The sequence below is a fragment of the Acuticoccus mangrovi genome, from assembly GCF_016411865.1.
In the GTDB taxonomy this organism is placed as follows: Bacteria; Pseudomonadota; Alphaproteobacteria; order Rhizobiales; family Amorphaceae; genus Acuticoccus; species Acuticoccus mangrovi.
In genome coordinates, this window is record NZ_JAEKJA010000020.1 from 112,420 (window position 1) to 153,566 (window position 41,147).

General features: G+C 68.5%; 41 protein-coding genes and 2 tRNA genes (1 of these 43 running past the window's edge). 24 read left to right on the forward strand and 19 right to left on the reverse strand.

Annotated features, from left to right (window positions below):
• On the forward strand, positions 1-987 hold the 3' portion of the coding sequence (locus JCR33_RS25075; protein ID WP_198883689.1) for a WecB/TagA/CpsF family glycosyltransferase. Its footprint begins 6 nt before the window's first position; the window shows 987 of its 993 coding nt (coding positions 7-993); its start codon lies beyond the left edge, outside the window; it ends in the stop codon at positions 985-987.
• A gap of 66 nt (positions 988-1,053) precedes the next feature.
• On the opposite strand, the gene JCR33_RS18960 is transcribed toward JCR33_RS25075, so the two are convergent.
• The 5 genes from JCR33_RS18960 to hrcA form a co-directional block, all read right to left on the reverse strand.
• Positions 1,054-1,548: a DUF992 domain-containing protein gene (locus tag JCR33_RS18960; RefSeq protein ID WP_198883690.1), complete on the reverse strand. Its 495-nt coding sequence runs from the start codon at positions 1,546-1,548 to the stop codon at positions 1,054-1,056.
• A gap of 36 nt (positions 1,549-1,584) precedes the next feature.
• On the reverse strand, positions 1,585-2,787 hold the full coding sequence (locus JCR33_RS18965) for a pyridoxal phosphate-dependent aminotransferase (protein WP_198883691.1): 1,203 nt from the start codon (positions 2,785-2,787) through the stop codon (positions 1,585-1,587).
• 99 nt (positions 2,788-2,886) lie between these two features.
• Positions 2,887-3,177 carry a hypothetical protein gene (locus JCR33_RS18970; protein ID WP_211110415.1) on the reverse strand — a complete coding sequence of 97 codons (291 nt, stop codon included), beginning with the start codon at positions 3,175-3,177 and terminating at the stop codon, positions 2,887-2,889.
• A 77-nt stretch (positions 3,178-3,254) separates the two neighbouring features.
• A complete protein-coding gene (locus tag JCR33_RS18975) occupies positions 3,255-3,581 on the reverse strand; it encodes a hypothetical protein (RefSeq protein WP_198883693.1) in 327 nt (108 codons plus the stop codon).
• 158 nt (positions 3,582-3,739) lie between these two features.
• Positions 3,740-4,810 carry a heat-inducible transcriptional repressor HrcA gene (hrcA, locus tag JCR33_RS18980; RefSeq protein WP_198883694.1) on the reverse strand — a complete coding sequence of 357 codons (1,071 nt, stop codon included), beginning with the start codon at positions 4,808-4,810 and terminating at the stop codon, positions 3,740-3,742.
• Positions 4,811-4,917: 107 nt separating this feature from the next.
• Here hrcA and rph point away from each other — a divergent pair, with 107 nt between their 5' ends.
• From rph to JCR33_RS19015, 7 genes are all read left to right on the forward strand, one after another.
• The gene (rph, locus tag JCR33_RS18985; RefSeq protein ID WP_198883695.1) at positions 4,918-5,631 is read left to right on the forward strand and encodes a ribonuclease PH; all 714 of its coding nucleotides are present in this window, start codon (positions 4,918-4,920) and stop codon (positions 5,629-5,631) included.
• Positions 5,628-6,251, forward strand: coding sequence for an RdgB/HAM1 family non-canonical purine NTP pyrophosphatase (gene rdgB / locus JCR33_RS18990; RefSeq protein WP_198883696.1), 624 nt, complete (start codon positions 5,628-5,630; stop codon positions 6,249-6,251). Before rph ends, rdgB begins: the two co-directional genes overlap by 4 nt.
• A gap of 97 nt (positions 6,252-6,348) precedes the next feature.
• Complete coding sequence (gene hemW, locus JCR33_RS18995; RefSeq protein WP_198883697.1) at positions 6,349-7,527, forward strand: radical SAM family heme chaperone HemW; 1,179 nt, start codon at positions 6,349-6,351, stop codon at positions 7,525-7,527.
• On the forward strand, positions 7,524-10,301 hold the full coding sequence (locus JCR33_RS19000; protein WP_198883698.1) for a [protein-PII] uridylyltransferase: 2,778 nt from the start codon (positions 7,524-7,526) through the stop codon (positions 10,299-10,301). Before hemW ends, JCR33_RS19000 begins: the two co-directional genes overlap by 4 nt.
• A gap of 13 nt (positions 10,302-10,314) precedes the next feature.
• Positions 10,315-11,880, forward strand: a complete 1,566-nt coding sequence (gene murJ / locus JCR33_RS19005; RefSeq protein ID WP_198883699.1) for a murein biosynthesis integral membrane protein MurJ — start codon at positions 10,315-10,317, stop codon at positions 11,878-11,880.
• Positions 11,881-11,990: 110 nt separating this feature from the next.
• Positions 11,991-13,022, forward strand: a complete 1,032-nt coding sequence (trpS, locus tag JCR33_RS19010; RefSeq protein ID WP_332461227.1) for a tryptophan--tRNA ligase — start codon at positions 11,991-11,993, stop codon at positions 13,020-13,022.
• A 35-nt stretch (positions 13,023-13,057) separates the two neighbouring features.
• A complete protein-coding gene (locus JCR33_RS19015) occupies positions 13,058-13,597 on the forward strand; it encodes a hemerythrin domain-containing protein (RefSeq protein WP_198883701.1) in 540 nt (179 codons plus the stop codon).
• Positions 13,598-13,631: 34 nt separating this feature from the next.
• Here the strand turns inward: JCR33_RS19015 and JCR33_RS19020 are convergent, their stop codons facing one another.
• From JCR33_RS19020 to JCR33_RS19030, 3 genes are all read right to left on the reverse strand, one after another.
• A complete protein-coding gene (locus JCR33_RS19020; protein ID WP_198883702.1) occupies positions 13,632-14,168 on the reverse strand; it encodes a Smr/MutS family protein in 537 nt (178 codons plus the stop codon).
• Positions 14,165-15,091 carry a murein transglycosylase A gene (mltA, locus tag JCR33_RS19025; RefSeq protein WP_198883703.1) on the reverse strand — a complete coding sequence of 309 codons (927 nt, stop codon included), beginning with the start codon at positions 15,089-15,091 and terminating at the stop codon, positions 14,165-14,167. Before mltA ends, JCR33_RS19020 begins: the two co-directional genes overlap by 4 nt.
• A gap of 136 nt (positions 15,092-15,227) precedes the next feature.
• A complete protein-coding gene (locus tag JCR33_RS19030) occupies positions 15,228-15,947 on the reverse strand; it encodes a Tim44/TimA family putative adaptor protein (protein WP_198883704.1) in 720 nt (239 codons plus the stop codon).
• Positions 15,948-16,196: 249 nt separating this feature from the next.
• Between JCR33_RS19030 and JCR33_RS19035 the strand changes: the two genes are divergently transcribed.
• Positions 16,197-16,670, forward strand: a complete 474-nt coding sequence (locus JCR33_RS19035) for an FxsA family protein (RefSeq protein WP_198883705.1) — start codon at positions 16,197-16,199, stop codon at positions 16,668-16,670.
• An 88-nt stretch (positions 16,671-16,758) separates the two neighbouring features.
• Entirely contained in the window at positions 16,759-17,256 is a 498-nt protein-coding gene (gene secB / locus JCR33_RS19040; protein WP_198883706.1) for a protein-export chaperone SecB, read from the forward strand.
• 6 nt (positions 17,257-17,262) lie between these two features.
• On the opposite strand, the gene dnaQ is transcribed toward secB, so the two are convergent.
• The 4 genes from dnaQ to JCR33_RS19060 form a co-directional block, all read right to left on the reverse strand.
• Positions 17,263-18,000, reverse strand: a complete 738-nt coding sequence (gene dnaQ / locus JCR33_RS19045) for a DNA polymerase III subunit epsilon (RefSeq protein ID WP_198883707.1) — start codon at positions 17,998-18,000, stop codon at positions 17,263-17,265.
• Between the two features lie 65 nt (positions 18,001-18,065).
• The gene (gene coaE / locus JCR33_RS19050; RefSeq protein ID WP_198883708.1) at positions 18,066-18,653 is read right to left on the reverse strand and encodes a dephospho-CoA kinase; all 588 of its coding nucleotides are present in this window, start codon (positions 18,651-18,653) and stop codon (positions 18,066-18,068) included.
• The gene (locus JCR33_RS19055) at positions 18,650-19,456 is read right to left on the reverse strand and encodes a shikimate dehydrogenase family protein (protein WP_198883709.1); all 807 of its coding nucleotides are present in this window, start codon (positions 19,454-19,456) and stop codon (positions 18,650-18,652) included. The genes coaE and JCR33_RS19055 overlap by 4 nt, the downstream gene beginning before the upstream one ends.
• Complete coding sequence (locus JCR33_RS19060) at positions 19,456-20,304, reverse strand: pyruvate, water dikinase regulatory protein (RefSeq protein ID WP_198883710.1); 849 nt, start codon at positions 20,302-20,304, stop codon at positions 19,456-19,458. The genes JCR33_RS19055 and JCR33_RS19060 overlap by 1 nt, the downstream gene beginning before the upstream one ends.
• A 406-nt stretch (positions 20,305-20,710) precedes the next feature.
• On the opposite strand from JCR33_RS19060, the gene hemE reads away from it, so the two are divergent.
• From hemE to rho, 3 genes are all read left to right on the forward strand, one after another.
• Positions 20,711-21,766, forward strand: coding sequence for a uroporphyrinogen decarboxylase (gene hemE, locus JCR33_RS19065; RefSeq protein ID WP_198883711.1), 1,056 nt, complete (start codon positions 20,711-20,713; stop codon positions 21,764-21,766).
• On the forward strand, positions 21,763-22,188 hold the full coding sequence (gene hemJ / locus JCR33_RS19070; RefSeq protein ID WP_198883712.1) for a protoporphyrinogen oxidase HemJ: 426 nt from the start codon (positions 21,763-21,765) through the stop codon (positions 22,186-22,188). The genes hemE and hemJ overlap by 4 nt, the downstream gene beginning before the upstream one ends.
• A gap of 278 nt (positions 22,189-22,466) precedes the next feature.
• Complete coding sequence (rho, locus tag JCR33_RS19075) at positions 22,467-23,732, forward strand: transcription termination factor Rho (RefSeq protein ID WP_198883713.1); 1,266 nt, start codon at positions 22,467-22,469, stop codon at positions 23,730-23,732.
• 20 nt (positions 23,733-23,752) lie between these two features.
• On the opposite strand, the gene JCR33_RS19080 is transcribed toward rho, so the two are convergent.
• On the reverse strand, positions 23,753-25,714 hold the full coding sequence (locus JCR33_RS19080) for a thioredoxin domain-containing protein (protein WP_232372685.1): 1,962 nt from the start codon (positions 25,712-25,714) through the stop codon (positions 23,753-23,755).
• A gap of 53 nt (positions 25,715-25,767) precedes the next feature.
• Here JCR33_RS19080 and mnmE point away from each other — a divergent pair, with 53 nt between their 5' ends.
• The 5 genes from mnmE to JCR33_RS19105 are packed head-to-tail and all read left to right on the forward strand — an operon-like array spanning position 25,768 to position 31,222.
• Positions 25,768-27,042, forward strand: a complete 1,275-nt coding sequence (gene mnmE / locus JCR33_RS19085; protein ID WP_332461229.1) for a tRNA uridine-5-carboxymethylaminomethyl(34) synthesis GTPase MnmE — start codon at positions 25,768-25,770, stop codon at positions 27,040-27,042.
• Positions 27,043-27,069: 27 nt separating this feature from the next.
• Positions 27,070-28,905 (forward strand): tRNA uridine-5-carboxymethylaminomethyl(34) synthesis enzyme MnmG, encoded by a 1,836-nt coding sequence (gene mnmG / locus JCR33_RS19090; RefSeq protein WP_332461230.1) that lies wholly within the window; start codon positions 27,070-27,072, stop codon positions 28,903-28,905.
• Positions 28,877-29,524 carry a 16S rRNA (guanine(527)-N(7))-methyltransferase RsmG gene (gene rsmG, locus JCR33_RS19095; RefSeq protein WP_198883717.1) on the forward strand — a complete coding sequence of 216 codons (648 nt, stop codon included), beginning with the start codon at positions 28,877-28,879 and terminating at the stop codon, positions 29,522-29,524. Before mnmG ends, rsmG begins: the two co-directional genes overlap by 29 nt.
• A 1-nt stretch (position 29,525) precedes the next feature.
• Positions 29,526-30,353, forward strand: coding sequence for a ParA family protein (locus tag JCR33_RS19100; RefSeq protein ID WP_198883718.1), 828 nt, complete (start codon positions 29,526-29,528; stop codon positions 30,351-30,353).
• The gene (locus JCR33_RS19105) at positions 30,353-31,222 is read left to right on the forward strand and encodes a ParB/RepB/Spo0J family partition protein (protein ID WP_198883719.1); all 870 of its coding nucleotides are present in this window, start codon (positions 30,353-30,355) and stop codon (positions 31,220-31,222) included. The genes JCR33_RS19100 and JCR33_RS19105 overlap by 1 nt, the downstream gene beginning before the upstream one ends.
• Before the next feature lie 147 nt (positions 31,223-31,369).
• Here the strand turns inward: JCR33_RS19105 and holA are convergent, their stop codons facing one another.
• Genes holA through leuS form a run of 3 tightly spaced genes read right to left on the reverse strand, consistent with a single transcriptional unit; the run spans position 31,370 to position 35,482 of the window.
• Positions 31,370-32,398 carry a DNA polymerase III subunit delta gene (gene holA / locus JCR33_RS19110; RefSeq protein WP_198883720.1) on the reverse strand — a complete coding sequence of 343 codons (1,029 nt, stop codon included), beginning with the start codon at positions 32,396-32,398 and terminating at the stop codon, positions 31,370-31,372.
• Positions 32,395-32,919, reverse strand: a complete 525-nt coding sequence (gene lptE, locus JCR33_RS19115) for an LPS assembly lipoprotein LptE (RefSeq protein WP_198883721.1) — start codon at positions 32,917-32,919, stop codon at positions 32,395-32,397. The genes holA and lptE overlap by 4 nt, the downstream gene beginning before the upstream one ends.
• On the reverse strand, positions 32,906-35,482 hold the full coding sequence (gene leuS / locus JCR33_RS19120; protein ID WP_198883722.1) for a leucine--tRNA ligase: 2,577 nt from the start codon (positions 35,480-35,482) through the stop codon (positions 32,906-32,908). Before leuS ends, lptE begins: the two co-directional genes overlap by 14 nt.
• A gap of 71 nt (positions 35,483-35,553) precedes the next feature.
• Here leuS and JCR33_RS19125 point away from each other — a divergent pair, with 71 nt between their 5' ends.
• Positions 35,554-36,246 (forward strand): YggS family pyridoxal phosphate-dependent enzyme, encoded by a 693-nt coding sequence (locus JCR33_RS19125; protein WP_198883723.1) that lies wholly within the window; start codon positions 35,554-35,556, stop codon positions 36,244-36,246.
• On the opposite strand, the gene JCR33_RS19130 is transcribed toward JCR33_RS19125, so the two are convergent.
• Complete coding sequence (locus JCR33_RS19130; RefSeq protein WP_198883724.1) at positions 36,240-37,016, reverse strand: hypothetical protein; 777 nt, start codon at positions 37,014-37,016, stop codon at positions 36,240-36,242. The genes JCR33_RS19125 and JCR33_RS19130 overlap by 7 nt on opposite strands.
• Positions 37,017-37,156: 140 nt before the next feature.
• On the opposite strand from JCR33_RS19130, the gene JCR33_RS19135 reads away from it, so the two are divergent.
• The 3 genes from JCR33_RS19135 to mepA all read left to right on the forward strand — a co-directional run bounded on the left by JCR33_RS19135 (position 37,157) and on the right by mepA (position 39,232).
• Positions 37,157-37,241: transfer RNA gene (locus tag JCR33_RS19135), tRNA-Leu, on the forward strand.
• A gap of 261 nt (positions 37,242-37,502) precedes the next feature.
• Entirely contained in the window at positions 37,503-38,306 is an 804-nt protein-coding gene (locus JCR33_RS19140) for an alpha/beta hydrolase family esterase (RefSeq protein WP_198883725.1), read from the forward strand.
• A complete protein-coding gene (gene mepA, locus JCR33_RS19145; protein ID WP_198883726.1) occupies positions 38,276-39,232 on the forward strand; it encodes a penicillin-insensitive murein endopeptidase in 957 nt (318 codons plus the stop codon). Before JCR33_RS19140 ends, mepA begins: the two co-directional genes overlap by 31 nt.
• Positions 39,233-39,271: 39 nt before the next feature.
• Here mepA and msrA read toward each other — a convergent pair whose 3' ends face one another.
• Positions 39,272-39,925 carry a peptide-methionine (S)-S-oxide reductase MsrA gene (gene msrA / locus JCR33_RS19150; RefSeq protein ID WP_198883727.1) on the reverse strand — a complete coding sequence of 218 codons (654 nt, stop codon included), beginning with the start codon at positions 39,923-39,925 and terminating at the stop codon, positions 39,272-39,274.
• A 13-nt stretch (positions 39,926-39,938) separates the two neighbouring features.
• A complete protein-coding gene (locus JCR33_RS19155; RefSeq protein WP_198883728.1) occupies positions 39,939-40,262 on the reverse strand; it encodes a hypothetical protein in 324 nt (107 codons plus the stop codon).
• A gap of 103 nt (positions 40,263-40,365) precedes the next feature.
• Between JCR33_RS19155 and JCR33_RS19160 the strand changes: the two genes are divergently transcribed.
• Both JCR33_RS19160 and JCR33_RS19165 read left to right on the forward strand, forming a co-directional pair.
• Positions 40,366-40,455: transfer RNA gene (locus JCR33_RS19160), tRNA-Ser, on the forward strand.
• 382 nt (positions 40,456-40,837) lie between these two features.
• Positions 40,838-41,110 carry a phage terminase large subunit family protein gene (locus JCR33_RS19165; RefSeq protein WP_211110416.1) on the forward strand — a complete coding sequence of 91 codons (273 nt, stop codon included), beginning with the start codon at positions 40,838-40,840 and terminating at the stop codon, positions 41,108-41,110.
• The last annotated feature ends 37 nt before the right edge of the window (positions 41,111-41,147 follow it).

Sequence of the window (41,147 nt, forward strand, 5' to 3'; positions counted from 1 at the left end):
GGGCTCGACACCCCGATGGTGAACCCTCTGCGCCGCGCCGTGACCGGCTTCCTGCTCGCCCGCGACGCATTCCGTGCGGCTCATGGCGCTCCGGCGCAGCCGGCTCAACCTCTTGTCGAGCGCCGGCGTCCCAAGCCGCCCGACCCGCAGAGCCTCAGCCCGATCCCCACCCAGCGCCTGTTCGGGATCGAGGTGGCGAACCTCGACCTCACCCGCACCGTGGAGCGGATCATCGCCTGGTCGAGCACAGTGCCGGCGCGCACCGTCATCACGGCCAACCTCGACCACGTGATGAAGCTCGAGACCGACGAGGCCTTCCAGCGGGCCTACGCCGAAGCCGATCTCGTGACCGCCGACGGGATGCCGTTCATCTGGGTCTCGCGGCGGGAGGGGACGCCGCTGGTGGAGCGCGTCGCCGGCTCCGACCTCATCCTACCGGTGGCGGGGGAGGCGGCCCGCGCCGGCCGCTCCATCTTCCTGTTCGGCTCCACCCTGGAGCGCCTCGAGACCGCCGCCGCGGGCCTCAGACGCGACTTTCCCGGGCTCGAGATCAAGGGGATCTACGCCCCGCCCTTCGGCTTCGAGCGCGACGCCGAGCTGCAGCGCGAGCTGGTGCGCCTGTTCCGTACCGTGCGGCCGGACATCATCTTCGTGGCGCTCGGCGCGCCCAAGCAGGAGATCTGGTCGAACGCCATGGCGAAGGCGGTCCGCCACGGCGTGTTCCTCAACATCGGCGGCGGGCTCGACTTCCTGTCCGGCGACGTGCGGCGGGCGCCGACGGCGATGCAGAAGACCGGCCTCGAGTGGCTGTGGCGCGCCGGCACCGAGCCGCGCCGGCTCGGCCCACGCTATGCGCGCATCCTCGCCCGCCTGCCGGGCCTCTACCGCATGCACCGGCGCGATCGCATCGCCCACGAGAAGGCCGCCGAAGCCGCCGCCCTCGATGCGATCGCCGAGGAGGCCGACCGCTCCGGCACCACCGGCTGAAACGGCAAAGGCCGCCCCGTCGGGACGGCCTTTGCTATGCCTTTGTCGGACCGCGCCGGGGACGCGTCAGCGCTTATAGACGGGAGGCGGCGGGGACTTCAGCCGCAGCCCGGCGATGCCGGCGGCGATGTTGGCACCCACCTGACCCTGCACCGAGATCGGCTGCAGATTGATCGACCGGTCGAAGCCGCCGATCAGCACGTTGGCGCCGATGCCGACGCCCGGCGTCGCCTCCGCCGTCACCCCATAGTAGCGACCCTCGAGGGCGCCCGGGGAGAGCTGCAGGGTCGGGGCGAAGACGGCCCAGACGATCTTGGAGCCACCCGTCATGCCGGCGTCGATCCCCACCTTGGTGATCGACCCGTCGTAGGTCTCGCTGGGCCGGCCGATGGGTTTGAAGTGGCAGCCGAGCACCTTGCGCGACCCCAAGATGAGGCCGTAGCCCGCCTGGACATCGCACGTCAGCAGCCCGACGCGAATGCCGAAGCTGGCGTTGGCCGCGGGGCTCGCGGTCATGAGAGCACTTGCCATCGCGGCGAGCGCCAGTAGAGAACGACGCATCCTATCCCTCGCGCGTGCTGCCCCGCGGCTGGCGGCTCAGGAAAGGTTGCCGCAGAACCTCTGGATCCGCCGGCAGGCCTCTTCCAACGCATCCGTCGCGGTGGCGTATGAAATCCGGAAGTGCGGAGCCAAACCGAACGCGGACCCCTGCACGACGGCAACGCCCTCGGTCTCCAAAAGTTCCGTCACAAAGTCCGAATCTGTCTCCAGCACTTTGCCGGACGGCGACGTGCGGCCGATCGTGCCCGCACAGGACGGGTAGACGTAGAACGCGCCTTCCGGCGTCGGGCAGGAGAGGCCCTTCGCCTGGTTCAGCATCGACACGACGAGATCGCGCCGCTCGCGGAACACCTTGTTGTTGGCGTCGATGTTCTCCTGCGGCCCGTTGAGCGCCTCAACCGCGGCCCACTGGGAGATGGACGAGGGGTTCGACGTCGACTGCGACTGGATCTTCGCCATCGCCTTGACCAGCATCTGCGGACCGCCGGCATAGCCGATGCGCCAACCGGTCATCGCGTAGGCCTTGGAGACGCCGTTCACCGTGAGGGTGCGCTCCTTCAGCTCCGGCTCGACCTCGGCGACGGTGTGGAACACGAAGTCGTCGTAGACGAGGTGCTCGTACATGTCGTCGGTCATCACCCACACGTGCGGGTGCTGCATCAGGACGTCGGTGAGCGCCTTCAGCTCCTCGCGCGTGTAGGCCGCGCCGGACGGGTTCGAGGGCGAGTTGAGGATCAGCCACTTGGTCTTCGGCGTGATCGCCGCCTCGAGCGCCGCCGCGGTCAGCTTGAAGCCGTTGGCGAGCGAGGTCGCCGCCTCGACGGGCGTGCCGCCGCCGAGAAGCACCATGTCGGGGTAGCTCACCCAGTAGGGCGCCGGGATGACCACCTCGTCGCCGGGGTTCAGCGTCGCCATCAACGCGTTGTAGAGCACCTGCTTGCCGCCGGTCCCCACCGAGATCTCGCTGGTCGCATAATCGAGATTGTTCTCGCGCGCGAACTTGGCGACGATCGCTTCCTTCAGTTCGGGCATCCCGTCGACCGGGGTATACTTCGTCTTGCCCTCGCGGATGGCGCGGATCGCGGCTTCCTTGACGTTCTCGGGCGTGTCGAAGTCGGGCTCGCCCGCGCCGAGACCGATCACGTCCCGGCCCGCACGCTTCAGCTCGGCCGCTTTGGTGGTGACGGCGATGGTGGCTGAGGGCTTTACGCGCGAAAGGGTGTCGGACAGGAAGGCCATGACAAAGGTCCGTTCGGGGGGTGGGAAGATGCCGCCCTTATCGGCGCATCCCTCCGCCGCCGCAAGGCGGCAGCGCAAGTTTTCGCGTCGCCCGGCGGCCTAGTCGTCGTAGAAGCCGTTCGCCTTCATGCAGCTCGTCACGAGCTCGTCTTCGGTGAAGCCGTGCGCCGCGCCGGCGTCGATCACCTCCTGCAGCCACGCGCTGTTCTCGTGGTCGGGCGGCCGGGCGTCGGCGGGCATGGCGGCGATCTTGGCGTCGGCCTGGCATTGGGCGACGGCGGCCTTGATGTCGGCCGCCGACGCATCCGGTTTGGTCCAGGTCGTGGCGGATGCGGGAAGCGCCGTGAGCGCGATGGCCACGGCTGCGATGGGGCCCGTCATGGAGCGCATCGCCGGTCCTTTCGTCGCGAAAGACGCTACGCGGGAGCGCGCCGGCCTCGGCCGACGTCGCGCGCGCGGCGGGTGGATCAGAACGGAATGCCGGGGCTCAACGTGCCGTGATAGGCATCGAGGATCGGCAGCGGACGGGGCCCGTAGGTGTATTCGTTGGCGATCTTGGTGCCGTCAGTCAGCTTGACGCCGCCGTTCGCCAGGCTGGACGTGACGGGAACCGCCCTGCCCGCGAACATCGATACGCCCGGCAGATCCCGGTAGGGACCCACATAGGCGCTGCCGGACCCGGAGCCGTAGGCCCCGTTGTACATCGGGCGCACCGTGATGCTCGGCACGTCCTGCGCGAATGCGGTGCCCATGGTGCCCGCCGCGAGAAGCGCAGCTACAGCGTATCTCATCATTCTCGTCTCCCCGGCGCTCCATCGCCTTCGCGTTTCCAACGCCGATCGGCGCCGTTCCGGTCCCCGTCGAGCCACCCTGCCGGGCGGAGACGCGCAACCTTAACGCAGTTCGGCGCGACTGGCGAACAAACAAACCACATCGACTTTCGGATTGCGTATCATTTCATGAGCTTGCTCACCACCTGCGCGGTGAAGTCGACGGCCGGAATGATCTTCGCATAGTTAAGGCGCGTCGGGCCGATGATCCCGAGCACCCCGACGATGCGCTGCTGATTGTCGCGGTAGGGCGACATGATGAGCGACGAGCCGGACAGGGAGAACAACTTGTTCTCCGAGCCGATGAAGATCCTCACCCCGTCGCCCTCCTCGGTGAGCGACAGAAGCTGCATCAGCTCCTGCTTGGTCTCGAGATCGTCGAGGAGCTGGCGCACCCGGTCCACGTCGTCGCGCACCTCGACATTCTGCAGCAGGTTGCCGCGCCCGTGCACGATCAGCGTGCCGGGACCCTTGCTCGAGGCCTGGCTCCAGGTGGCGATGCCGTCGTCCACCAGCTTGGAGGTGAGGATGTCGAGCGCCGCCCGCTCCTCCGCCGCGCGGCGGGCGATGATGTCGCGCGCCTCGCTCAGCGTCGCGCCGCGGATGTGGGCGTTGAGGTAGTTGGACGCCTCCTGCAGCGCCGAGGGCGGCAACCCCGGCGGCAGGTCGACCACGCGGTTCTCCACCGACCCGTCCTCGCCCACCAGCACGACCAGCGCCTTGCCGGGGTCGAGGGGCACGAACTCGATGTGCTTCATACGCATGTCCTGCGTATGGGTCAGCACCACGCCGGCGCCGCTCGACAGGCCCGACAGCACCATCGACGCCTTGCTGAGCGCCGCGTCCATCGCCTCGCCGCCCGGCGGCCCCATCACCTCCGCTTCGATACCGACGCGCTCGTCGGCGCTGAGCTCGCCGACGTTGAGGAGCGCATCGACGAAGAAACGCAGCCCCCGATCGGTCGGCAGGCGCCCGGCCGAGGTGTGTGGCGCGTAGATGAGCCCGAGGTGCTCGAGGTCGCTCATGACGTTGCGCACCGACGCCGGCGACAGTTTCGTCGGCAAGGCGCGCGAGATCGAGCGCGAGCCGATCGGCTCGCCCGTCGAAAGATACGCGTCCACGATCTGACGAAAGATGTCCTTCGACCGCTCGTCGAGCTCAAACGCTCCGGCCGTCGCATCAACAAGCTGCATGCCCGGCAAAGAACCTCCCATCACGCCCTGCTCGAAACCCCATTGAGCCCTATCGCGCCGCGTCTTTCTATGCCAACGCTCACCCCCCACGCCGAGGAGGACACACAATGCGACACGACGGGCGAGCCAGCGACGAGATGCGAGCCGTCAGCCTGGAGCGCGGCGTATCGCGCTATGCCGAAGGCTCCTGCCTCGTGAAGTTCGGCAACACCCATGTCCTGTGCACCGCCTCGCTGGAAGAGCGCGTCCCCCCCTGGCTGCGCGGCGGCGGCGAAGGGTGGGTCACTGCTGAATATGGCATGCTTCCGCGCGCCACCAAGGAGAGGATGCGTCGCGAAGCCTCCGCCGGCAAGCAATCCGGACGCACCCAGGAGATCCAGCGCCTGATCGGCCGCTCGCTGCGCGCCATCGTCGACCGTCGCGCCCTCGGGGAGCGTCAGATCAGCGTCGACTGCGACGTGCTGCAGGCCGACGGCGGCACCCGCACCGCCGCCATCACCGGCGCCTGGGTCGCCCTGTCGGACTGCATCGGCTACATGCGCGACGCCGGCATGGTGACGGGCCCGGTTCTCGTCGACCATGTGGCGGCGATCTCCTGCGGCATCGTCGGCAGCGCCCCGGTGATCGACCTCGACTATGTGGAGGACTCCTCCGCCGAGACCGACGCCAACTTCGTGATGACCGGCAGCGGCAAGCTCGTCGAGGTGCAGGGCACGGCCGAAGGCGAGCCCTTCACCCGCGACGAGTTCAACGCGCTGATCGACCTTGCGAGCGACGGCATCGCCCGCCTGGTCGACCTCCAGAAGCTGACGGTCGCGTGAGTCGCCTCGAGATCGGCGACCGCCTCGTTCTCGCCACCCACAACGCGGGCAAGCTCGCCGAGTTCGCCACGCTGCTCGCCCCGCTCGGGATCGCGGTGGAGGGCGCCGGCGCCCTCGGACTGCCCGAGCCGGAGGAGACCGAGACCACCTTCGTAGGTAACGCCGCGCTGAAGGCGGAGGCCGCCATGAGGGCGACCGGCCGCCCCGCCCTCGCCGATGATTCGGGCCTGGTGGTCGACGCACTCGGCGGCGACCCGGGCGTCTACTCGGCCCGCTGGGCGGGGCCGGAGAAGGACTTCACCGCCGCCATCGGCCGCGTCACCGACCTCCTCGCCGAAAAGGGAGCGACGAGCCCCGCGGCGCGCTCGGCCGCGTTTGTCGCAGTGCTCGCCCTTGCGCGGCCGGGCGAGCCGACACAATTCTTCGAGGGACGAGTCGACGGGCACATCGCCGACGGCCCGCGCGGCCCCGGCGGCTTCGGCTACGATCCCGTCTTCATCCCCGCCCAAGGCGATGGGCGCACCTTCGGCGAGATGAGCGCCGAGGAAAAGCATGGCGGCGACGCACCACTCTCGCACCGCGCACGCGCCGTCGCCCGCTTCCTGGCAGCGCTGAGGTAGCGTGCCGGCCGGCCTCCGTGGCAATGTCGGAGCCCCGGATGGGATGGATCAACGGGAGCGCGGCGTTCGGCCGAGCCGACGCGCTTCAGGAGAGACGATGGAGACATTGGAGGACGACGTCACGACCCGTGCCGACGATGGCGGCTTCGGCGTCTATGTCCACTGGCCGTTCTGCCAGTCGAAGTGTCCTTATTGCGACTTCAACAGCCATGTTCGCCACGGCGGGGTGGATCAGCAGCGCTATGCCCGGGCGCTCGCCCGCGAGCTCGCCACGATGGCCTCATGGAGCGGCGAGAAGAACCCGACGAGCGTGTTTTTCGGCGGCGGCACGCCCTCGCTGATGGAGCCCGCCACCGTCGCCACCGTCCTCGAGGCGATCGACGACGCCCTCGGCCTGCCCAGCGATGCCGAGATCACCCTCGAAGCCAATCCCTCCTCCGTCGAGCAGTCCCGTTTCGAGGGTTTCCGCGCGGCCGGCGTCAACCGCGTCTCCCTCGGCGTCCAATCGCTCCACGACGACGCGCTCGTCGCCCTCGGCCGCCGCCACGACGCGGCCACCGCCCGCGCGGCCCTCGCCCTCGCGCAGGGCATCTTCCCCCGCGTCTCCGCCGACCTCATCTACGCGCGCCCCGGTCAGACCACCGCCGACTGGGCCGACGAGCTCTCGGAGATGCTGGAGATCTGCGGCAACCATCTGTCACTCTACCAGCTCACCATCGAGGAGGGCACGCGCTTCTTCGACCTCCACGAGGCCGGCAAGCTCGTGGTGCCGGAAGACGACGCCGCCGCCGACCTCTACGAGCTGACCCACGCCCTCACCTCCGCCGCGGGCTTCGCGCGCTACGAGGTGTCGAACCATGCCCGCGACGACGAGGAGGCGCGGCACAACCTCCTCTATTGGCGTGGCGGCCGCTACATCGGGGCGGGCGCCGGCGCGCATGGGCGGCTCGACATCGAGGGGACGCGCACCGCGACCGCCACCCACCGTCGGCCGGAAGACTGGCTCACCGCGGTGGAGGCGAACGGCCACGGGCTCGCCGAGCGCGAGCCGCTCGACACCGCGGCGACGGCCGACGAGTTCCTCCTGATGGGCCTGCGCCTCTCCGAAGGCCTCGATCTCGACGCCTACGCCCGTCGCGCCGGCGCTCCGCTCGACGAACGCCGCGTCGACGCCCTCGCCAGCGAGGGCTTCCTGTCCCGCAGCGGACGCCGCATCCGCATTCCGGACGCCGCCCGTCTCCTCACCAATGCCATCGTCCGGGAGCTCGCATCATGAGCACCACCGAAAGCACCCTGCCCACCAGCGCCGCCGCCGAGACCGATCGCCTCCTCGGCGAGCTCGAAGACCTCTATGTCGACAACGGCGAGCGCTGGGCCGACGCCCGACCCGCGATCCTCGCCCGCATGAAGGCCGCCCGCGCCGACGCCCTCAAGGCGTGCGAGGCGACGCTCAACGAGACGAAGTCCGGCGTGATCGCCGCCAAGGTGCTCGCCGCCGGCCAGGACGCGGTCATCCGTGCCTTCTACCGCTTCGCCGCCGAGCACATCTATCCGACGGCCAATCCGTCGGTCGCCGAGCGCCTGTCGGTAGTGGCAACCGGCGGCTACGGCCGCGGCCTGCTCGCCCCGGGCTCCGACATCGACCTCCTCTTCCTCTACCCCTACCGGCCCACGCCGTGGACGGAGTCGATGGTCGAGACGATCCTCTACATGATGTGGGATCTCGGCCTGAAGGTGGGTCACGCCGCCCGCTCGGTGGACGAGTGCATCAAGCTCGCCCGCGTCGACACGACCATCTGCACCGCCCTCCTCGAGTGCCGCTTCATCGACGGCGACGAAAATCTCGCCGATCACCTCGTGGAGCGCTTCGACCAGGCGGTGGTGCGGGGCACCGGCAAGAAGTTCATCGCCGCCAAGCTCGCCGAACGGGACGAGCGGCACCGCCGGCAGGGCATGACACGCTACCTCGTCGAGCCCAACGTGAAGGAGGGCAAGGGGGGCCTGCGCGACCTCAACACCCTCTTCTGGATCGCCAAATATTTCTACCGCGTGCGCACCGAGGCCGAGCTCGTCGACGAAGGCGTGTTCTCGGAGAAGGAATATCGCCTCTTCAAGAAGTGCGACGACTTCCTGTGGTCGGTGCGCTGCCATCTGCACTTCCTCACCGGTCGCGCCGAGGAACGGCTGACCTTCGAGCTTCAGCGCGAGATCGCCCAGCGGCTCGGCTATGCGCCGCGTCCGGGCCTTTCCGACGTCGAGCGCTTCATGAAGCACTACTTCCTCGTCGCGAAGGACGTCGGCGACCTCACCCGCATCCTGTGCGCCGCGCTCGAGGCCCAGCACGTCGTGCAGGCGCTCGGCCTCTCGCGCATGCTGCGCTCGCTGACGGGTCAGGCCGTGCGCATCCTGACACCCGACTTCCACGCCGAGCACAACCGCATCGTGCTGACCCGGCCGGACGCCTTCAGCGAGGATCCGGTCAACATGCTCAGGATCTTCGAGCTCGCCGACGCCAACAATCTGTCGCCCCATCCCGACACGATGTTCGAGCTGCGGCGCTCGCTGCGGCTCATCGACCAGTCGGTGCGCGCCGACCCGGAAGCCAACCGCATCTTCCTGGCGCTGCTGACCGAGAGCAACGATCCCGCGACGCTCCTGCGCCTCATGAACGAGACCGGCGTGCTCGGCGCGTTCGTGCCCGACTTCGGCAAGGTCGTCGCGATGATGCAGTTCAACATGTACCACCACTACACGGTGGACGAGCACCTCATCCGCACCATCGGCGTGCTCGCCGACATCGAGCAGGGCCGCGCCGAGCACGAGCATCCGCTCGCAACCCAGCTCGTCAAGACGATCCAGAACCGCCGCGCCCTCTACGTCGCCGTCTTCCTGCACGACATCGCCAAGGGCCGCCCGAAGGACCACTCCATCGAGGGCGCCCGCATCGCTCGGCGCCTCTGCCCCCGCTTCGGGCTGACGGCGGCGGAGACGGAGCTCGTCGCCTGGCTGGTGGAAGAGCATCTGACGATGTCCATCACCGCCCAGTCGCGCGACCTCTCCGATCCCAAGACCATCGACGCCTTCGCCCAGAAGGTGCAGAGCTTCGAGCGCCTAACCCTCCTCGAGATCCTCACCGAAGTCGACATCGCGGCCGTCGGCCCGAACGTGTGGAACGGCTGGAAGCGCCAGCTCCTCGCCACCCTCTACGACGAGACCGAGGCGATCATCGCGGCCCGCCACACCCGCCGGCCGCGCTCCGCCCGGATCAAGGCGGCGCACGCGACCTTCATCAAGCGCGCCACCTTCCTCACCCCGGAAGAGCGCCAGGCGACCGTCGACCGGCATGGCAAGCCCTACTGGATCCGCACCCACATCGACGACGCGCTCTATCATGCCGAGCTGATGAAGAGCGGCGATCCGGCCAACATCATCTCCGGCTTCCGTAAGCTCTCCGACAGCGGCGTCACCGAGATGACCCTCATCGCCCGCGACGCGCCGCGCCTTCTCGCCGTCGTGGCCGCGGCCTGCGCCTCGGCCCAGGCCAACGTGGTGTCGGCCGACATCTTCACCACGCGCGACGGCCTCGCGCTCGACATCTTCACCATCACCCCCCTGTCCGACGACGCCGAGGACGAGGAGCAGCGGGTCAAGCGGATCGCCCAGACCGTGCGCGACGCGCTTGCCGAGCGTGTGCCCGTGCCGAAGGCGATCGACCGCCGCGCCCGCGCGGTGAAGCAGAAGGCCTTCACCCACCCGACCGACGTGCTCCTCTCCAACGACTGGTCGGACGGCTACACCGCGGTGGAGGTGACCGGTCTCGACCGCCCCGGCCTCTTCCGCGACCTCGCCGAGGCCTTCCTCGACCTGAAGCTCAACGTCCGCTCCGCGCAGATCGCGACCTTCGGCGAGCGCGTCGTGGACGTCTTCTACGTCACCGGGCCGGACGACGTGCAGATCACCGATCCGGAGCTGAAGACGAAGATCGCCGAGCATCTCGTCGAGGCCTACGATCGGCCGGGCGAGGCCCGCCTCGCCAAGTCGGCCGCCTGAGGCACGGGGCCCCATGCAGCTCGCGCGCAACTTCGCCACCGTCGGGGCCTACACCGCGGCCTCGCGCGTCCTGGGCTTCGCCCGCGATATTCTCATCGCGGCGATCCTCGGTGCCGGGCCGGTGTCGGACGCCTTCTTCGTCGCCTTCAAGCTGCCCAACCTCTTCCGCCGCCTGTTTGCCGAAGGCGCCTTCAACTCCGCCTTCGTGCCCCTCTTCGCCCGCGCCCGTGCCGAGGACGGCGAGGCGGGCGGCGAAACCTTCGCCTCGATGGTGCTCTCCTGGCTCCTCGTCTTCCTCCTCGGGGTCACCGCGCTCGCCGAATTGTTGATGCCGCTCCTGGTCCTCGTGATGGCGCCGGGCTTCGCCGAGGAATCAACGCTCGACATCACCGTCCTCTACACCCGCATCTGCTTCCCCTATCTCGCGGCGATGTCGCTGGTCGCCTTCTTCTCGGGCATCCTCAACACGCTGAACCGGTTCGCGGTGGCGGCCTTCGCGCCGGTGCTCCTCAACGTCGTGCTCATCGCCACGCTGTTTCTGGCGGGCTGGCAGGGGCTCGACGCGCAGGGTGCCGCCACGGTGCTCTCCGGCGGCGTGTTCGTCGCCGGTCTTGCCCAGGCGAGCCTTCTCTTCATCGCGATCCGCCGGGCCGGCGTGAGCCTGCGCCTTCCCCGCCCCCGCGCGACGCCGCGCGTGAGGCGCCTCGTGAAGCTCGGCATCCCGGGCGTCGCGGCGGGCGGCATCACCCAGATCAACATCGTCGCCGGCACCATCATCGCCTCGTTCTGGCCGGGCGCCGTGTCGCACCTCTACTATGCCGACCGGCTCTACCAGCTCCCGCTCGGCATCGTCGGCGTCGCGATCGGCGTGGCGCTGCTTCCGGACCTCTCCCGCCGGCTGCGCGCCGGCGACGTCGGCGGCGCGCTGTGGACCCAGAACCGGGCGTTCGAGTTCGCCTTGATGCTGACGCTGCCGGCCGCCGCCGCCCTCGTCGTGGTGCCGTTCGAGATCGTCGTGCCGCTCTTCGAGCGCGGCGCCTTCACCCGCGAGGACGCCGCCATGACCGCCGCGGCGGTCGCCGCCTACGGCTTCGGGCTGCCGGCCTTCGTCCTCATCAAGGTGTTCTCGCCGAGCTACTTCGCCCGCGAGGACACCGCCACGCCGATGATCTTCGCCGGCGTCTCGATGGTGGTGAACGTCGCCGGCTCCATCGGCTTCGCGATGCTCCTCGCCCCGCAGGGCCTCGCCCACGTCGGCATCGCCGCCGCCACCAGCCTCGCCGGATGGGTCAACGCGCTGCTCCTCTTCACCGGCCTCCTGCGACGCGGCGACTTCGTGCCCGACAACCTCCTGTGGAGCCGGTCCCTCGGCTTCCTCGCCGCCTCCCTCGCCCTCGTGATCGCCGCCGTGCTGATCGCCGACGGTCTGAATGGCTGGTTCTTCGCTGCCGGCGACCGCTACGCCACCATCGCCCTCCTCATCATGGTGGCGGGATCAGCGGCCATCTTCGCCGTCGTCTGCGAGGTGTCGGGCGCCATCGGCGTGCGCGATCTCATCCGCGCCTTCAAGAAGAGCTGACGGCCTTCGGCGGACGCCTCCGCCGGCTGCGACGATGGATGACGCCGCCGGAGTTGCCGGCGACGCCGTTGCGGGATAACACGCAGGCCGTTCCAACAACGAGCACTCTAGTGACCTTCACCCCCCGCGTCTTCTCCGGCGTCCAGCCGACCGGAAGCCTGCACCTCGGCAACTATCTCGGCGCCATCCGCCGGTTCGTTGCCATGCAGGACGAGTTCCCGTGCATCTACTGCGTGGTGGACCTCCACGCGATCACGGTCTGGCAAGACCCGAAGGAGCTCATCGAGGCCACGTATCACGTGACCGCCGCCTATCTCGCCGCCGGCATCGACCCGGTGAAGCACATCGTCTTCAACCAGAGCCGCGTCTCGGCCCACGCCGAGCTCGCCTGGGTGTTCAATTGCGTCGCCCGCATGGGTTGGCTGAACCGCATGACGCAGTTCAAGGAGAAGGCCGGCAAGGACCGCGAGAACGCCTCGGCGGGACTCTTCGTCTATCCGACCCTCATGGCCGCCGACATTCTCGCCTACCAGGCGACGCATGTGCCGGTGGGCGAGGATCAGAAGCAGCACCTGGAGCTGACCCGGGACATCGCGCAGAAGTTCAACCACGACTACGGCGACCGGCTCGCCGAGCTCGGCTACGAGGAAGGCCTCTTCCCGATGACCGAGCCCATCATCCAGGGCCCGGCGACGCGCGTCATGAGCCTGCGCGACGGGGCGAAGAAGATGTCGAAGTCGGACCCCTCCGACGCCTCGCGCATCAACCTGACCGACGATGCGGACAGCATCGCCCAGAAGGTGCGCAAAGCGAAGACCGACCCCGAGGCGCTGCCCTCGGAGCCGAAGGGTCTCGAAGGACGACCGGAAGCGGACAACCTCGTCGGCATCTACGCCGCGCTGGCCGGCCAGACCAAGGAAGAGGTGCTGGCCGAGCACGGCGGCGCGATGTTCTCCGCGTTCAAGCCGGCGCTCGCCGACGTCGCCGTGAGCGTTCTCGCGCCGATCAACGACGAGATGCGGCGCCTGCTCGACGATCGTGGTCACCTCGACCAGGTGCTGACGAGCGGTGCGGAGCGTGCCGCCGAGATCACCGCGCCGGTGATGCAGGCGATGCGCCGCGTGGTCGGCTTCGTCGGCTAGTGGCGAGCGACCTGCCGCTCTTCGATCGGCCTGGCTTGCCCGATGAGGTCGCCCTCCTGCGTGCCGCCTACCCGCGCGGCGTGTGGGAGGGTCACCGGCACCTCGGACCGATGGCCCGTTTCTGGCTGGAGCGGCACCAGATGTTTCGCGATCTCGGCGGCGCCATCACCGGTGCCGCCGACCAGCTGCGCGACGGTCAGATCGAAGCGCACGCGTTCATGGGCTGGTTCGCCCCGCGCATCAATTTCTTCCTCAACGAGCTGCACACCCACCATGGGGTGGAGGACGAGCATTACTTCCCGCTCTTCCGCGCCGCCGACCACCGCCTCGGGCGCGGCTTCGACATTCTCGATGCCGATCACCACGTCATCGACGGCCTGATCCATGAGCTTGCGGCCGACGCCAACGCCCTCGCCGCCGCCCTCAAGGGAACCGGCGAGATCGCCCGTGCCGCCGAGACCCTTGCCGCGCGCCTTCACAAGACGCTCGGCGGTCTCATCCGGCACCTCGACGACGAGGAAGAGATCATCATCCCGCTGATCCTCGACCGAACCGAGGGGGTCCTCGGCGTCTAATCGCTCTGCGCGGCTCGCGGGCTCCCGCGACCGGTCAGCCGCGGCTTCTGAGGCGGACGTAGAGCGCGCCGTCGCCGCCATGGTTCGGATGGGCGGGGCCGAAGCTCACGACATGCGGCGTCAGCTCGCGGCCGGTGAGCCAGTGGGGCACGCTCTTGCGCAGGATGCCGCGTCCCTCGCCGCCCGATCCCTTGCCGGTGATCACCAGAACCACTTTGTGCCGCCGCGCCGCCGAGCGCTCTATGAAGCCGGCGAGCGCTCGGTGCGCCTCCTCCTGCGTCATGCCGTGGAGGTCGATGCGGCCGTCGATCCGCACGCTGCCACGGGCGAGCTTGCGGCGCGTCTTGCGGTCGATGTCGCCGGTCGGAGGAGGAAGCCGCTTGATCGGCTTTGCGGCGGGAGGCGCGGGCGGCGTCGGCGCGGGCGCCGGATTCTCCGGCGCGGCGTCGGCGGTGGGGACCGCGGGCGGCACCACCTCCTTCGCCGCCTTCTCGGGCTTCAGCGGCTTCACCGTGCGTGCCACGAGATCCCACAACGCCCGCTCGCGCGCCGACAAGGTGCGCTTCTTCACGCAATGCCTCGCGGCAGGATCACCGTGAGGCGGGCCGGCGCCTTCATCTCACCGGCGATGGCCCCCGCCACCGGACCCGTGCCCATGAAGAGATCGCCGCGCGCCGGGCCGACGATCGCCGAACCGGTGTCCTCCGCGATGGTCACCCCGTCGAACGGCCCATGGCCCGGTAGCGTGGTTTCCACGTAGACGGGGGTGCCGAGCGCGATCTCGGAGCGGTCGACCGCGAGGCTGCGGAAGGGAACGAGCGCGACGCCCCCCGCCGCGATCGGGCCGAGCTCCTCGCCCATCGACACCCGCTCGCGGAAGAACACAAAGGAGCGGTTCGCCGACAGGATCTCCGCCACGCGGTCGGGATTGGCCGCGAGGGCGGCGCGGATCGTCTGCATCGTGGCCCCGCCCTCGGGCAGCATGCCGCGGTCGATCATCACCCGCCCGATGGCGGTGTAGGGGTGGCCGGTCTTGCCGTGATAGCCGATGCGCATCTCCGCCCCGTCGGGAAAACGCAAGCGGGCCGAGCCCTGCACCTGGGCGAAGAAGGCATCCACGGGATCGGCGACGTAGGCGAGCTCCAGCCCCATGCCCTCGAGGGCACCGTTCATGATCGCGACGCGGTCGGGGTAGGGCGCGAGCGTCCCGTCGGCCAAGCGCTGGGCGAAAGTGCCGTCGCCGGGCAGATCCGGAGAGGCCGGTGATACTCTCACGAGATCCGGCGGGCGGCGGTAGATCGGGGTGGTGAAGGGGCCTTCGCGCACCCGCGAGGCGGCGACGAGCGGCTCGTAGTAGCCCGTCAAAAAACCCTCCGCCACAATGGCGAAGGGCTCGAAATGGGCCTCCACGAAAGCCTGCGCGGAGCCCGTTCGACGGGCGAGTATCGCTTCGGCCGTCGCGAGCCAGAACGCCTGATGCGGGCGCACGCGCACGGCCGGATCCACATGACGCGCCAGTCCGATCAGAAGCGCTTCGGCCTCAGCCTCGCCCCAGCCGGGCAGGCTTGCGAACGCACGCCTCCGCCGTCGAGCACCCTGTTGTGGCACCGAGGCCCTCCATGCGGTGGCGTCAGGCCGATTCGGTCGCCACCAGCACCCAGTTCGGATCCTTCGCGGTCACACGCCGCTCGAACGTCCACACGTCCACCACGTCGACCACCTTGTTGGGGTCGCCGTCGACGAGGGCGCCGCCCTTGTCGTAGGTCGCGGTGATCATCTGGCTGTCGATCCGCGCCGTGACCCGCGCCACGTCGCCCTTCAGCGACGCATCCGTCAAAGCCAGCTTCTCGATGCCGATCAGCGTGGTCGACATCGTCTGCCCGGCGGCCTCCCGGCTAGAGATCGCCGCGTCGAAGCCTTCCATCACCTCGGACGACAGGAGCGGACGCAGCGTGTCGCGATCGCCGTTGGCGAAGGCCGTCACGATCATCTCGTAGGCCATCGACGCGCCGCTCATGAAGTTCTTCGGATCGAACGACGGATCGACCGACATGATGCCGTGCAGCGCGTCGTAGAGCGGCGTGCCCTTCTTCGCGACGGGGGAGAGACGCTCCTCCGCATCGGCGGGAGCCCCGCCCCCGGCCCGCTCCGCCGACGGCTGGCGCGGCAACGACACGACGTTGTCGCCCCCCGTCTCGCGGGCGGCCTCCTGGCCGCTCTTCGCCGCATAGGGGTCGTAGGGCGGCCGCTCGTTCCCCGTCCGACGGCCCAGCACGCTGCGCAACCTCAGAAAGATCGCCACAGCCAGCGCCAGGATCATCAGATTGTAGATGTCGAAGATCTCACTCATCCACGGTTACCTGTCCGCTCGTCGGAGCGACTGTGTTGGGTGCACCGGTTCGATGCCGCGTACCCCCTTTAGATAAGACGAATTGCGCAGGCAAACAGCCCTCGGCCGTCCCACGAAACCCGGCGAGCCTAACCAATCGATGCACATGGGTCCATGGTCGGCGGCTGAAATCGACTTCATCCGTCCCATATCAATCGTCGACCAGAACGAGGTGACTTTGTGCTGCGGCTCATACTCTTTGCTTTTTTGGTGGCTGTTCCGATCGCGGAAATCGCCGTCTTTCTGATGGTTGGCGCGGCGATCGGAGTGCTTCCGACCATCGCCCTCGTCATCATTACCGCGATCATCGGCGCCTACCTTCTGAAGCAGCAGGGAACCTCCGCCTTTGCCCGATTGCAGGACGACCTGCGCAACAAGCGCATGCCCGCAGCGGCGATCGGTCACGCCATCACGGTGGCGATCGCAGGATGTCTGCTCCTCACGCCCGGCTTCATTACGGACACGCTCGGCTTTCTCCTCTTCATTCCGGCGGTGCGCGCCTGGCTGTGGCGCGGCATCACCTCCTCGGTGAAGGTCGAGCGGATCGACCCGAACGGCCCCTATCCGGGCGGCTACGGGCCGACGGGGGGCGCTCCCACGGGCCCGCGTGTGATCGACCTCGACGAGGGGGACTACCGTCCCTCCAACGATCCGTCCCCCTGGCGCGAAGGCCCGGGCGGCTAGCTTCGGCGGGTTTGCTTGTTTGGGCCGGGTGCCCATGCTAGCGACCGCGGCAAAGCCACCCCACATTGCCGCAACGGACGGAAACACCATGAGCGACTCGACGACGACGGACACCCAGCCGAGCGGCCAGCCCGCCCAGCCCACCGTGCGCGTCCTGGCGCAGTACGTGAAGGACTTCTCCTTCGAAAATCCCCGCGCCCCGCTCTCCCTGCAGCGCAAGGAAGGGACGCCGCCGATCAACATCAGCGTGAACGTCAACGCCCGGCCGCTGTCCGAGCAGGATTTTGAAGTGACGCTCACGCTGGAGGCCAAGGCGGCCGACGACAACGAGATCGCCTTCCAAGTCGAGCTCCACTATTCGGGCATCCTGCGCGTCGCCGGCATGAAGCCGGAGCACGTCCAGCCGTTCCTTCTCATCGAAGGACCGCGCCTGCTCTTCCCGTTCGCCCGCCAGATCGTGGCCGACGCGGTGCGCAACGGCGGCTTCCCGCCGCTGATGATCGACCCGATCGACTTCGTGACGCTCTACCGGCGCAATCTGGAAAAGGCGCAGGCCAGCCAGACGAACGCCAATCCGATCAACTGAGCCGGACTATTCGGCGGCCATCGCCGGGCCGCCGTCATCCGCGGACGCGAGCGACGCGGGCAGCGTCACTCGCTCCCACAAGGGCTCGGAGAAGGTCGCCATGAAGGCGGCGTGGGCCGCCCGCTCCTCTGCGGTGACACGGGGCAGCAGCGGCCGTGGCCGCGGCGGATGGCGCGGCGCCCCGGCGGCGGCCGGAGCGTAGCCGCCGGTCTCGTCGGCAAGCACGAACGCCGCCTGCCGGCCGCCCGACAGCTCCAGATAGACCTCGGCCAACAGCTCGGCGTCGAGCAGCGCGCCGTGCTTGGTGCGGCGGGATGCGTCGACACCATAGCGGGCGCACAACGCATCCAGCGAATTGGGACCACCGTGCTTGCGCCGAGCGATCGACAGCGTGTCGACCACCTGATGCGGCGGCACCGGCGGCTTGCCGCACATCTGCAGCTCGTTGTTGATGAAGGCGACGTCGAAGCTCGCATTGTGGGCGACCAGCTTGTCGCTGCCGAGGAAGGCGAGGAAATCGTCGACGATCGCCGCGAACACCGGCTTGTCGGACAGGAACTCGCTCGACAGGCCGTGCACCCGGAAGGCGCCCTCGGGCATATCCCGCTCGGGATTGATGTAGGCGTGAAAGACGTTGCCCGTCGGGATCGCGTTGAGCACCTCGACCGCGCCGATCTCCACGACACGGTCGCCCGTCAGCGGATCGAGCCCCGTGGTTTCGGTGTCGAGTACGATTTCGCGCAACGGTCCGCCTCCGATCTTCTCTCATGGTGACACATCGGCGGCGCCAATGCATCGCTCGCCGGATGCTATCCCAAGCTCAGCAGCGCGCGGCGCACGCCGACGACGCGGGAGCGCGTCAGCGCCACGCTCTCGCCCGTGTCGATCACGAAGTGGGCGTTGCGGCGCTTCTCGGCGTCGGCCATCTGGCGACCGCGGATCGCCTCGAAGCGCTCTTCCGTCATCCCGGGCCGGGCGAGCACCCGCGCGCGCTGCACCTCCGCCGGCGCACTCACCACGGCTACGGCACGAACCCGCCGCGCCTGCTTCGTCTCGAAAAGGAGCGGAATGTCGAGCACGGCGATAGGCCGCCCTTCACCCCGGGCGGCGGCGAGGAAGGCCGCCTCCTCCGCCCGCACGAGGGGATGGACGATCGCTTCGAGCCGCGCCATCGCCTCCGCATTGTTGATCACCAGCGCCCCGAGCTTGGCGCGATCGATCTCGCCGTCGACCGCGACGCCCGGAAACTCGGCCTCGACCGGAGCCACCGCCTTGCCGCGATAGAGGCGGTGCACGGCGAGGTCGGCGTCGTAAACCGCGTCGCCCGCCTCGGCGAAGAGGCGGGCGGTGGTGGACTTGCCCATCCCGATGGAACCGGTGAGGCCGAGAACGATCACAGCGTCGCGCTCACCAGACGCCGCAGATCCCTGTCGACCTTCGGCTTCACTCCGAACCACCGTTCGAAGCCCGTGGTCGCCTGAAAGAGGAGCATGCCGAGCCCGTCCACCGGCACAAGGCCCCGCGCGCGGGCCGCGGCGAGGAGCGGCGTCTCCAGCGGATTATAGATGAGGTCGGCCACCGTGGTCCCGGCCGGAAGCGGGCGGGGATCGACCGAAAGGGTGGTCCCGTCCATTCCGAGCGAGGTGGCGTTGACGAGGAGCGAGGCTTCGGAAAGGGCATCCGGAAGCGCGTCCAGCGCGATCGCCTCGGCTCCGGCGCGGGCCGCCACCGCCTCCGCCTTGTCGGCGGTGCGGTTCGCCACCAGCACGCGGCATCCTTCCGCGACCAGCGCATCGGCGACGGCGACGGACGCGCCGCCCGCTCCGACGATGACTGCCGGCCCGACGGCGCCGCGCCAGTCGGGTGCCTGATCGTCGAGGCTCGCAATGAAGCCCGAGCCGTCGCTGGAGGAGCCGGAAAGGCCATCGCCGTCGCGCCAGATGGTGTTGGCGACACCGAGCCGGGTAGCCACAGGGTCGGCCGAAACGCTCTCCGCCGCCAACGCCTTATAGGGCATCGTGACGTTGACGCCCGTGTAGGGCGAGGATGCGAGATCTGCGAAGAACGCGGCCGCCTCGTCGGGCGCGACGGCGATCCGCTCGTAGCGCGCGTCGATGCCGTGGACGGCGAACCAATGGCCGAAGATCACCGGCGAGCGGGAATGCTCCACCGGCCAGCCCACGACGCCCACGCGCTGCATCAGAAGGCCTCCGTGACGCCCGTTCCGTAGCGGCGGTCGGCGAGAAGGGCGACGATCGCCGCCGCCGTCTCCTCGATGGAGCGGCGCGTGACGTCGATCAGCGGCCAGCCGTTCTCGGCGCAGAGCTTGCGGGCGAAGGTCACCTCCTTCGCCACCTCCTGGCGGTTGACGTAGGAGGAGGCCCGCCGATCGGCGTTCATGGCGATGAGACGGTTCTCGCGCAGCGCGACGATGCGCTCGGGCGAGGCGGTGAGCCCGACGATCAGCGCCCGCTTCGCCTGGAACATCGAAGGAGGCGGGGAGAAGCCGGGGACGATGGGCAGATTGGTCGCCCGCACCCCGCGGTTCGCGAGATAGATGGACGTCGGCGTCTTGGAGGTGCGCGAGACCCCGATCAGCACGACGTCGGCCTCGTCGATGTCGTCGGGCAGGGCTCCGTCGTCGTGGCGCATGGCGAAGTCGAGCGCGGCGATGCGGCGGAAGTAGCCGGCGTCGAGCTCGTGCTGGGCGCCGACGCGGCTCGCCTTCTGGACGTTGAGGTAGGACTGGAAGACGGCGACCAGCGGGTCGAGCACGTCGATGCAGGGCAGCCCCAGCCGCCCGCAGGTGCTCTGGAGGCGGGCCAGGATCTCCCCGTCGACGAGGGTGAACATGACGATGCCCGGCGCATCCTCGATCTCGGCGAGGACGCGGTCGAGCTGCCGGTCGGACCGCACCAGCGGGTAGACGTGCTCGATCGCCTCGACCTCGTCGTAGCGGGCGACGGCGGCGCGAGAGGCTGTCATCAGCGTCTCGCCGGTGGAGTCGGACACGAGATGGACGTGAACGAAGGTGCGTTTCCGGCTCAAGAGTTGCGCCTCACCATGGGGATTATTTTGGAACAACTCCTGCCGGGTGAGCGGTCACGGCGCAAGCCTGTGGATCACCCGCCCGCTGATCCACGCCACCATCCACCGTTCGGGCGCGGTGGACAAGCGACACCTCGATGACAGTCCATTCGTCATGCGGGGCGCCTCTTGCGGTTCCGTCCACAGGATGCCCCCAATGAGGGCGAGCGCCGGGCTTCCGCAATTTGGCCGCAGCGCCTCGACATTTGACCCTCTTGCGGTGAGCCGAGCGAACATGTGAACAGTGAAGGTGCTTCGCGCGTGGATGACGCGAACGTCAACACCCACCCTGTGTGCTCTCGCTTCATCCCCGTGATGCGCGCGCCAACATCATCAACATCAATAAATTATAGAATCTGTTAAAGTGATGGACGACGCCGCTTCCGCCTCCCAGCGCCAGCCACCTCTCATCGCCGCATTGAAGGGCGAGACCGTGCGGCCGGCTCCCGTCTGGTTCATGCGCCAGGCCGGCCGATACCTCCCCGAGTACAGAGAACTCCGAAAGCAGGCCTCTGGTTTCCTGGAATTTTGCTACACCCCCGAGATGGCGGTCGAGGCGACCCTACAGCCCATGCGGCGCTACGCGTTCGACGCGTCGATCGTCTTCTCCGACATCCTGGTGCTTCCCCACGCGCTGGGGCAGGAGGTGTGGTTCGTGCAGGGCGAGGGACCGCGCCTGACGCCTCTTGCCGATCCGGGTTCGCTGAGCTTCGAAGGGTTCGAAAGCCACCTCGAGCCGGTCTACGAGACGATCAGGCGGCTGAGAGCGGCGCTGCCGGCGGAGAAGGCGTTGCTCGGCTTCTGCGGAGCGCCGTGGACGCTCGCCACGTACATGATCGCCGGGCGCGGCGGGCAGGAGCAGTGGCCCGCCCGGACCTACGCCGCCCGCAATCCCGCGCCGTTCGCAGCGATGATCGATACGCTCGTCGAGGCCGCGATCCGCCATCTCGTGCGCCAGATCGAGGCGGGGGCGGATGCGGTGCAGATCTTCGACAGCTGGGCGAGCGCGCTCGACGAGCGGGGATTCCTGCGCTGGTCGGTCGAGCCCATCGCCCGCATCGTCGCCGGCGTGCGGGAGGCGGCGCCGGGGGTTCCGATCATCGGCTTTCCGCGGGGAGCGGGCTACGGCTACACGGCCTTCGCGGAGCGCACGGGCGTCGACGCGGTGTCGCTCGACTGGACCGTGCCCATGGCGGCCGCCCGAGAGTTCCAGGACCGCGGTATTTGCGTCCAAGGCAACCTCGATCCCGCCGTTCTCACAGTTGGTGGCGAGGCTCTGGACAACAGCGTGGATCACATCTGCGCGGCGTTGAAGGACGGGCCGTTCGTGTTCAATCTCGGCCACGGTATCTCGCTGGAGACGCCGCCGGAGCATGTGACCCGCGTGATCGAGCGGGTGAAGGAGCGGACCGCCCGTCGATGATCTATCTTTGGCTCAAGGCCCTCCACGTCATCGCGATCATCGCCTGGATGGCGGCGCTCCTCTACCTTCCGCGCCTGATGGTGTATCACGTTGCTGCGGAGCCCGGTTCGGTCCAATCGGAGACGTTCAAGGTGATGGAGCGGCGCCTTCTGAAGGCGATCGCCAACCCGGCGATGATGGCGGCCTGGGTGCTCGGCCTGTCGCTCGCCACCTACGCGCACTTGTGGTCGAGCGGATGGTTGCACGCCAAGCTCGCGGCGGTGCTGGTGCTCACCTTCGTCCACACCCGCATGGCCCGGTGGGTCGACGCCTTCGCAGCCGATCAGAACACCCACTCCGCACGCTTCTACCGGATGATGAACGAAGTGCCGACGGTGCTGATGATCGCCATCGTGATCCTCGTCATTTTGAAGCCGTTCTAAGGTGACGACGACCATGCGATGCGGCATTATCCTGCCTCAAGCTCGATTTTTTTGGCCTAGAGGAAGGATTTCCGCGCTTTAGGATGCACGTAGGGCTTGCATAAGCGCCTCGCCGTCGATACGTTCACGCCTGTTCCATCCTTCGCATCGTGGAGATCGCGGCTTCCCAGGCCGTGAACGATGGCGGTGCCGGAGCTCCCCCCTTCCACCTGTACATTCTTGCGGCAGTCGCAACGATCCGCTTTCCCGGCTTTCTTGCCGGCGACCAGGACAGCCCCATGCGCGAATTGAAACTTCACGAGCTCAAGGCCAAGAGCCCCGGTGATCTCATCGCCTTTGCCGAAGAGCATGAAGTTGAGAATGCTTCGACCCTGCGGAAGCAGGAGTTGATGTTTGGAATCCTCAAGCAGCTTGCCAGCAAAGACGTTGATATTATTGGCGAAGGCGTCGTTGAGGTCTTGCAGGACGGTTTCGGTTTCCTGCGCTCTCCCGACGCCAACTACCTCCCCGGACCCGACGACATCTACGTCTCGCCATCACAGATCCGACGCTTCTCGCTGCGGACCGGCGACACTGTCGAGGGTCAGATCCGCAGCCCGAAGGAGGGCGAGCGATATTTCGCTCTCCTTAAGGTTAACACCATCAACTTCGAGGAGCCGGAGGCGGCCCGGCACAAGATCCACTTCGACAATCTGACGCCGCTCTATCCCGAGTCGCGCCTCCACATGGAGGTGGAAGGCCCGCCGACGAAGGATTATTCCGGCCGCGTCATCGACCTCGTGGCCCCGCTCGGCAAGGGCCAGCGCGCGCTGATCGTCGCACCGCCCCGCACCGGTAAGACGGTGCTTCTCCAGAACATCGCAAAGTCCGTCACCGCCAACCATCCGGACTGCTATCTCATCGTCCTCCTGATCGACGAGCGGCCCGAAGAGGTCACCGACATGCAGCGCTCGGTGCGCGGCGAGGTGGTGTCCTCGACGTTCGACGAGCCGGCGGTGCGCCACGTCCAGGTCGCCGAAATGGTGATCGAGAAGGCCAAGCGCCTCGTAGAGCACGGGCGGGACGTGGTGATCCTGCTCGATTCCATCACCCGCCTCGGCCGCGCCTACAACACCGTGGTGCCCTCCTCGGGCAAGGTGCTGACCGGCGGTGTCGACGCCAACGCCTTGCAGCGTCCGAAGCGCTTCTTCGGCGCGGCCCGCAACATCGAGGAAGGCGGCTCGCTGACGATCATCGCGACCGCCCTCATCGACACCGGCAGCCGCATGGACGAGGTGATTTTCGAGGAGTTCAAGGGCACCGGCAACTCCGAGATCATCCTCGACCGCAAGATCTCCGATCGCCGCGTGTGGCCGGCCATCGACATCCAGCGCTCCGGCACCCGCAAGGAAGAGCTCCTGGTGCGCAAGGAGGACCTCAAGAAGGTCTTCGTGCTGCGCCGCATCCTCAACCCGATGGGGTCGGTCGACGCGATCGAGTTCCTACTCGACAAGCTGCGGCAGACGAAGAACAATTCCGAGTTCTTCGACTCCATGAACACCTGACGAAGGGTTGGTTGGCCGGCTCAGCCGGCCTGCCAGAGTGCATCGGTCAGTGCCTTGGTGTCGGCGAGCGGCAGCGAGCAGACACCGGCGCGGCAGACGATGGCGGTTCCCTCCGGCGGAGCCATCTGCAGCGCGGGATGGTTCGTCGGGGGAGCGTCGAGTGCCACGACCGCGGGATGACCCGACCGCCGCGCCGCCATGACGAGCGTCGGGGCGTCGTGCGCGGTGACGGAGGCGAGCCGGTCGAGCTGATCCTGGCCGCAGAAGAGGCTGGTGCAGGAGAACACGTTCTGCGCGGCGGCGCGGGCATGGGCTCTGAGGATGCGTCGGGCGATCGCCTCGTAGCGATCGTCGCCGGTCATCACCCACAGCGTCGCGAGATTCTTCACCATCAGCCCGTTGGCGTTCGGCACCGCCTCGTCTTGCGGGCTGTCGGGACGCATGATGAGGCTCTCGGCGTCGTCGGCGTTCCAGTAGTAGCCGCCGTGGCCGGCGGTGTGATGGGCCTCCAGCGTTTCCACCCAGCGGTAGGCGTCGGCGAGACCATCCGGCAGACGGCCGGCGGCGACGAGGCCGAGTGCCGCATGGATCATGGCCGCATAGTCGAGCGCAAACCCCTGATCCACCCGCGTGTCGCCACGCATCGCGTGGATGAGGCGATCGCCGACACCGAAGCGCTGCTTGGCGACGTGGTAAGTGGTCTCGGCGAGGTCCAGCCAGTCGGTCCGGTCGAAGGCTGCTCCGGCGCGAGCGAGGGCGGCGACGAGCAGGCCGTTCCAGTCGGCGAGGGCCTTGTCGTCGCGGCCCGGCCGAGGACGCGCCTCGCGGGCGGCGAGAAGCCGCGATCGGCAGTCGGCGAGGAAGGCCTCGGTGGCTTCGTCGCCGAGGCCCGCGGCGGCGAGTCGGTTCGGCACGTTGCTGCCTTCCCAGTTGCCGGCCTCGGTGATGTCGTAGGCCTCGGCGAAGCGAGCGGCGTCGGGTCCGAGAATCCCGTCGACCTCAGCCCGGCTCCAGACGTAGAAGCGGCCTTCCTCCCCCTCCGAATCGGCGTCGAGGCTGGCGGCGAAAAGGCCGTCTACCGCCATCTCGCGCTCCAGCCACGCGACGGTCTCCTGCGAGCGGGCGCGATAGAGGGGATCGCCGGTCACGCACCAGGCGTCCGCCATCAGCGAGAGGAGCTGGGCGTTGTCGTAAAGCATCTTCTCGAAGTGCGGCACGAGCCAGCGCTCGTCGACGGAGTAGCGGGCGAAGCCACCGCCGATGTGATCGTAGATGCCGCCCATCGCGATGCGGTTGAGCGAGGTGAGGACGAGGTCGCGATAGGACGTCTCGCCGGAGCGGGCGTAGGCGCGCCACAACAGTTCGAAGAGACCGGCGTTCGGAAACTTCGGCGCGCCTCGCGTGCCGCCCGCCACGGGGTCCATCACGCCGGCGAGCTGCGTGGCGGCGCGCAACGGCGCATCGGCGGGAAGCTCGCCGGGATCCTGTCGCGTGTCGAGGCGCTGGCGCAGCGCCTCGACGTTGCCGGTCACGATGTCGGCGCGGCTCTTATAGGAGTCCGACACCGCCGTCAGGACGTCGACGAAGCGGGGTCGGCCGAAACGCGCCTCCTTGGGAAAATAAGTCCCGCCGAAGAACGGCTCGGCCGTGGACGTCAGGAACATCGTGAGGGGCCAGCCACCTTGCTCGCCCGTCGCATGCAGCGCCGCCATATAGATCTGGTCGATGTCCGGCCGTTCCTCACGATCCACCTTGATGTTGATGAAGCGCTCGTTCATGACCGCGGCTGTCGCGGCGTCCTCGAAGCTCTCGTGCGCCATCACGTGGCACCAGTGGCACGCGGCATATCCGATGGACAGTAGGATGGGTGTGTCGGTGCGTCGGGCCTCCTCGAGCGCCTCCGGACACCATGGCCACCAGTTCACGGGGTTGTGGGCATGCTGGATGAGGTAGGGGCTCGCCTCGTGGGCCAGTCGGTTCATGGGCTTCGCCAGGGCCATGGGGGAGACCTTTCGTGATCGGGTCGGGAACGATAGTGGCGTTGTCGTCGGGGCCACCACCCTCGGCAGTCGCCGTGATACGCGTGAGCGGGCCCGAGGCGTGTGCCGTTGCGACGGCGTTCGGCGTGAAGACGCTGCTACCGCGTCAGGCGGTGCTGCGCGGCCTGACCTCGCCGGTCGACGGGTCGCTCATCGATCGTGCCCTCTGTCTATACTTCGCTGCGCCGGGGAGCGCCACCGGGGAGGACGTGCTCGAGCTCCATCTTCACGGCGGCGTCGCCGTGGTTGAGCGGGTACTCGCCGACGCCGTGACCTTATCGGGAGTACGCGCCGCGGAGGCGGGCGAGTTCACCTTGCGCGCCGTCCTCAACGGCAAGATGGGCCTCGCCGATGCCGAAGCGCTGGCGGATCTCATCGAGGCCCGCACCGAGGCGGAGCGCCGGCGCGCCGTCCGCCTCGCCGACGGCGCGCTCAGCCGCCGCCTTGCCGACTGGCGCGAACGGCTGATCGGCGCGCTCGCCCTCTGCGAAGCCCATCTCGATTTCGCCGACGACGGCGATGTCGGAAGCGCCCAACCCGAGATCGACGCCGTGCTGGAGCCGCTGCGGTCGGAGATCGAGGTGGTCCTCGCCGGGAGCATAGACGCGGAGCGTCTGACGGACGGCTTCCACGTAGCGCTCGTCGGACCGCCCAATGCAGGGAAGTCGAGCCTCCTCAACGCATTGTGCGAGCGGGATGCCGCCATCGTGAGCCCCGAGGCCGGCACCACCCGCGACGTCGTCTCCGTAACCCTCGACCTCGACGGCTATCGCGTCACCCTGAGTGACACCGCTGGCGTGCGCGACGGTGTGGTCGGCGTGGAGGCGGCGGGGATCGCCCGAACGGAAGCGGCGCGTCGGGCCGCCGATCTCGTGATCGAGGTGACGAGCCCGGACACTCGGCCGCTCGACCTTCCCGACGCCGATCTGCGGATCCTCCACAAGAAGGACATGGCGGCGGTCGCCGCCACGGCCGACTTGGCGACGAGCCTTGCCGATCCCGTGTCGATCGCCGATCTGAGGGAGCACATCGCGGCGCACGCCCGGGCCGGTCTGTCCCGGGCCGAGAACGCGCTCATCACGCGGACCCGTCAGCGCTCGGCTCTGACAGACGTGCGCGATGGGATCGCCGAAGCGCTGGCGACGGACGCTCTGGAGCTCAAGGCGGAGGGGTTGCGCTTGGCGTGCGCGGCAATGGCTCGTATGACGGGAGAGATCGGCATCGAGGACGTGCTCGACGACGTGTTCGGGCGGTTCTGTATCGGCAAGTGAGTGTTTCACGTGAAACATGATGTGGTGGTGGTCGGCGGCGGACACGCCGGATGCGAGGCAGCGGCGGCCGCGGCACGCGTCGGGGCAAGCGTCGCCCTCGTGACGTTGAGCGCGGATGCGATCGGCCGCCTCTCGTGCAATCCCGCGATCGGCGGCATCGGCAAGGGCCACCTGGTGCGCGAGATCGATGCCCTCGACGGGCTGATGGGCCGGGTCGCCGACGCCTCCGGGATCCAGTTTCGCCTCCTGAACCGCAGTCGGGGTCCGGCCGTGCGTGGACCGCGGGCGCAGGTGGATCGGGCCGCTTATCGGACCGCGATGCAAGCCGAGATCGCCGGGATCGACGGGCTGACGGTGGTCGAGGGCGAGGTGGCGGATCTTCTCCTCGATTGCGGCGGGGTCGCCGGGGTGCGGCTCGCCGATGGGAGATCGATCCACGCCGGCGCTGTGGTGCTGACGACGGGGACGTTCCTCGGCGGAACGATCCACCTCGGCGAGCGGCACTGGTCGGCGGGCCGGATCGGCGAAGCCGCAGCGAATGCGTTGGCGGCGCGGATGCGTGACGCTGCGCTGCCGATGGGGCGTCTCAAGACTGGGACGCCGGCGCGGCTCGAGGCGTCCAGCCTCGACTTTGGTGTGTTGGAGAGTCAGCCGGGTGATGCCACGCCGGTTCTTTTCAGCGCGCTTTCGACGGGTCCGGCGCTCCGGCAGGTCTCCTGCCATATCACGCGGACGACCGGGGAGACTCACGCGATCATCCGCGACAATCTCCACCGGTCGGCACTGTTCGGCGGGCACATCAAGAGCGTGGGCCCGCGCTACTGCCCGTCGATCGAGGACAAGATTGTGCGCTTTGCCGATCGGGATAGCCATCAGATCTTTCTGGAGCCCGAGGGACTCGGCAGCGACTTGATCTACCCGAACGGCATCTCCACCTCGCTGCCGGCGGATGTGCAGCTCGCGATGGTGCGCACGATGCCGGGGTGCGAAGCCGCCGAGGTCGCGCAGCCGGGTTATGCCATCGAGTACGACATGGTCGATCCGCGGGCCCTTGCGCCGACTCTGGAGCTGCGCGCCTTCCCGGGGCTCTTTCTGGCGGGGCAGATCAATGGCACCACAGGATATGAGGAAGCCGGCGCGCAGGGCCTGCTCGCCGGTCTCAATGCTGCGCGACGCGCCGGCGGGAGCGATGGCGTCACCATCGGCCGCGACGTCGCGTATCTGGGGGTGATGGTGGATGATCTCGTGACCAACGGCGTCGACGAGCCCTACCGCATGTTCACCTCCCGTGCCGAGCACCGGCTGACGATGCGGGCCGACAACGCTGCGGACAGGCTCACCCTCTGGGGCGAAGCGATGGGCCTCGTCGCAGAGCCGCGGGCGGTGCACCACCGGCGATCGGCGGCCGTCCGCGAGGAAGCGGCCCGACGTCTCGATACGGTTTCGCTGACCCCCAACGAGGCCACCCGCTACGGCGTGACGCTCAACCAGGACGGCCGGCGCCGCGATGGGTTCGACCTTCTCGCTCATCCGGACGGTGGATGGCGGCTGCTCGAAGCGCTCGATCCCTCTCTCGCCGATCTTCCCGAGAGCGTGCGTACCGGGCTCGAGGCGGATGCGCTTTATCGCACGCAGGCGGAGCGGCAGCGCCGGATCGCGGCGGCGGAAGCGACGGCCGACGGGCTGCCGATCCCTGAGGTCGTGGTGACGATGGCGATCCCTGGCCTCTCCACCGAGCTGCAGCAGAAGCTGGCGCGGCGACGGCCGGCCACCATCGGGGAGGCGCGTCGGATCTCCGGGATGACGCCCGCGGGCCTCGCCCTCATCGCCGCCCATGCCCGGCGTCACCGGACCGCCGCCTGAGGTGCTCGCGTCGGAGGAGAGGGCCAGGGAGACCATCCGCGCCGAGGTCGGCAGCGACGTCTTTGCCGCATTGGAGCGCTTCGTGGAGGCGGCGCGGGCCTGGGGACGCGTGTCCAACATCGTCAGCGAGGCGGACCGGGAGCGGCTGTGGGAGCGTCACGTGCTCGATAGTCTGCAGCTCGTGCCGCTGGCCGAGGCGGCCGGTCCGGCATGGATCGATCTCGGCTCCGGGGGTGGCTTTCCCGGCCTCGTCGTCGCCATCGTGCGGGGCGGCGAGGTGACGCTGGTGGAATCGAACCGTAAGAAGGCGGCCTTCCTCATCCAGGCGAGCGCGGCGACGGGACGAGCGGTGCGCGTCGAGCCGCGGCGGATCGAGGAGCTCGCCGCTACGCCCTACGATGTCGTGTCCGCCCGTGCGCTCGCCCCGCTCGCGACGCTTCTCGACTTGTCCTCGCGTTTCTTTGGGCCCGACACGGTCGGCCTCTTCCCAAAAGGGCGCGACGCTGACAATGAAGTGAGGGAGGCGCAAAAGCGTCACCGATTCGCCGTCGCCTCCACGCCGAGCCGCACCGATCCGCGGGCGGCCATTCTGTCCGTATCCGAGTTGAAGGGGGCCTGACATGCTGCCCGCCCGTCCAAGGGTCATCGCGGTCGCCAACCAGAAGGGTGGTGTCGGCAAGACCACCACCGCCATCAACGCTTCCACGGCGCTCGCCGCGCTCGGCCACAGCGTGATGCTGGTCGACCTCGATCCTCAGGGGAACGCGTCGACAGGGTTCGGCATCGATCCGGCCGACCGTGCCGTGACGACTTACGACGTCCTCACCCGGGGCGCGACGCTCGCCGAAGCGGCGATGACGACGGAGGTGCCGCATCTCACGGTAGCGCCGGCGACGATGGATCTTCTGTCGATCGACATCGAGCTGTCGACCCACTCCGACCGGGCACGGCGGCTGCGGGACGCGATCGCCACCCTCGCCCGCAGCGACGACTCTCCTGCCTACATCGTCATCGACTGTCCGCCGTCGCTGACGATGCTGACGGTGAACGCCCTCGCCGCCGCCCATGCGGTTCTCGCACCGCTGCAGTGCGAGTTCTTTGCGATGGAAGGTCTATCCCAGCTGATGCGGACGATCTCCGAGGTGCGCGACAGCGTGAACCCCGAGCTCGTCATCCACGGCATCGTGATGACGATGTACGACGCTCGCAACAACCTCGCCAACCAGGTGGTGGCCGACGTCCGCTCGCATCTCGGCGATCTGGTGTACGAGACGATGATCCCGCGCAACGTCCGCCTGTCCGAAGCGCCGTCCTACGGCAAGCCGGCGCTTCTCTACGATCTGAAATGCGCCGGCAGCCAGGCCTACCTGCGCCTCGTTTCCGAGCTGATCGATCGCGAAGAGCGGATGGCCGAGGGGCGGACCGAACAACGCATGGGGGCCGATTGATGGACGACACCAAGAAGCGCCTCGGCCGTGGCCTGTCCGCGCTCCTCGGCGACATGCCGGCGGAAGGCGCGTCGCGACCCGCCGATCGTGGCGTGACGCGGGTGCCGATCGAGGCGCTGGTCGCGAACCCCAACAATCCGCGCGTCAGTTTTCAGGACGAGCCGCTCGAGGAGTTGACCCAGTCGATCCGCCAGCACGGCATCATGTCGCCGCTGATGGTGCGTCACGTGGACGATCATTACGAGATCATCGCCGGCGAGCGACGGTGGCGGGCGGCGCAGCGGGCGGGCCTTCACGACGTGCCCGTCGTCGTGCGCAACGTCTCCGCGGGCGAGGCTCTCGAGCTCGCGATCATCGAGAACGTGCAGCGCAGCGATCTCAACGCCATCGAGGAGGCGCAGGGATACAAGCGCCTCATCGATGAGTTCGGCCACAAGCAGGAGGCGTTGGCGAAGCTGATCGGCAAGAGCCGCAGTCATGTCGCCAACATGATGCGTCTCCTCAATCTGCCGGCGTCGATTCGGGCGAGCGTTGCCGACGGCAGCCTGTCGGCGGGCCACGCGCGCGCCTTGCTCGGCGCGGAGAACCCCGATGCGGTCGCCGATGAGGTGATCCGCCTCGGCCTGTCGGTGCGGGCGACCGAGCAGCTCGTCGCGCGTCTCGCCCAGGCGAAGGACGCGACGGCGGCGCCCAAGAAGGCCCCCGCCGTGGAGGACGCCAACACCCGCGATCTCGTCCGCCGCCTGTCCAATCGGTTGGGGCTCAAGGTGGGGCTGAACCACAACTCCGACGAAAGCGGCACCCTCACGATCCGCTATTCCAACCTCGAGCAGCTCGAGAATGTCTGCCGCATGCTCGGCGAGGAGTAGGCGCCCGTCGCGGATCTACGCCGGGAGCGCCAGCATGTCTCGGTGAGATTGCGCTGGCCGGCATGAGCCTGCGCCCTCCGGCCAGAGGGATGACGCCGCGTTAAGGTTAATGTTCGGTTGCGAGAATCGAGCGAATCGGCGCGATCGTCAGCGCATGACGACGTGGGAGGCGATCCGCAGCAGCGCGTCGCGGGCGATGGCGGGTGCGAGCGCCGGTCGGATGCGGGTCTCGAACGTGGCGGACGCGATCAGTGCGGACGCCGAGCGCAGCGCCTTCGGTGTCCAGTGGTGGAGGATGCGCGGGGCCGTTTGTCGGTGCGAGCCGTAGAGCGGCGGGCGAAGCGTGTCGACCGCTCGCTCGGGCGATGCGCCCGTCGCCATGGCCGCGGCGGCCTGCTCCAAGGCGTGGGAGAGCCGCTGCGCCGCCATCAACAGGGTGACGGCGGCCGAGTCCTGTCGCAGCAGGCGGTTGAGAAGACTGTCGAGCGCCTCGCGGCGGCCGAGAAAGGCGGCGTCCACCGCGTCGCTCATCTGGCTCACCGACACGTCGCCGACGATGGCGTCGACGTCCGCCAACGTCAGCCGGCCGGTGTCGACGGCATAGAGGCAGGCCTTCGCCACCTCGTTGCGGGATGCCGCGTGGTCGCCACCGAGGCGCTCCTTGAGGGCGACGCGGGCGTCGGCATCGACGGTGAGGCCGAGATGGGCGGCCTCGGCGTCGATCATCCTCTCGAGATCCTTCTCGGTGTCGACAGGGCAATGGATGGCGACCGCGGTGCGGTCGTCCTCCACCTGCTTGCGCAGCCCCGTGCCGCGCTTGAGGTCGCCCGCCTCCACCACCACCACGGCATCGCGCGGCGGGGCTTTCAGAAGCGGCGCGACGGCGGGGGTGAGGTTGCGCCCCGCCCCGTCGCGCACGACGATGAGGCGTCGGTCACCGAACAGGGAAACGGTGTTGGCCTCGTCGACCAGGCGGGCGGGATCGCTTGTGATCGTCGCGGCGTCGAGCTTCACGACCGCGAACGGGTCGTCCCCCACGGCCTCGAAGAGCTGCATGATCGCCGCCGTGACCTCGGTCACGAGCCCGCGGTCGGGGCCGAAGATCAGGAGGACGGGCGGCAGCTTGGCCGCCTCGGGATAACGGCGACCGATCTCGTGCGGTCGCGCCGTCGTCATGTGTCGGAGCGCTTGGCCGCGAAGTAGGAGGCGAGGCGGGTGGCGATGTTCTCCGCCGCCGTCTTTGCCGCCCGCGTGGCGGCATCGCGCTCGGCCCGCACGTTGCTGAAGCGCTGGGAAGAGAAGTCGTAGGAGGCGGTGGCCTTGGCCGCGCCCGTCAGCAAGGTCTCGTCCGTGTCGATCTCGGTGAGGATGAAGGTGACGTTGAGCGTCACGAGAACGGCGGCCGGAAGGTCCTCTTCGAGCTCCACCGCCAGCGGGTCGGTGCCGAAGTCGGTGATGTAGCGCAAGCGATAGCGGGCTTGGTCCGCCGGTCCGCCGTCGCCGCGCAACAGGAAGAGAAGCTCGTTGGAGAGCGCCTGCTCGGTCCGGTTCCGCGGCGGATCGACCTCCACGGCACGCATGTCGGGCACCGGCGACAGCGGGCCGCCCGACGTCTGGTCCATGTAGAGGGGGCGCACCTGGCACGCGGCGACCAGCAGCGCCGCCGCGACGAGGAAGGCGGCCTTACGCGACCACATTGACGATCCGCCGCGGCACCACGATCACCCGCCGGGGCGGATTGCCGTTGAGAAAACGTTGCACGTCGTCGAGCGCCAGAACGGCGGCTTCGATGGCGTCGTTGGCGGCGTCCATGGGCACGGTCACCTCCGCACGCTTCTTGCCGTTGATCTGCACCGGCAGGGTGATGACATTCTCAACGAGAAGGCTTTCGTCCACCAGCGGCCAGCTCGCCTCGGCGGCGAAGCCCTGGTTACCGATCACCGTCCAGCACTCCTCGGCGAGGTGCGGCATCATCGGCGCGAAGCAGCGGATCATCGCATCGATGCTTTCGCGCAGCACGGCACCCGGCGTCTCGTCGTCCGACAGCGCCTTCTGGAGGGCGTTGGACCACTCGTAGAGGCGGGCCACGGCGCGGTTGAAGTGGAGGCCCTCGATGTCGCCCTCGATGGCCCTGATGCCCCCGTGGGTCGCCTTGCGCAGGGCCATCCCGTCACCGGTGCCGGGGGTATCGAAGCGCGCTTGCGCCTCCGCCACGATGCGCCAGACGCGCTGCACGAAGCGATGGGCGGCATCGACGCCGGCGTCGGTCCACTGGATGTCGCGCTCGGGCGGCGTGTCGGACAGCATGAACCAGCGCGCCGTGTCGGCACCGTAGCCGGAGATGATCTGATCCGGGTCGACGACGTTCTTCTTCGACTTCGACATCGATTCCACGGAGCCGACCGTCACCGGCTCGCCGGTCTTGGCGTGGACGGCCTTGCCGTCGGCCCACACGACGTCCTCCGGGAACATCCACTGGCCCGAGGCGTCCTTGTAGGTCTCGTGGGTGACCATGCCCTGGGTGAAGAGCCCGGCGAACGGCTCCGGCCGGTTGCCGTAGCCGGTCTTCGCCACCGCGCGCATGAAGAAACGCGAGTAGAGAAGGTGCAGAATCGCATGCTCCACACCGCCGATATACTGGTCGACGGGGAGCCACTCCTCCATCACCTGCGCATCGATGGGGCGGGTCGCGTCGTGCGGCTTGGTAAAGCGGGCGAAATACCACGAGGAGTCCACGAAGGTGTCCATCGTGTCCGTCTCGCGCCGGGCCGGAGCGCCGCATTTGGGGCAATCGACCGTCGTCCACGTCGGGTGATGATCGAGCGGGTTGCCCGGAATGTCGAAGGTCACGTCGTCCGGCAGCTCGACGGGCAGCTGCTCGTCGGGCACCGGCACGATGCCGCAGGCCTCGCAGTGGATCACCGGGATCGGGCAGCCCCAGTAGCGCTGGCGCGAGATGCCCCAGTCGCGCAGGCGGAAGTTCACCGTACGCTTCGCCTGGGCGGCGCCATCGAGCTCGCGTTGCTCCAGGATGCCGGCGACCGAATCCTTGGCCTCCTCGATCGTCAGCCCGTCGAGGAAGGCGGAGTTGAAGATCACCCCGTCGTCGGTGAAGGCTTCGTCGCCCACGGTGAAGTCGTCGCCGGCGCTCTTCGGCCGCACCACAGGGGTCACCGGCAGACCGTACTTGCGGGCGAAGTCGAGGTCGCGCTGGTCGTGCGCCGGGCAGCCGAAGATGGCGCCGGTGCCGTACTCCATCAGGATGAAGTTGGCGACGTAGATCGGCAGCGTCGCGCCCTCGATGAACGGGTGGGCGACGCGCAGGCGCGTATCGATGCCCCGCTTCTCCGCGCTCTCGATCGCCTGGGCGGAGGTGCCCATGCGGCTCGCTTCCTCGATGAACGCGGCGACCTCGCCGTTGCGCTTCGCCACCGCCTGGGCGAGCGGATGACCGGCCGCAACCGCCATGAAGCTCGCGCCGAAGATCGTGTCCGGCCGGGTCGTGAACACCTCCAGCTCGGCGATGTCGTCCGGACCCGGCACGGTCAGCGGGAAGCGCAGACGCAGGCCTTCGGAACGGCCGATCCAGTTGCGCTGCATCAGCCGTACCTTGTCGGGCCAACGGTCGAGACCGTCGATGGCGTCGAGCAGGTCCTGAGCGTAGTCGGTGATCTTGAAGAACCACTGGGACAGCTCGCGCTGCTCCACCAGCGCGCCGGAGCGCCAGCCGCGGCCGTCGATCACCTGCTCGTTGGCGAGCACGGTGCGGTCCACCGGGTCCCAGTTGACCTTGCTGACCTTGCGCGTGACGAGGCCGGCCTCCAGGAAGGCCAGGAACAGGCGCTGCTGCTGGTGGTAGTAGGCGACGTCGCAGGTGGCGAACTCGCGGCTCCAGTCGAGGGACAGGCCCATCGACTTCAGCTGCTTCTTCATCGCCTCGATGTTGGCGTAGGTCCACTCGCGGGGGTGAACCTTGTTCTGCATCGCCGCGTTTTCGGCGGGCATGCCGAAGGCATCCCAGCCCATCGGGTGGAGCACGTTGTAGCCCTTGGCCCGGCGGTACCGCGCCACGACGTCGCCCATCGTGTAGTTGCGGACGTGACCCATGTGGATGCGGCCCGACGGGTAGGGAAACATCTCGAGCACGTAGTACTTCGGGCGCGGGTCGTCGTTGTCGGTGGCGTAGATGTCCGCCTCTTCCCAGGCGGCACGCCACTTGGCTTCGGTGGCAGGCGCGTTGTAACGCTCAGACGTACTCATCAGTGTGATATGGACCGGCGATGGAGATTGTCGCCGGACCATGGGGATTAGTTCGCCGGGGGTCAACCGCCATGACAACGCATCAGGAAGGTCCGAGCGTCGCCGAGCAGCTTGCTGTGGTGCGACGGTCGATCGCCGAGGCCGCCGCCGCGGCCGGACGCACCGAGCCGGTGCACCTCGTCGCCGTCACCAAGACGTTCGACGCCGACCATGTCCGCCCCGCCCTCGTCGCGGGGCAGCGGGTCGTGGGCGAGAACCGGGTGCAGGAGGCGAAGGCGAAGTGGCCGGGGCTGAAGGCGGAGTTTCCCGACATCGAGCTTCATCTCCTCGGCCCCCTCCAATCCAACAAGGCGAAGGATGCGGTGGCGCTGTTCGACGTGATCGAGAGCCTCGACCGGGAGAAGATCGCCGAGGCCATCGCGAAGGCCGGCGAGGCGCTCGGCCGGCTCCCCAAGGTGATGGTGCAGGTGAATATCGGCCGCGAGCCGCAGAAGGCCGGGGTGGCGCCGGAGGACGCTGCGAGCCTTGTGGCGCGCTGCCGGGCGTTGGGCCTCGACGTGATCGCGCTGATGGCGATCCCGCCCGCGGATGCGCCGCCCGCACCCTACTTCGATGCGCTCGCCCGGCTCGCCGCCGATTGCGGCGTCGCAGACACCTCCATGGGCATGTCGGGCGACTACGAGATCGCCATCGCCCATGGCGCGCGCTGGGTGCGGGTCGGGTCGGCGATCTTCGGATCGCGGCCGTCGATCGCGGCTCAATAGGCGTACCAGAAGCCGACGCGGCCACCGATCTCGCGCAGTGCGTCGCGTCCATAGAGCGTCGTCAGGGCGCTGACCTCCACCTGCAGGCGGTCCGACAGGCGGTGGACCACGCTGCCGGACACCTTGTGATACTGGACGTCGCCGGCGAGCTCGAAGGTCGAGAAGGTCTGCGCGAGGATCAGCCAGCGCGGCAGGAGCTGGGCGCCGACGGTGACGTCGACCTTGATCTCGTCGGACGCGTCGGCGTCGAAATTCTTGCGCAGGCCGGCCTGAACGTCGGCATAGATGCGGCGGCCGGCGATCTCTCGCTCGGTGCCGAAGAGGGCGCGCACTTCGACGGCGGCACTGTCAGGCTCCGGGTCGCCCGCGGTCTCGAAGCCGCCTGACAGTGCCGTCACCTCGGTGGAGAACACCCAGGCGGGAGCCTTGTGGAGGCGGATGCGGGCGCCGAGCGCTCCCGACCCGAAGCTCTGCGAGGTCGGGGCGAGGACGGTGGGCGAGAGATAGCGCATCAGCGTCTCCTCGCGGAACTCCGCCTTGACGAGGCCCGTCAGCCAGGGGCGCAGGCCATATTCGGCCGCGGCTGTGAGCTCGAATTTCTTGTATTCCGGCACCGTCACCAGCTTGCCGTCGCTGTCGAAGCCGTGATCGCCATAGGTGAAGGTCGAGACGAGGAAGGCCTTGAGCTTGCCGCGGTCGAGGGTCCACGCCCCGGCAAGGGCGTGATGCGAGGCAGCGAGCAGGACGACGAGAACGGCGGCGCGCAGCATGAACAGCCTCCGGATACAGAGCGTTCCAATTGCAACCTAATGATGTGATGTATGGCACAACCTTTCATTGAATGAAAGGGGTGCTGATCAATCGTCGATCGGCTTGTGCGACGCGGTGCAAGCTGTAAGGTGCGCCGCGCGCGAGAGTGGCGGAATCGGTAGACGCAGACGACTCAAAATCGTCCGCCGAAAGGCTTGGGGGTTCGAGTCCCCCCTCTCGCACCACTCTCCGACGAGCCGCGCGAATCCGTCCAACACATTGAAAAGATAGAAATCTTTTGATGACCGCCGGCTTACTCTCGCCGATCGGCGGGCCGTCGCCTCCCGGGCGGCGCACCAGTCGGCCCGATGGACGTCGGCCGACCCGCGGTCATGGGATCATCCGGAGGCCTCGCGGTCGTTTGATGGGACGACGTCGTGCGCGGACCCCGTGTGGCCGGATCGCGCCTCGTCCCGGTGCTACATAGGCGGGGTGAGGAGATCACGATGAGACGATGGCTCGGCAAGATGTTGGCGGCGGCGCTGCTGCTCTCCCCGACAGTGGCGATGGCCTGCGGGCCGACGAGCGACTGCGTGGTCGGGGAGCGCGCCTACCGCATCGCGATGCCCGACCGGGCAGGCCCCATCGGCTCGATCCTCTATTTCCACGGCTACGGCGGCACTGCCGCCGGCGTGATGAACGACACCGCGCTCAGGGCGATGGCCGAGCGGCTCGGCGTCGCCCTCATCGCGCCGCAGGGGCTCGACGGGGACTGGCAGATCGCCCACGCCCCGCGGTCGGGTCTCGTCGACGATGTGATCGAGGTGGACGCCGTCGACGCGATCCTCGCCGACGCGGAGCAGCGCTTCGCTCTCAATCCGCAGCGGCGCCTCGCGGCAGGCTTCTCCGCCGGCGGCATGATGACCTGGACGCTCGCCTGTCGCCGGCCGGAGACATTCTCGGCCTTCGTGGCGATCTCCGGCACCTTCTGGGACCCTCTTCCCGACGACTGCGCCGCCCCACCCCGCGTTCTGATGCACGTTCACGGCACCGCCGACCGCGTCGTGCCGCTTGCCGGCCGTCCGATCGCCGACACCATGCAGGGCAACGTCGCCGACGCCTTCGCCCGGTTCGAGGCGACCGGCGGCTTCACTCTTCCCGCGGCGCATCTGCCCGAACTCGCGGGTCTCGCCTGCGAGGGTGCCAGCCGGACGGATGGCGGCGAGATGCTGATCTGTCTACACAAGGGAGGCCACGAGATGCGGCCGGAGTGGATCGAATGGGCCTACACCACGTTCGTCGCGCCATAGGGGTGCTGTTCGGCGCGGCCCTCGCCCTCCTCGCGGTCGCAGCGGTGCAGGCCGAGCCGATCGCACCCGCTTCGCCCGAGCCGCCGCCCTATGGCGAGCTCGCCCTGGTCCCGCTGCCCCCTACGGCGCCGCCCCGCGCCGACGACCTCGCGAGCGTTCACTTCGGTGCCGCGCCGGCGCCGTCGCTGCTGCCGCCGCGCTCGGTCGGGTCCTACTCGCGCGGCTGCGTGACCGGGGCCGTGGCGCTGCCCGCCGATGGGCCCACCTGGCAGGCGATGCGCCTTTCCCGCCACCGCCGCTTCGGCCATCCGGTGCTTGTCGACTTCGTCGAGGATCTCGCCGCCGCTGCGCCCGGCGTGGGACTGCGCGGCATCCTGGTGGGCGATCTCGGCCAGCCGCTCGGCGGCCCGCTGCCGTTCGGCCACGCGAGCCATCAGATCGGGCTCGACGTCGACATCTGGTTCGCCGAGATGCCGGAGCCGCGGCTCGACGAGGCCGCGCGGGAAACGGTGCCGTTCGTCTCCACGCTGACGCCGGACGGGTCCGCCATCGACCGGGAGCACTTCACCCCGGCTCTCGCCCGCCTGGTGGAGCAGGCGGCGCGCGACGAGCGGGTGGCGCGCATCTTCGTCCATCCGCTCATCAAGCGGGCGCTGTGCGAGGGGGCTGGCGCGGACCGCGGATGGCTGCGGCGGGTGCGGCCGTGGTACGGCCACTACGAGCACTTTCACGTCCGCCTGCGCTGCCCGGCGGATTCGCCCGCCTGCATCGAGCAGGCGGCGCCACCGGCGGGCGACGGCTGCGGCGACGATCTCGCCTACTGGTTCACCCCGGCCCCCTACGCGCCGAAGAGCGGCGGACCCGCCAAGCCGCTCACGGTGGGGCGGATGCCGCCCCTCTGCCAGTCGCTGATCGGCGCCCGCTGACCGGCCGCGAGTGCCGTCGCGGTTCCCGGCACGGACGATCTAGACGCCGACACCCACCGGGCAGCTCACGCCAGTGCCGCCGAGCCCGCAATAACCGTGCGGGATCTTGTGCAAATATTGCTGGTGCTCCGCCTCGGCGTAGTAGAACGGCATCGCCTCGTGGATCGTGGTGGTGATCGCGCCGAAGCCGGCTTTGGCGAGGCGCGCGGCGTAGGACGCCATGATCCGCTCGGCGATCTCCTGCCGCTCGGCGCCGTCGACGAAGATCGCCGAGCGATACTGGGTGCCGATGTCGTTACCCTGCCGCATGCCCTGGGTGGGGTCGTGGCCCTCGAAGAAGCGGCGCGTCAGCTCCTCGAACGACACCACCTTGGGGTCGTAGACCACGAGCACTCCCTCGGTGTGGCCGGTCTGACCGGTGCAGACCTCGCGATAGGTCGGGTTGGGCGTGATGCCCCCGACATAGCCGACGGCCGTCACCTCGACGCCCGCGATCTGCCAGAAGAGGCGCTCCGCCCCCCAGAAGCAGCCGAGCGCGAACACCGCCGTCTCGAGGCCCGACCAGGGGCCCTTGAGCGGAGCGCCGTTGACGTCGTGCGTGGCGGCAGTGGGGATCGGGTCGGGCCGGCCCGGCAGCGCCTCGTCGGCCGTCGGAAGGTCCAGCTTCTTGCCGAAGCGTGCGAAGATGTTCATGTCCGCTCTCCCTTCATCTCGGACGATAGATGAGTTGCGCGACGAGTAGGATCAATGTCGCGAGGATGAAGAGGCCGAGCCAGCCGGGCAAGGTAAGATAGGTCTGCACGCCCGGATCCCACAGTCTGGGGTCGAGATGGCGCTGGATGCCGGCCTGGAGGAGGTTCAGCGTGCCGGGCGAGAGGCCGTACCAGATCTCGCCGAGCGAGGTGAACACGAGGCGCTCGGCCGCGACGGAGTGGTAGAGATCGATGATGCCGACGACGAACCCGCCGAGGAGCAGCAGGCCGCCGAGAAGGCGGAAGGGGAGGCTGAGGAGCCATCTGACGCGACGCATGGGGCATCCTTCATCTTGACAAGGGCGCATGGATGGTGTGCCAAGCGCCACGGAAGTTTCCCCTTAACGCGGTGCGTCGGCTCTGCTAAGCGGGGACCCGTCCGGAGGGATGGCCGAGTGGTCGAAGGCGCACGCCTGGAAAGTGTGTAGGCGGGGAACCGTCTCGAGGGTTCGAATCCCTCTCCCTCCGCCAGCTGCCTCCGTGAAAGCGTTCTCCCCATCCGGCTGCGGCCGGATTTTCCCGATATATTCGAGGGTTATGCGGGTGGGGCTGAGCACCGTACCTGCCGCCGAGAGGTCTGAAAGCGGTTTCTCAGGGCCGATATTCTCTGAACCTGATGACTGCGTCTCTTTGGTGCATAGCGCGTAAAACGTTGACTTCTCTGCTGAATCTCGGCGTCCGACCTGAACACTTCGATGTCAGTCGCCAGTTCACATGCGGAACAGAAATCGAACTTTCTCACCGTCCCGCCGTACCCATCGCCGGGCGCGCGCAGGCGCCTTCAACGGCTGCCCTCGGTTGAGCCGCTGGAACCGCGGCTACGGTCCGGCAGTGTGGAGGGGATCCCACGGGAATGCTGGCCGACGCCGGAGGTCGCGCGCGGCCGGAGGCTGATGCCGACCTTCCGCTCGATCTGGCGATCAAGCGCACCGCGACCTTTCGCGGCCGGCGCAAGATCTACATGGTCTCCACGGCCACGCTGAAGGGCCATTCCCGCATCGAAGCCGCCTTCAAGCACAGCGACCGGCGTTTCTATCACATCTCCTGCCGCATAGCGGCGACATGGTCCCGATCACCTCGGCGCGCATTCACTGGCCCGCGGCGCGGCGCGACCAGACGCATCTAGGCTCCGGCCCTAACCATTTCCTTACCGTTCTCGTGTC

Bases quoted from the DNA above. Each gene is read 5' to 3' on its own strand.
- rho (WP_198883713.1), top strand. From the start codon at position 22,467: ATGCGCGAATTGAAACTTCACGAGCTCAAGGCCAAGAGCCCCGGTGAT.
- JCR33_RS19140 (WP_198883725.1), top strand. From the start codon at position 37,503: ATGAGACGATGGCTCGGCAAGATGTTGGCGGCGGCGCTGCTGCTCTCC.
- JCR33_RS19155 (WP_198883728.1), bottom strand. From the start codon at position 40,262: ATGCGTCGCGTCAGATGGCTCCTCAGCCTCCCCTTCCGCCTTCTCGGC.
- JCR33_RS19030 (WP_198883704.1), bottom strand. From the start codon at position 15,947: ATGAGTGAGATCTTCGACATCTACAATCTGATGATCCTGGCGCTGGCT.
- JCR33_RS19105 (WP_198883719.1), top strand. From the start codon at position 30,353: ATGGACGACACCAAGAAGCGCCTCGGCCGTGGCCTGTCCGCGCTCCTC.
- JCR33_RS18975 (WP_198883693.1), bottom strand. From the start codon at position 3,581: ATGATGAGATACGCTGTAGCTGCGCTTCTCGCGGCGGGCACCATGGGC.
- hemJ (WP_198883712.1), top strand. From the start codon at position 21,763: ATGATCTATCTTTGGCTCAAGGCCCTCCACGTCATCGCGATCATCGCC.
- JCR33_RS19055 (WP_198883709.1), bottom strand. From the start codon at position 19,456: ATGCAGCGCGTGGGCGTCGTGGGCTGGCCGGTGGAGCATTCCCGCTCG.
- JCR33_RS18960 (WP_198883690.1), bottom strand. From the start codon at position 1,548: ATGCGTCGTTCTCTACTGGCGCTCGCCGCGATGGCAAGTGCTCTCATG.
- mepA (WP_198883726.1), top strand. From the start codon at position 38,276: ATGGGCCTACACCACGTTCGTCGCGCCATAGGGGTGCTGTTCGGCGCG.
- JCR33_RS19080 (WP_232372685.1), bottom strand. From the start codon at position 25,714: ATGAACCGACTGGCCCACGAGGCGAGCCCCTACCTCATCCAGCATGCC.
- holA (WP_198883720.1), bottom strand. From the start codon at position 32,398: ATGACGACGGCGCGACCGCACGAGATCGGTCGCCGTTATCCCGAGGCG.
- JCR33_RS19125 (WP_198883723.1), top strand. From the start codon at position 35,554: ATGACAACGCATCAGGAAGGTCCGAGCGTCGCCGAGCAGCTTGCTGTG.
- JCR33_RS19130 (WP_198883724.1), bottom strand. From the start codon at position 37,016: ATGCTGCGCGCCGCCGTTCTCGTCGTCCTGCTCGCTGCCTCGCATCAC.
- rph (WP_198883695.1), top strand. From the start codon at position 4,918: ATGCGACACGACGGGCGAGCCAGCGACGAGATGCGAGCCGTCAGCCTG.
- msrA (WP_198883727.1), bottom strand. From the start codon at position 39,925: ATGAACATCTTCGCACGCTTCGGCAAGAAGCTGGACCTTCCGACGGCC.
- hemE (WP_198883711.1), top strand. From the start codon at position 20,711: ATGGACGACGCCGCTTCCGCCTCCCAGCGCCAGCCACCTCTCATCGCC.
- JCR33_RS18970 (WP_211110415.1), bottom strand. From the start codon at position 3,177: ATGCGCTCCATGACGGGCCCCATCGCAGCCGTGGCCATCGCGCTCACG.
- secB (WP_198883706.1), top strand. From the start codon at position 16,759: ATGAGCGACTCGACGACGACGGACACCCAGCCGAGCGGCCAGCCCGCC.
- JCR33_RS19000 (WP_198883698.1), top strand. From the start codon at position 7,524: ATGAGCACCACCGAAAGCACCCTGCCCACCAGCGCCGCCGCCGAGACC.
- JCR33_RS18965 (WP_198883691.1), bottom strand. From the start codon at position 2,787: ATGGCCTTCCTGTCCGACACCCTTTCGCGCGTAAAGCCCTCAGCCACC.
- leuS (WP_198883722.1), bottom strand. From the start codon at position 35,482: ATGAGTACGTCTGAGCGTTACAACGCGCCTGCCACCGAAGCCAAGTGG.
- lptE (WP_198883721.1), bottom strand. From the start codon at position 32,919: ATGTGGTCGCGTAAGGCCGCCTTCCTCGTCGCGGCGGCGCTGCTGGTC.
- murJ (WP_198883699.1), top strand. From the start codon at position 10,315: ATGCAGCTCGCGCGCAACTTCGCCACCGTCGGGGCCTACACCGCGGCC.
- rsmG (WP_198883717.1), top strand. From the start codon at position 28,877: ATGCCCGGCGTCACCGGACCGCCGCCTGAGGTGCTCGCGTCGGAGGAG.
- JCR33_RS19100 (WP_198883718.1), top strand. From the start codon at position 29,526: ATGCTGCCCGCCCGTCCAAGGGTCATCGCGGTCGCCAACCAGAAGGGT.
- JCR33_RS19165 (WP_211110416.1), top strand. From the start codon at position 40,838: ATGCTGGCCGACGCCGGAGGTCGCGCGCGGCCGGAGGCTGATGCCGAC.
- hrcA (WP_198883694.1), bottom strand. From the start codon at position 4,810: ATGCAGCTTGTTGATGCGACGGCCGGAGCGTTTGAGCTCGACGAGCGG.
- hemW (WP_198883697.1), top strand. From the start codon at position 6,349: ATGGAGACATTGGAGGACGACGTCACGACCCGTGCCGACGATGGCGGC.